38 protein-coding genes (1 of these 38 only partly in view) are annotated in these 57,671 nt (G+C 56.4%); 18 read left to right on the top strand and 20 right to left on the bottom strand.

Annotated elements, in window-relative coordinates:
• From DQG13_RS10910 to DQG13_RS10895, 4 genes are all read left to right on the top strand, one after another.
• Nucleotides 1-174: the final stretch of a hypothetical protein gene (locus tag DQG13_RS10910; RefSeq protein ID WP_113019785.1), read on the top strand. The gene continues 567 nt to the left of window position 1, outside the view; the window shows 174 of its 741 coding nt (coding positions 568-741); the start codon falls outside the window, past its left edge; the stop codon is at nt 172-174.
• Nucleotides 175-339: 165 nt separating this feature from the next.
• Nucleotides 340-1,044 (top strand): hypothetical protein, encoded by a 705-nt coding sequence (locus DQG13_RS10905; protein ID WP_113019784.1) that lies wholly within the window; start codon nt 340-342, stop codon nt 1,042-1,044.
• Between the two features lie 30 nt (nt 1,045-1,074).
• Nucleotides 1,075-1,863, top strand: a complete 789-nt coding sequence (locus DQG13_RS10900) for a hypothetical protein (protein WP_113019783.1) — start codon at nt 1,075-1,077, stop codon at nt 1,861-1,863.
• Between the two features lie 441 nt (nt 1,864-2,304).
• On the top strand, nt 2,305-2,742 hold the full coding sequence (locus tag DQG13_RS10895; RefSeq protein ID WP_113019782.1) for a DUF4183 domain-containing protein: 438 nt from the start codon (nt 2,305-2,307) through the stop codon (nt 2,740-2,742).
• Here DQG13_RS10895 and DQG13_RS10890 read toward each other — a convergent pair.
• The 8 genes from DQG13_RS10890 to DQG13_RS10855 form a co-directional block, all read right to left on the bottom strand.
• Complete coding sequence (locus DQG13_RS10890; RefSeq protein ID WP_113019781.1) at nt 2,729-3,094, bottom strand: hypothetical protein; 366 nt, start codon at nt 3,092-3,094, stop codon at nt 2,729-2,731. The two genes, DQG13_RS10895 and DQG13_RS10890, sit on opposite strands and share 14 nt — an antisense overlap.
• Nucleotides 3,095-3,182: 88 nt before the next feature.
• Nucleotides 3,183-4,292 (bottom strand): response regulator, encoded by a 1,110-nt coding sequence (locus DQG13_RS10885; RefSeq protein WP_113019780.1) that lies wholly within the window; start codon nt 4,290-4,292, stop codon nt 3,183-3,185.
• A 23-nt stretch (nt 4,293-4,315) separates the two neighbouring features.
• Nucleotides 4,316-6,037: a sensor histidine kinase gene (locus tag DQG13_RS10880; protein ID WP_146767142.1), complete on the bottom strand. Its 1,722-nt coding sequence runs from the start codon at nt 6,035-6,037 to the stop codon at nt 4,316-4,318.
• 310 nt (nt 6,038-6,347) lie between these two features.
• Nucleotides 6,348-12,596 carry a fibronectin type III domain-containing protein gene (locus tag DQG13_RS10875; protein ID WP_113019778.1) on the bottom strand — a complete coding sequence of 2,083 codons (6,249 nt, stop codon included), beginning with the start codon at nt 12,594-12,596 and terminating at the stop codon, nt 6,348-6,350.
• 31 nt (nt 12,597-12,627) lie between these two features.
• Nucleotides 12,628-14,205, bottom strand: a complete 1,578-nt coding sequence (locus tag DQG13_RS10870; RefSeq protein WP_181592696.1) for an extracellular solute-binding protein — start codon at nt 14,203-14,205, stop codon at nt 12,628-12,630.
• A gap of 663 nt (nt 14,206-14,868) precedes the next feature.
• Nucleotides 14,869-16,734 (bottom strand): SLC13 family permease, encoded by a 1,866-nt coding sequence (locus DQG13_RS10865; protein WP_113019776.1) that lies wholly within the window; start codon nt 16,732-16,734, stop codon nt 14,869-14,871.
• A gap of 93 nt (nt 16,735-16,827) precedes the next feature.
• Complete coding sequence (gene tyrS, locus DQG13_RS10860; protein WP_113019775.1) at nt 16,828-18,087, bottom strand: tyrosine--tRNA ligase; 1,260 nt, start codon at nt 18,085-18,087, stop codon at nt 16,828-16,830.
• A gap of 529 nt (nt 18,088-18,616) precedes the next feature.
• Nucleotides 18,617-20,104: an FAD-dependent oxidoreductase gene (locus DQG13_RS10855; protein WP_113019774.1), complete on the bottom strand. Its 1,488-nt coding sequence runs from the start codon at nt 20,102-20,104 to the stop codon at nt 18,617-18,619.
• A gap of 171 nt (nt 20,105-20,275) precedes the next feature.
• Here DQG13_RS10855 and DQG13_RS10850 point away from each other — a divergent pair, with 171 nt between their 5' ends.
• Nucleotides 20,276-21,133, top strand: a complete 858-nt coding sequence (locus DQG13_RS10850) for an AraC family transcriptional regulator (protein ID WP_113019773.1) — start codon at nt 20,276-20,278, stop codon at nt 21,131-21,133.
• Between the two features lie 503 nt (nt 21,134-21,636).
• On the opposite strand, the gene DQG13_RS10845 is transcribed toward DQG13_RS10850, so the two are convergent.
• The 3 genes from DQG13_RS10845 to DQG13_RS10835 all read right to left on the bottom strand — a co-directional run bounded on the left by DQG13_RS10845 (nt 21,637) and on the right by DQG13_RS10835 (nt 24,832).
• Nucleotides 21,637-21,993, bottom strand: coding sequence for a type II toxin-antitoxin system PemK/MazF family toxin (locus DQG13_RS10845; protein ID WP_113019772.1), 357 nt, complete (start codon nt 21,991-21,993; stop codon nt 21,637-21,639).
• A 188-nt stretch (nt 21,994-22,181) separates the two neighbouring features.
• Nucleotides 22,182-22,388, bottom strand: a complete 207-nt coding sequence (locus DQG13_RS10840; RefSeq protein ID WP_258525622.1) for a hypothetical protein — start codon at nt 22,386-22,388, stop codon at nt 22,182-22,184.
• 122 nt (nt 22,389-22,510) lie between these two features.
• Nucleotides 22,511-24,832 (bottom strand): helix-turn-helix domain-containing protein, encoded by a 2,322-nt coding sequence (locus DQG13_RS10835; RefSeq protein ID WP_113019771.1) that lies wholly within the window; start codon nt 24,830-24,832, stop codon nt 22,511-22,513.
• Between the two features lie 297 nt (nt 24,833-25,129).
• Here DQG13_RS10835 and DQG13_RS10830 point away from each other — a divergent pair, with 297 nt between their 5' ends.
• The 7 genes from DQG13_RS10830 (at nt 25,130) to DQG13_RS10800 (ending at nt 42,952) form a co-directional block, all read left to right on the top strand.
• A complete protein-coding gene (locus DQG13_RS10830) occupies nt 25,130-30,466 on the top strand; it encodes a CBM96 family carbohydrate-binding protein (protein WP_181592694.1) in 5,337 nt (1,778 codons plus the stop codon).
• Nucleotides 30,467-31,048: 582 nt separating this feature from the next.
• Nucleotides 31,049-36,373 carry an S-layer homology domain-containing protein gene (locus DQG13_RS10825; RefSeq protein WP_181592693.1) on the top strand — a complete coding sequence of 1,775 codons (5,325 nt, stop codon included), beginning with the start codon at nt 31,049-31,051 and terminating at the stop codon, nt 36,371-36,373.
• A gap of 196 nt (nt 36,374-36,569) precedes the next feature.
• Nucleotides 36,570-38,180 carry an extracellular solute-binding protein gene (locus tag DQG13_RS10820; protein WP_181592692.1) on the top strand — a complete coding sequence of 537 codons (1,611 nt, stop codon included), beginning with the start codon at nt 36,570-36,572 and terminating at the stop codon, nt 38,178-38,180.
• A 136-nt stretch (nt 38,181-38,316) separates the two neighbouring features.
• On the top strand, nt 38,317-40,038 hold the full coding sequence (locus tag DQG13_RS10815; RefSeq protein ID WP_146767141.1) for a hypothetical protein: 1,722 nt from the start codon (nt 38,317-38,319) through the stop codon (nt 40,036-40,038).
• 52 nt (nt 40,039-40,090) lie between these two features.
• On the top strand, nt 40,091-41,137 hold the full coding sequence (locus DQG13_RS10810; protein ID WP_113019766.1) for a glycoside hydrolase family 88/105 protein: 1,047 nt from the start codon (nt 40,091-40,093) through the stop codon (nt 41,135-41,137).
• A 1-nt stretch (nt 41,138) separates the two neighbouring features.
• Nucleotides 41,139-42,107 (top strand): ABC transporter permease, encoded by a 969-nt coding sequence (locus tag DQG13_RS10805; RefSeq protein ID WP_113019765.1) that lies wholly within the window; start codon nt 41,139-41,141, stop codon nt 42,105-42,107.
• Nucleotides 42,101-42,952: a carbohydrate ABC transporter permease gene (locus tag DQG13_RS10800; RefSeq protein ID WP_113019764.1), complete on the top strand. Its 852-nt coding sequence runs from the start codon at nt 42,101-42,103 to the stop codon at nt 42,950-42,952. Before DQG13_RS10805 ends, DQG13_RS10800 begins: the two co-directional genes overlap by 7 nt.
• A gap of 51 nt (nt 42,953-43,003) precedes the next feature.
• Here the strand turns inward: DQG13_RS10800 and DQG13_RS10795 are convergent, their stop codons facing one another.
• The 3 genes from DQG13_RS10795 to DQG13_RS10785 all read right to left on the bottom strand — a co-directional run bounded on the left by DQG13_RS10795 (nt 43,004) and on the right by DQG13_RS10785 (nt 45,038).
• Complete coding sequence (locus DQG13_RS10795) at nt 43,004-43,897, bottom strand: AraC family transcriptional regulator (protein ID WP_113019763.1); 894 nt, start codon at nt 43,895-43,897, stop codon at nt 43,004-43,006.
• An 88-nt stretch (nt 43,898-43,985) separates the two neighbouring features.
• Nucleotides 43,986-44,732: a MerR family transcriptional regulator gene (locus tag DQG13_RS10790; protein ID WP_113019762.1), complete on the bottom strand. Its 747-nt coding sequence runs from the start codon at nt 44,730-44,732 to the stop codon at nt 43,986-43,988.
• Between the two features lie 117 nt (nt 44,733-44,849).
• A complete protein-coding gene (locus DQG13_RS10785) occupies nt 44,850-45,038 on the bottom strand; it encodes a hypothetical protein (protein WP_113019761.1) in 189 nt (62 codons plus the stop codon).
• A 174-nt stretch (nt 45,039-45,212) separates the two neighbouring features.
• On the opposite strand from DQG13_RS10785, the gene DQG13_RS10780 reads away from it, so the two are divergent.
• The gene (locus DQG13_RS10780) at nt 45,213-46,085 is read left to right on the top strand and encodes an AraC family transcriptional regulator (protein ID WP_113019760.1); all 873 of its coding nucleotides are present in this window, start codon (nt 45,213-45,215) and stop codon (nt 46,083-46,085) included.
• Between the two features lie 414 nt (nt 46,086-46,499).
• Here DQG13_RS10780 and DQG13_RS10775 read toward each other — a convergent pair whose 3' ends face one another.
• Nucleotides 46,500-47,231, bottom strand: a complete 732-nt coding sequence (locus DQG13_RS10775; RefSeq protein ID WP_181592691.1) for a methyltransferase — start codon at nt 47,229-47,231, stop codon at nt 46,500-46,502.
• A gap of 188 nt (nt 47,232-47,419) precedes the next feature.
• Between DQG13_RS10775 and DQG13_RS10770 the strand changes: the two genes are divergently transcribed.
• The 5 genes from DQG13_RS10770 to DQG13_RS10750 all read left to right on the top strand — a co-directional run bounded on the left by DQG13_RS10770 (nt 47,420) and on the right by DQG13_RS10750 (nt 51,600).
• Entirely contained in the window at nt 47,420-48,358 is a 939-nt protein-coding gene (locus DQG13_RS10770) for an ABC transporter ATP-binding protein (protein ID WP_113019758.1), read from the top strand.
• Entirely contained in the window at nt 48,346-49,281 is a 936-nt protein-coding gene (locus DQG13_RS10765) for an ABC transporter permease (protein WP_113019757.1), read from the top strand. The genes DQG13_RS10770 and DQG13_RS10765 overlap by 13 nt, the downstream gene beginning before the upstream one ends.
• A 69-nt stretch (nt 49,282-49,350) precedes the next feature.
• Nucleotides 49,351-50,070 carry a response regulator transcription factor gene (locus DQG13_RS10760; RefSeq protein ID WP_113019756.1) on the top strand — a complete coding sequence of 240 codons (720 nt, stop codon included), beginning with the start codon at nt 49,351-49,353 and terminating at the stop codon, nt 50,068-50,070.
• Nucleotides 50,067-51,152 (top strand): sensor histidine kinase, encoded by a 1,086-nt coding sequence (locus DQG13_RS10755; protein ID WP_113019755.1) that lies wholly within the window; start codon nt 50,067-50,069, stop codon nt 51,150-51,152. The genes DQG13_RS10760 and DQG13_RS10755 overlap by 4 nt, the downstream gene beginning before the upstream one ends.
• A gap of 19 nt (nt 51,153-51,171) precedes the next feature.
• Nucleotides 51,172-51,600, top strand: coding sequence for a hypothetical protein (locus tag DQG13_RS10750; RefSeq protein WP_113019754.1), 429 nt, complete (start codon nt 51,172-51,174; stop codon nt 51,598-51,600).
• Between the two features lie 59 nt (nt 51,601-51,659).
• Here DQG13_RS10750 and DQG13_RS10745 read toward each other — a convergent pair whose 3' ends face one another.
• The 5 genes from DQG13_RS10745 to DQG13_RS10725 form a co-directional block, all read right to left on the bottom strand.
• Entirely contained in the window at nt 51,660-52,682 is a 1,023-nt protein-coding gene (locus DQG13_RS10745) for a siderophore ABC transporter substrate-binding protein (protein ID WP_113019843.1), read from the bottom strand.
• A 94-nt stretch (nt 52,683-52,776) separates the two neighbouring features.
• Nucleotides 52,777-53,541, bottom strand: coding sequence for an iron ABC transporter ATP-binding protein (locus tag DQG13_RS10740; RefSeq protein WP_113019753.1), 765 nt, complete (start codon nt 53,539-53,541; stop codon nt 52,777-52,779).
• Nucleotides 53,538-54,491: an iron chelate uptake ABC transporter family permease subunit gene (locus tag DQG13_RS10735; RefSeq protein WP_113019752.1), complete on the bottom strand. Its 954-nt coding sequence runs from the start codon at nt 54,489-54,491 to the stop codon at nt 53,538-53,540. The genes DQG13_RS10740 and DQG13_RS10735 overlap by 4 nt, the downstream gene beginning before the upstream one ends.
• Nucleotides 54,484-55,434 (bottom strand): ABC transporter permease, encoded by a 951-nt coding sequence (locus tag DQG13_RS10730; RefSeq protein WP_113019842.1) that lies wholly within the window; start codon nt 55,432-55,434, stop codon nt 54,484-54,486. The genes DQG13_RS10735 and DQG13_RS10730 overlap by 8 nt, the downstream gene beginning before the upstream one ends.
• Nucleotides 55,435-55,547: 113 nt before the next feature.
• Complete coding sequence (locus DQG13_RS10725) at nt 55,548-57,128, bottom strand: helix-turn-helix domain-containing protein (RefSeq protein WP_113019751.1); 1,581 nt, start codon at nt 57,126-57,128, stop codon at nt 55,548-55,550.
• Nucleotides 57,129-57,671: the final 543 nt, after the last annotated feature.

Genomic DNA, 57,671 nt, shown 5'->3' with positions numbered 1-57,671 from the left:
GCCTCCCTCATTCCCATCGAGGAAAATCTGCTCTGGCAAATCCGGGAGCTGGAGAAATGCCTACAGCTGTGGCGCAAGGGCGACTCTGGCAACGGAGAACTGGCGCGGCAACTGCTGGATGATATTATGGGCGGCTTGGCCAAGCGCAACAGCCGGCTGCTGTCCTTGAAGTAAAGAGGGGAAGACAAACTGTGCTACTTCAGAGTCATGACTACAATGATCCGTCAGACGAAGAGCCGGAGGACAGGCCCGAGTACGAGGCGTCCTCCGGCGATTGCTGTGAGGACTCCGAACCGGAAGAAGCCGCCGAGTCAGCAATAACCTTAGAGGAGGACCACAATGGCAGCACTGGATGAGGAATATAAGGATAGTCCAGCCGTTAATACGGTGTTTATGTATATATCCATATTTTTCCTAATGCCGATTTTCATGCTTCTTATGCTGTACCGCATGTCACAACACCGTAATTATACCCATAAGAAAATTAGCGATTGCAGGCTTAAGGGCACCTTCGCCATGTTCTTCTACCTGGTGTATGTGATTGGAATGCTCTCCAGCGAGTTTAGCGCTACAGGGCTCGTGGCATTTTCAATCCTGTTTCTTCTTCCTAGCCTGTACCAATTTCATAAGGCAAAACGAATCAAACGAAAGCTTCACAAGCGCCTTGAGCAATATCAGAACTATTTTATGGAAAACCAAGTAACGACGATTGAAAGGCTGGGGAAGCTTACCGGGGAACGTCCGGAGATTGTGAAGAATGAACTTCTGCACTGGATATATATAGGAGTCCTGGAGAACATCGATGTGCAGGCCAACCGGGTGTTCATTTACGGAAGCTATCAGGAGCCCCAGGTGAGCCAGCGGCATGTACATATTGAAGTTAATCACACAGCGCCACACCGCCCCCACCCTTCCCGTGAGGCAGTTGCGCCCCCTCCGCCCCCCAAACCGAAAACAGTTCAATGCCACGGCTGCGGGGCAAGCATGACGATTATGGAAGGCGAAACCAAACGCTGCGAATATTGCGACAGCATCCTGAGTTAGCCAAAGCATAACAGTAAAGAGGTGGACCCAATGGCTTCATTTGAATTTGAAGTATCCGGCAGCGACGATGAAGCTTATGATGATGAACCGGCAATCGGTTTAGGCAAAATGATTTTGATCTTTATTTTCCTGCTTCCGCTGTTCCCGATTTTCTTGCTGTACCGTTTTATCAAGCACCGCAACCAATCTCACAATTTGATTAAAGATGTGTTTCTTTCAGGGGCCGTACTGCTTATTCTGTTTGCCCTGAGCGGAGTTGTCGTTTATTCGACGGGAGAACCATTTCTTTCGGCTCCGTCGCTGGTTATCTTGTTTGTCTTCCTGCTGCCCGGTATTGCTTTAATCTGGAAAGGAAAACGGCTTGAGAATCAATTGAACGAACGCTATGTAAAATACAGGGACTACATCTACGACGGCACTCATTCCGTCCCCAAGCTGGCAGAGCTTGCCGGACGGCGGATTGAGGCAGCAAAGAATGATCTGAAGCATATGGTCTGTATAGGGCTTATCGACAATGGATTCGTGGATGACCGCTCCAACCGGATTGTCTTTGGCGGCAAACAGCGATCCTTCGGGAACAACCTGCAGATTGAGGTTTCAGTGGATGGTGAAATCCAGCTTGAAATAAACTCTACAACCATCATCAGCGGTTCGCCTCCCTTCCATTCGGCAAAAACAGCGGAGGAGAAAGCCGCCAAGCCGGAGCCGGAGCCTAAACCCAAGCCCAAAACAGTCCAATGCCACGGCTGCGGAGCAAGCTTGACATTTATGGAGGGCGAAACCAAACGCTGCGAATATTGCGACAGTATAGTCAGTTAATAGTGCGCTCCGGAAGCCCCTCTCCTGGAAGCCTCCCTGGCTGGAGCAGCTGCCATACGGACTGACGATCCGTTATTTGTTCCCAAACACACACTTTTGAGCATTTCACGGACATACGATTCCTTATTTGCCCATTTGCCCGCCCAAACCGGCTGTTTTGCCTTCCATAACGGATCGTCTGTCCGCGCGGAATCCAAAACGCCGGTTTTTTGTTGAATAACGGAACCTGTGTCCGCAACGACCAAGCGGCAGTGTCCGGCGAAGCTATAACGGAACCTATGTCCGCCCGCGGCAGCCGAGGAGCGGTGCCCGGCGAAGCAGGTGCTCCAAACAGCAGGGGTTCTTTTGCAAGATAGGCGGATGCCGCGGTTTCCGAAATGTCCCTGTGCTCATTAACTACTAGAAGGAGAATCCAAATTTGCGCAGAAAAGAGGGTGAGCCATGTCTGCATGCTGTTCAAAACGGCGGAGGAAAAAACCGCTGCTTGCCAAACGGCTGCCCCTGCGCGCCGCGGTAAGCTTCTATTACGCTCAGAGCACCGGCGGAAAACGGGAATTCCGCAACAAGGATGCCTCCCCCGGATTCCGCAGCCGGATTCCGGCTCCCCGCTCCTATTCCTATGCCCATGTATACGTGGACGGCCTTCTCCAGTCGCCCCTTACCTATCGGCTTCGGACCGGCCGGCTCCGCTTTGTCTCCCCTACCATCCCAACAGCAGGGGCCAATATTACCATCGAATTTATTACCATTTATCCGCAAACCAAGCCGTCTTCCCGACCGCGCAAAAAAAAGGCTTCTTCTCCCCCAAAACCCAAACGGAGGCCAAAGAAGCCATGCTGCTGTTGCTGCAAAAAACGGAAGCGGATTACGAAACGGTGAAGTCCAGAATCGTCAGCGTAACCCTTGCCCCTTCCGGTATGGTGCCTGCGGTAGCGGATGTCAATGCCAGCGACTCGTTGGTTACTGTCGTAACCAGGTTTCTTTGCTGCAGCTGCCCTTCGACATAAAATTCAATGCCATATTGGTGGCCTGCAACAGGTGTGCTGGGGTCAACAGCGAATTCGGTCACCGCGGCGCCCGTATTGTCCGCCCAGGAGAATCCAGCGGTATCGGGGCCGATTTCGGAAGCCGTATTTGCCGCAAGAGCAATGCCTCCGGCAGGAGCGGTCATAAAGTAATTGTACAGCGTATACGACACAAGAGGCTGACGGGGTAAAATCAGATTAGCCATATTCCCACCTCCTTCCTCCAGATAAGTATATGGATGGAGAGTGGGACCCGATATGGACATGATACCCAGGAGTATGGCCCGTTCTGCGCTAAAAGTCCTGCCCGCCCGCCGGGCCTGAGGCAAATTTCTCTTTGTACTCCATGGGGTTCAGGCCGTGGTATTGCTTGAAGATCCGCGAAAAATGGATGCTGTTCTCATAGCCTACCTGAAGCGCCACTTCGTAGCTTTTCAAGGTGGTGGTAAGCAGCAGCTCGCGGGCCTTTTTCATCCGCACATTGATGCAATAGGACCAGATGGTGAGGCCGGTCTGTTCCTTAAACAGCTTCGCCATATAAGACCGGCTCATGGCCGCGTAATCCGCCAGCTCCTGCAGACTGAAGCTCTCCGCGTAATGGCTCTCGATAAACCCCTTCACCTTGTCTACCGGCCCTTCCTTCTGAAGGCTTCTTAGCTGGCGGGCATGGTCCAGAAACAATAAGGAGCTTTGCTCCAGTCTTCTTACCGCACCCAAGCGGAAATACCGCCTGGCCTCTTCACGGCTCAGGCTGGCCTCCCCCAACCCGGCATCCTCGCCTTCCTCATAGAAAGCATGGAGCTCCTGCTTCTTCAATTCCTCCGCCAGAAGCCGCACCCAAGCCATGGACAGCTCGTTCAACAGCTGGAAGCGTTCTCCTGCCCACTCCTCAAAAACCGCCAGCGTATCCACCACCAGCAAGGGCTGGACATGGGAATAAACCGAAAGAATCACCTCCAGCCATTTATCCAGCAACGGCTTGTGGAAGGGGAGCTTTTGCAGCAGGAGCCGGTTGGCCTCGTGCTGCCGCTGATGGCTGTTTTTGGCGCATGCCTTGCTGACAGCCTCATGCAGCAGCTCCCGGTCAATGGGCTTCAGCACATAATCCACAGCCCCCAGCATCATGCTTTTCCGGGCGTATTGGAACTCGTCATAGCTGGAAATCACCACGCAGGTCATCCAGGGAAACCGCTCATTAATGGCTTCGATCAATTGCAGCCCGTCCATCAGGGGCATACGCACATCCGTCAGACAAATATCGGCATAGTTCTCCTCCAGCCATTCCAGAGCCTTGCAGCCGTTGGGCTGAAGGGCGGAAACCGCAATCCCGGCAAGCTCCGACAATTGAATGGAAACGCTTTCCCGTATCAATTCCTCGTCATCTACGATGATCATCCGGTACATAGTGCACACCTCAGCTTTCTATCCTACACGTGTGAGCGGATATGAAGGGGCAGGAAAAGCTCCACCACAGCTCCCTCCCCCTCGCCGCCGGAGCCATTTCCGAAATGAATGACCGCCTCGCCGCCATAAAACATATGAAGCCTTTCGATCAGGTTGGACAACCCCACCCGGGTAGCCTGGGGTTTCATAATGCGGCAATCGGCCTGCTCCTGGATAAGCCTGGCCAGCACTTCCTCCCCGAAGCCGGGGCCATTGTCCCGCACCGTCAGATGAAGCCGCCCGTCCGCTGCAGCCGCAGCCGACACAATAATATGAACGGCCGCTCCCGTTTCCTCCCGGGTATGCTTGATGCTGTTTTCCACCAGCGGCTGCAGCAGCGCCTTCGTGCATAACGCCTCCAGCAGCTCGCCGGGAATTTGCAGCTCATACGTCAGCTCATCCTTGTACCTGATTTTCATAATGTTCAAATAATGCTCCACATGCCTGACCTCATCCGCCAGCAACACCTGGTCATCCTTAAAATTGGAGGTGTACCGGAGCATACTGGAGAGGGATACGGCCACAAGCCCGATCTGGGGCTGGCGGCCAATGACGGCCATGGAATTGATGGTTTCCAGGGTATTGTACAGAAAGTGGGAGTTGATCTGGGACTGGAGGGCGGAGATCACCGCGCGGTGCTGAAGCACCCGGGTCTCTGTGAGATCGGCAACGGACTGCTCCAGATGCTCCAAGAGATTATTGAAGGACTTGCTCAGATCCGCCACCTCGTCCCTGCCCGCCACCTCCGCCCGGATAGCAAAGTCATTCTTGTATTGCATCTGCTTCATGGTTCCCCGCAGGCCGGAGATGCGCCGGGTAATGGAGGAGGCGGCAAAGTACGTCAGCACCACCGAAACCGCCAGTGCCCCTATGGCCAGGGCAATCATCATATTGCGCGTATAGAGGATGCTTTTGGCAACCTGCGAATAGGGGAGCATGGCGATAATTTTCCACCCTGTAAGAGGGATGGTTTGGTACACGATCAGTTCATTGCGGGTTTGGTCATAGAAGGAGCCTTCCCGCTTGCCCTTGACCTTCTCCACCAGATGCTCGTCCATGCGGCCCATCACCTCGCCGGGACGGGAATGATGGATAATGGTTCCGTCCTCATCCATAACCACAGCGCTGTCGGAATCGACAATATGGATTTGCTCCATCACCTTCTGGGAGGCCGTAAGAGAAATATCCATCTTGAGGTATCCGCCATAAAACTGCTTGAACAGGGTGAGCACCGGGAGTCGCAGACTGCGGCTGTCGGCATCCAGATAATGATCGGAAAAACCGGTAATGAATTTGACCTTGTCATAATTGCCCGTCTGGCTAAAATAAGGCTCGTCCTGCAGGCTGTATGTCAGCGGAAGCGTGTGGGCGTTGACAAAATGATGCTCTCCCCCTCCCGGCTTGTACAAGGATACCGAGAGAATTTCCGGATATTGCAGGAACATCCGGTTCAGATAATTTTCCTTAATGCGGTCGTAATAACGGATGAACTCCGAGGAAATTGGCGATGCGGACAGGCGCAGCCATTCCCTGACCTCCAGGCTGTTGCCCAGCATCAGAAAGGCCATATCATATTCCGAGTAGTAGCGGTCCAAATTCATATTGGCCTGCTTCAGCACCTGTACGCTAAGCCGGTCAATATCCTCCCGGACAGAGGCAGCCGTCTTGGTATAGCTGATGACGCCAATCCCGGATACCGTCAGCAACAGGATTCCGGCAATAATAGAAATAAGCTTCCATTTAAGGGAATTATTTATTTTATCTAAGAAAAAATGGATGCTCCTCACCTCGGCTCCTGTCCCTTGACCTGCTGCTTCTAGTCTACAAGGCCCCGTTAAAATGCACAATCCTATTCTTTTGCATCAGCCGCTAACAGTAAGCAATAGCAATCAACGCTAAGCAATAGCAATCAACGAGCAATAGCAACCCACGCTAAGCAACAGCAACCAACACCAAGCAAGCGGCGAAAAAGCACCGCGCCCTTTTCCAGGCACGGTGCATTCTCCTTAAGCTGCGTTACTGAGCGAAGACAAACCGGAACAGTCTGTGAAGCATTACCGCTGTTTCCGCTCTGGTGGAGCGATCCAGAGGCTTAACCGCCCCATCGGAGCCTTCGATCAGCCCCGCCTTCACCATGGATGCTACAGCGGCTTGGGCATATTCCGCTACCGCATCGCCATCGCTGTATGCGGACAGCGAGGACGGATCGGCTCCCGGCACAGGCTTGCCTGCCTTGGCCAAAGCCCGCGACATCATCAGGAACATGTCCTGCCGGGTCAGGAAGGATTTCGGCGCGAATACGCCGCTCTCGATCCCGTTTACAATGCCCAGCTTATGGGCAATGCCCACAGCCTCGTAATAATAGTCGCCTGACCGGACATCCTCGAAGCTTGCTTCCACAGAAGCGGACAGCCCCAGGGCATCCACCAGCAGCTTGGCAAAATCAGCCCGGGTGACAGCAGCATCCGGCGCAAACTCCGTATCCGACACGCCGTTAATGATCCCCTTGGAGGCCAGCGTCTCTACAGCCTGGCGGGCCCACGGAGTCTTTTCCAGATCGGCGAAGCTCCGCTGCCAATAGGAGACAACGAAGGTGCCGAAATGGCTGGCGGTAAACTGCATTTCGCCTGCGCCGCCCTCATACCGCCCGGAGGGAACCAGCTTTGCCTTGCCGTTGGCGTCTATATACCATACATTCAGCAGATCCGCCTGCTTGCCCCCGGTCAGCGCATAAGGAATCCGCACTTGAACAGGCGCTTGTTTGTTATCGTAAACGAGGGAGGTTCCGTCGGCCGTTGCCTGCAAGGTCAAACCGGCGATTTGCTCTCCAGGCACATTGGAACGGGCAGACAGCGGGCTTAATGCAATGGAAACCGCAATCTCCTTGGCCCCTTGCGCCGCCGGATGATTGCCCAGCATATTGCCGGGAAGCTCCAGAGTTCCCCATTCCGTCACCAGCGCCAGAGAACCGGCGGAGTTCTTCCCTGCAAGATATGAAGCGGGAATGCTGACGGCATATTCCTTGGCCCCCGCTGATTTGGGGAGAACGAGGGAAAGCGCCTTTTGGCCGCCGTTCTGTGCGGAAGCCTTGCTGAAGGCATCCGCCAGCTTTGAATCAGTTGCAGTGAATGCTGCCTTGCCTTCAACTGCCGCCTTTTCCGGGAAAAGAAGCCGGACTGCTCCGTTCTCCACTGTGAGAGTAGGCCCGGAATTATCGGGGCTGCCCCCGCCTCCGCCGGAAGATGCGGAACGGGTGCGGACGGTAAGCGACGGACCGTTGACAGACCAGTTGCCCGCCTCATCCGCAGCCTCCACCTTGAAGACATACTCTGTGCCCAATTTCAGATTGTCAACCCGCCAGGTTGTGCCCTCCAGCTCCTTGATGGCGCTCCCGTTCATGTACAAGCGGTACTGCGCCACGCCCATTCTGTCAACAGCCGTACTCCAGGCCAGGGTAATGGCAGTTTCGCTGACAGCTTCAGCCGTAAGCTGGCTGCCGTTCAGCCAGGCAGGAGGCGTCGTATCCCAGGCAACCGGAGGCTCGGTAGAAGGTCCGAAGACGGTAGCATTGCCCATCAGATCAACCGCCTCCACCTTAAATACGGAGCCTTCATCCATAAGTCCCTCCCACAGATAAGAGGTGGCATCGCCTGCCGCTGTCCCGATCCAAACTCCATTATGGTACAGCTCGTATTGGCGGATGCCTACATTGTCCACAGCTGCGTCCCAATTCAGCAGCACCTTGTTTCCGGACCGCTCGGCAGTCAGCACAGAGCCGGTTGGCCACTGGGGCGTAATCGTATCCAGCGCCAATGCAGCCACTTGCTCCAGCTCCAGAGGTGTGGAGGCATTCCCGGCCGCATCCACAGCAGCTACTGCAAAGCGGTAGGAGTTCCCCGGCACAAGACCTGTCACATAATATTCTCTGACAGCCGGCTCCAGGAGAGCAGTCACACTTTCATCGGTGAAAAGCTTGTATTGCGCCACACCCGTATCATCCGCTGCTTCAGGCCAGTTCAGCCGGACGCCGGTTACACTGAGGCTGGAGATGACAAGAGCGCTGCCTGCCGTCCATTGAGGCGGCGCCGTATCCGCAGGGGATGTCGCCACCTGGAGGGAAGGACCGTCAGCGGCATTGCCCGCTTCATCCCGCGCAGCAATCCGGAAGCTGTGGGTTGTTCCCGGTTCCAGCCCCTCGGCGCGGTAGGTTGCGGCCGTTCCCGGCACAGCCGCCAGCAGCTTTCCTTGCAGATAAATTTCGTAGGCTGCCACTCCATACTGGTCCTCTGCAGGCGTCCAGGCAAGAGACACGCCATGGCGGCTCGCATCGCTTGCAGTCAACTGCGCAGCTGCAGGCCAGACAGGAGCAGCCGTATCAGCCGGTGGCAGTTGCAGCTGGAGAACCGGTCCGGTTGCAGATTCCTGTACTGCATCCTTTGCTTCCACCCGGAAGGTATAGGCCGTGGCAGGAGCCAACCCTGTGATGGTATAAGCGAATACATCCGAACCCGTCTGGGCAATCTGCACACCGTCCTGATAAACCACATACCCGTTGACGCCCTGCCCATCCTGCGCCTCCGGCCAGGAGAGGGTTACCGACTGGGGAGTTACCCTGTCGGCATGGAGCACAGCAGCCGTCCATTCAGGCGGTGCTTCATCCACGGGAATCTCCTCGGTGCCCACCAGCAGATAAGGCCGGTACACAGCGCCGGAAACAGTGGATTCCTTGGAGTACATATCCACGTTCTGGTCCTTCCATTCATCATCCTGGAGCTTGAAGCTTACTGTCTTGGCAGCATCCGCCGCCAGCTCGGAGGCCACATAGCCGTCCACCGCAAACTCCTTCCAATACTTGGAGTTGCGGACAACCGTTGAAGCCAATTTCGGTCCGTCCTCCGGCTTGTTCTTCCAGTTGATTGCCGTCTCTGACCAATTATCTCCTGTGGCATACAAATCCATGCTGATATCCAGATTGGGCGTCTGCACATCATAGACGTACAGGTGAAGCGATGCCTTGTATACCTGCCCGGTTACCGTCTGAAGCGGGAACTTCAGATAAACCCGGCGGTTGTTGCCTGTATTCTTATTGGTTTCGCTGCCGGAGACACCGGCCGCGTTCTTGAACCGCAGGTAATCCAGGTTCAGGGTTGTGCCATCCCCGCCAAATGTTGCCGGCGCTTGAATAAAAGCATCGTCGCTGGGATAAATCCGCTGCTCCTTGCGCACCACGCCGGAGAAGGTCTTCACCGTTACCGACGGCCCGTTGGCCGTCCAGTTGCCGGAGGCATCCCCTGCCTCTACCCGGAAGGTATACGATGCTCCAGGCTCCAGCCCGGCTGCGGTGTACGTAAGAGCATCCCCGCTCACCGTATCCAGAAGGGCCCCGTTGCGGTACAGTCTGTAGGAGGCAACGGCTGTATCATCCTGAGCGGCTGTCCAGTCCAGGCTGACGGAATGATCCCCAAGGGAACGGTAGGTCAGGGCTCTGGCCAACGGCCAAACGGGAGCAGCCGCATCGCCCTTCACCTCCGTAGTGACGGTCAGGGCCGGACCTGCGGCTGACCAATTGCCGCTGCTGTCCCCTGCTTCCACCCGGAAGTGGTAAGCGGTATGGGGAGAAAGTCCGCTGACTGTATAGGAGTTGGCGGAAGCAGGCAGGGTAACCAGTTCCACGTCATCCTTGAACAGCCGGTAGGCTTCCACGCCAACCGTATCCACAGCGCTGCTCCATTGCAGCTGCAGGCTCTCCGCCGTTATATCCGCAGCATTCAGCGCGGAAGCGGCAGGCCAAACAGGCGGCGCCGTGTCCGCAGCGCCCAGGGTGCGGAAGATGACAACCGGTCCGCCCAAGGACAAATTTCCGTCGCTGTCTTGCCCCTCAACACGAACAGTATAAAGGGTATTTCCCGTTAATCCGGTGAGCTTGTAATGAGTGTCCGGCGTATCTCCGACTGCTTGCCCGTTTACATAAACACGGTAGCCCGTAATGCCGCCGTTATCCACTCCCAGAGGCCAGGACAAGGCTGCCGCAGTTTCCTCCAGCTCGTTCAGAGTCAGATAAGAGCCCTTGGTCCAGCCCGGCAGGGTGTCATCCTTGCCCGCAACTGTAGTCGCCGCAAGCACGGGGCTTGCCACCGAAAGATTGCCCTGGGCGTCCGCCGCCTCTACCGTAAAGGAGTAGTCTTTTCCCGGTTCCAGCCGGGTTGCATCATAGCGGGTAACGGCGCCGGATAAGGCATCCGTCAGCACCTCGCCGTTCATGCGGACAATATAATGGTCCACCGCCACATTATCCTTGGCTGCCGGCCACTGGAGGCTAACGGAGGTGGGCGTTGTCTCCGGTACGGAGAAGGCAGCACCGTAAGGCCACACGGGAGGCGTAATATCCCCTGTCTGCGGCGGAATCGGCAGCGGCACGAAGGTTGTGCCGGAAGCCGGGTTTTCTTCTCCCCACACGATGGTTACCTTGTTGTCCTGTCCTTTAAGCAGGGAGGTTTTGACGGTCTGGCTAACTCCGTCCCGGGTCACGGTAACATCATATTCCCCATAGAAGCCCCGGGTCCGGAAATGCCCGTCCCCGCCGCTTTGTCCCGACACATCCGTCCACCAGTCCCCGTACACCAGCTGCCGCCATTGCTCGCCGGAGGGCTTCAGCGACCAGTCCTTGCGGAACAGCGGAGCATTGCTCTGCCAATGCTTGCCGTCCCAGAAGCCCCACATGGTGAAGGATTCCACATTGGGATGGCTGAAGGCGGCCAGCAGAATATCCCGGGTGAATTTGCCCTGAATATCCTCCTTGGGGGAATTCATATCAAATTCGGTAATGGCAATCTCAGGCGCATACTGGGTAAAATGAGTCAGTTGATTATAAAAAGCCATCGGACTAACCGGCGTGCTGCCAAAATGCGCCTGGATGCCAATGCCGTCCAGAGGCGCTTTCCGATCCTTCACGTCTTGAAGCAGCTGGGAAAAGCTCTCTATAACCGGAGCATCCACACCCAAAATCTGTGTTTCATTAATGTACAATTTGGCATACGGGTCCGCCTCCTTGGCCCACTGGAGCCAGTCCGCCATTGCTCCCGCGTTGCCTGTGCCGGTGCGGATCAGGCTGTTCAGAACCGGCTCGTTCACTACATCCCAATCTATGAGCCTTCCCCGGAACACGCCCGCCGTTTCGTGAAAGTGATCCTCGATCCGCTTGTTCAGGGCCGCCGGGTTGGAAACAAGCCCCGGAACATCCTCCGGCAGGCGGGCTGCGCCCTCCCAGATCAGGTTATGGCCTCTGACAGCAAAGCCCCTTTCGCCAAGCCAATTGTACACCTTGACCGCCATGGCTTTATCTTTTTCCCACCAGGGCCACTTCATATCATTTTCCATCACGACGGCATTGAAATTCTCCTGAAGCTTGGTCCGGTATATCTCCGCCTCCGGCGTTGCGGCGAAGATCATGTCACTGCTGACCGCCGTCCCAAACTTGAAATCATGCTTGGTCATGCTGACCTGCACATCGGCTCCTGCAACGGGCTGGCCGGCCTGGTCCTTTACCTCCACATCCAGATCGCCCTTGCGGAACTGCTCAATACGCTGGTTGGCCTCCGCCCGCCAAGGGGCATCCTCCTCCATGCCTTCATAAACGACGGGGGTGCTGGGCAGCTCGTCGAAGGCCACCGCCTTCTTGTAATTGACCACCTTCAGGTCGGCAATCTCCACCACCTGGGGCTTGTAGCCCAACCGGAACGTAACCTGCGCCGTATTTTCCTCCATGACCAATCCGGCCTTGATGGGGATCAGAAACCGCTTCCATTCCGACGGAATGGCAATCTCCTCTTTCAGCGATTGGCTCCACACCACCTTTTTCTCCATCATCAGGGTAGCGCGCCCCTCCGCTGTCTCGTGAGTGGAGCTGATGGTCCGGGCGTAGAAGGTCGCCAGCAAAACATCATCCTTATCCATGGCCCGCTCCACGGGAAGCACATATTGGAATAAATAGGTGCTGGCCGGCTCCTTGGCAGTGGTGAAGCGGATAGCCTCCGTAAACGGCTGCCCCTCTACAGCAACGCGTTCCATGGAACCGTATGCCGCCGCTTCCGGATTCAAGTCGGCCCCATCCTTAAACAGGCTTTCAATCACAACCTCGCTGCCCGGCAGTTGGCCCAGCTCCTCCTCCGTTTTGACGGCGGCAAAGGCGCTGAAGCTTTGGAACGGCGACCAGGCCAGCAGACCTGCCAACACAAGGGCCATTCCTTTTTTTCGCAGATTGCCCATATGATCCACCTTTCTTTTTATGTAAAATAAGTTATTTATTTGCTCGATTTGCCTTATACCAGCCGGTCATCTCCCGGATAATATCCTCCCCTCCCTGAGTTTTCCATTCAGCCACAAAATCATCAAAGGTATCCAGCGGCTTTTCCCCCAGGATAATGGAAGTGGCGGCTTCCTGGAAGGTGCCTTTGTACGTCAGATCCGGCTTCTTGGTCATAGTATCCGACGGCGGCATGCCGGAGGTTGGATTGGGAATTCCCTCCTTGCGGGAAATTTCGATGGACCGCAGCAGCTTGCGGTAGGACTCCTCATTGTTGATCAGCGCCTTCTGGGCCTGATCCCGGAAGCCGTGGAGCATAAACACCGCCGACCGCCAGCGGAGATCGCGGTCATTTTTGGCGTTGTATTGGATGGCTCCATTTTTTCGGGTATAGGAAATCCCCTCCACGCCCAATTCGGCAAACAGCTGCCCCTCCTCCGAGATAAGCCAGTCCATCATGCGGACAGCGGCCTCCGGATGCTTCGTTTCCTTGTACACAATGAAGGTCTTGAGCACCGGCTTTTCCACCCGTCCCAAGCTGCCCTCATACCCTGCTCCCCTGGGAGTGGAAATGGCCTCCACATTGGGCCGTTTTTCCGGAATCAGGCTGCTCAGCTCCTTCTGCCACGGGTCATAGACGCCAAACACCACATGGTTCCAGACCCCCACCAGGTCCGACTTGATCTTCTGGTCCCACATGGCCCGGGAATTGGTCAGAAACTCCTTGTCCAGAAGCCCCTCCTGATACATGGTGCGCATAAAGCCCAACGCTTCCTTCATATTCGGATGGACAAAGCCGGGGATGATTTCCCCCTGGTACAAGACGTTGGAATCCGGATTAATGCCGAACATGCCGAAGATATTGTCGGCCCATTCCAATTTTTCGCGGCTGGAAAAAGGAATCTCATCCGGGAGACCGTTCCCGTTGGGATCGCCGTCCCGGAAGGCCCGGAGCATATCCAGAAATTCACCGGAGGTTTGAGGCTCCTCCAGCCCCAGCTTGTCCATCCAGTCCTTGCGGACAAACAGCAGCCGCTCAGCCGGAGCGTTGCCTTGGGCAATCTGGGGGATGGCGACAATTTTGCCGTTCATGGTTACCGCATCCCACGCGGACTGGGGAATGAATTTGCGCAGGTTGGGGCCATATGCGTCGATGTACGGCCGCAAATCCAGGGCCAGGTTGCTTGCCACCAGCTCCGAATTTTCCGCGCCCCAGACCATGTGCACATCGGGAATATCCCCGGAAGCGAATTTGAGCCGCAGCTGCTCCATGTAGTTTTCATGGGGCAGGAAGGTGATATCCAGCTCCGTCCCTGTCTGGCGCGCCAGATATTGCACGGTGGGCAGGTTCATGGCCTTGCCTGCAGGAATTTGCTGGGCGTTGTTGGACACAAACATGCGCAGGGGCGTGCCGTGCGCCGCGGCGTTGCTGCCGGTGGCTGCTGCGGCGGGGGGCGAGGATGGGGGCAAAGCAGAGCTGTCCCTGCCTGGGAAACAAGCCGTTGCTTCCAGCACAAAGAGAATCAGCATCGCTATAAGCCCTGTTCTTCTTGCCCAGCCTGCAGCGTTCATGTGCGATATGGCCTCCCTTCGTCCGGATTTCGGTGGATGATTCATTCATTATAGGCTAGCCGGCGCGTGACAACAATGTGGTGATGGTTCGATTTGCTATAGTGATCGTCTTTTCCGGAGGGGTAATGACGGAGGGGTCAGACGGAGGGGTAATTACGGAGGGGTTGGGAGGGGGTGCGGAGGGGGTTGACGAAGCGTTGTCGAGGAAAGCGTGCTTGGCGGGTGGCGATGGGGTAACGAGTATTTGTGTGGGGGTGGCGATAGGGTAACGGGTATTGGTGTGGAGGTGGTGATGGGTAATCACGCATTTGTAGGATACTTGTGTGAGGTCGCGGCGGATTAGCGCAATTAATGCAGGTGTTGGGATGAATAGTGGGATGGTGGCTGAAGCGATAATGTAAAAGTGCAGCTATTTTCTCCCATTTGGCGGCTCCCCTCCCCTCAAATTGCAAAAAGTGCAGTTATTCCCGCCCCAAACTGCCTACAAAGCATATTTTAGTCAAAATAACTGCACTTTTGCAGGATAGCCCCTCCAATTGAGGCCACCTGCTCGAAATAAATGCACTTTTGCATTTGGCCCCCAGGACAACTCCTCCACGCCCCATCCCACTACAAGAAAAAGGCGTCCCCGGAGGACGCCTGTCTAGGGTGAGCATACACACCCTAGAACGGATAGATCAGCGGCAGGGCGATGATCATCACGATGCCCATGAGAATTTGCAGCGGCAAGCCCACCTTGAGGTAGTGGCTGAACTTGTAGCGGCCCGCCGACATAACCAGGGCATTGGGCGGGGTAGAAAACGGCGAAGCGAAGCACATGCTGGCCCCGATGGAAACGGCGAACAGGTAGGCGTGGGGATTGGCCCCGAACTGGGTTGCCGCAGCCAGAGCAATGGGCGCCAGCAGGACGGCGCAGGCCGTATTGCTGATGAACATGGTCAGAATGGAGGTGGTGATGTATACCCCCGCCAGCAGGGCCAAAGGCCCAAACTGGCCCAGACTGTTCACAAGCCCGCTGGACAAAAGCTCCGCCGCCCCCGTCTTCTCGATGGCCGTGGACATGGGGATCATGCCGCCGATGAGGACGATGCTCTCCCAGTTGATGGCCCGGTAAGCCTCCTCCATGCCGCGGATACAGCCCAGAGCGACGGTGAGCACCGCAGCGATCATCACCGCGGCCACGGCAGGCACCCATTCCGTCACCAGCAGCACAATCAGCAAAAGCAGAATGCCCGCGGCGATAGGCGCCTTGCGGTCCATGGTGATTTTGCGGGACTCCTCCAGAGGCTGTCCCACCACAATCACCTCGGAGGCAGTCGACGCCAGGAGGGCAATGTCCTCCCAGGTCCCCTGCACCAGCAGCGCATCGCCGAAGCGCATTTTTTCCTCCTTCACCTGCTGGAGGATGTACTGGTCCTTGCGCTGGATGCCCAGCACATTCAGCCGGTATTTCTCCCGGAACCCGGACTCCTTCACCAGCTTGCCGATAAGCCGGGACTCGGGCGTCAGCATTACTTCCGCCAGGCCCATGTCGCTGGTGGCGTACGCGCCGCCCTTGCTTCCGCCTGTCTCTGCCGGGTCCGGGGCGTCCAGCAGGAGCAGCCCGTACTCCGCGGCGAAGGCCGAAGCATCCTCCCGAGGGCCGTGAACATACAGGATATCCGCCTCCTGAATAATGCTCTCCGGCCCGGCAACCTCCTGGTTGATGGTTTTGAAAATCTGGTTGCGGGCGGAAATTTTCCGGCGGATTTCGATGACAGTCAATTGAAAGCGCGAAGGAATCTGCAGCTCCAGCAGCGTTTTGTCCAAAACAGGCGAATCCTTCAGCACTTGGACCCGCAGGAGATGCTCCGCCAGGCGGTACTCATGCTCCAGCTCTCCGGCCGAACCCTTGCCGGTTTTGGCAGCTGCGGCGCCTTCGCTTTTGGGGAGGAAGCGGCGCAGATAAAGCATGGCCAAAATCCCCGTCACCAGGCAGATTGCACCCGTTGGCGCAAAGGAAAAGAACTTCAGCTCCCCGTAGCCCTCCGATCTCAGGGCTTCCTGAATCACCAGATTGGGAGGGGTGCCGATAGAGGTGAGCATACCGCCCAGGCTGCTGGCGAAGGCCAGCGGCATAAGCAGCCTGCCCGGAGTGGTGCCCGCGCTGAAGGCCAGGCTGACCACAATGGGCATCATCACCGCTACGGTGCCGGTGTTGCTGACGAAGGCTCCAATGGAAGCCGTTGCGATCATCACCATGAACATCAGCTTGGTCTCGCTGGTTCCCGCCAGCTGGAGCAGCTTCCGGCTGACCAGCTTGGCCAGCCCGGTGCGGAAGATGCCGCCACCCACCACGAACAGGCCGATCATCATCACCACCACGGAATTGGAAAACCCGGCCAATGCCTCCTCGGGCTTCAGCACGCCGGAAAGCATCAGGACGATGAGGGCGGCCACCGCCACCAGATCGGCGCGGATCTTCCCGGAGATAAACAGCGCCGAGGCGGCGACCAGTGTAGCCAACGTCACAATCATGGGGCCGTTCATCAGAATCACCTCCTAAGGGCTTTCCGTAGGAAAGCCGGCATCGTAAACATCAACTGGGCTTTCCGAGAGGAAAGCCTGCATCGTAAGCACCAACTATGCCAGTTTCACAAGGCTGTAGTTCTTCTTTCCTTTACGAACAATAATGAAGCGTCCGCCAATAGCCAGCCCCTCTGTAACCTCCAAGGCCAGATCGGTGATTTTATCGCCGTTCAGCGAAACGGCCCCTTTGGCAACATCCTCCCGGGCCTGCCGCTTGGAGGGCTCCAGTCCCAGCTCCACCAGCCAATCCACAATATTCTTGGGCTCGCGGCCGCCCTCAAAGGTAGGCATTTCCTTAAAGCCCAGCTCAATCTCCTCCGCGCTCAGGGACTTGATATCCCCGCTGAACAGCGCAGCGGTAATCCGTTGGGCTTGGGCCAGGAGCTCCTCCCCATGAACGAAGCGGGTCATTTCCTCCGCCAGCGCCTTCTGGGCCTCGCGCTTGTGAGGCTCGCTTTCCACCTTTTCAGCCAAAGCATCAATCTCTTCCTTGCTCAGGAATGTAAAGTATTTCAGGTATTTCACCACGTCCCGGTCATCGGTGTTGGCCCAGAACTGGTAGAACTCGTAGGGAGTGGTCTTCTCCGGGTCCAGCCAGACGGCGCCGCCGGCGGTTTTGCCGAACTTGGTGCCATCCGCCTTCAGCATCAGCGGAATGGTCAGGCCGAAGGCCTTGGCCTCCGGGCCTTCCTTCTTGCGGATCAGGTCAAGACCGCTGGTAATATTGCCCCATTGGTCGGAGCCGCCGATTTGCAGCTGCACATCCTCATGCTGGTACAGATGCAGGTAATCCAGCGACTGAAGGATCTGGTAAGCAAATTCGGTAAAGGAAATGCCGGACTCCAGACGGCTGGAGACTACATCCTTGGCCAGCATGGCGTTGATGCTGAAGTTTTTGCCGTAGTCCCGCAGGAACTCGATGACATTGATCTTATGGGTCCAGTCATAATTGTTGACCATCCGAATCTGGTTATCCCCGTCGGTCAGGAATAGCTTTTTCATCTGCGCGGTGAGCTTATCCACGTTTTCCTGCACCTGCTCCAGAGTTTGCAGGGAACGCTCCGTCTGGCGGCCGCTGGGGTCGCCGATGGTGCCGGTAGCGCCGCCGATCAGGATAACCGGACGATGCCCGGCCAGTTGAAACCGCTTCAGCACCATGAAGGGAATCAGGTGGCCAATATGCATACTGTCGCCGGTGGGGTCCACGCCGCAATAAAGGGAAACCGCCTTTTCCTCGGTGAGCTGGCGAAGGCCCTCCGCGTCGGTTTGCTGGTTGATGGCGTCCCGCCATTGCAATTCATCAATAATATTCATGTGTGTACGTACTCTCCTTCTTGGAAAATGGGGAAAAATGCAAAAAACCGCCCCTTGCCCGTTGCCGGACACAGGGACGGCTGTTATAACCGTGGTACCACCCATGTTGCCTGAAAAGCTCTGCCTTGCGCCTTTTATGCGCACACAGCAAACCCTCAAGCCGCTCTTAAGCGGGATAACGTCCGCCCTTCCGCCCGGTTATGCCGGGATGCTCCAAAGCTGTAATTCGCGCGCTTCATGTGTACCGGGTTCCATCACCCCCGGCTTGCTGGGACAGGGATTAAAGAGCTGCGAGGATATTAGTACCCGCTTTTGTTGACAAAATCTCCACGGTTAGCTGGTGCTTACGATGCCGGCTTTCCTTCGGAAAGCCCTTAGGGAGTTTTGTCGGCAAATTAGCGGTACTTATTTCGTCGCAGTCTCAAAGCGGCTACTGGGGCTTCTTCGACGCATACTGGATATGCTACAGCCAGTATAGAGAATCGGAGCGGCCATGTCAACCTCGGCCAGCCTTGGGCCAACCGGACATTCAGGATTTCGTCCGAAACGGATTATGGTGGGAGGCGGTGCCGCCGGACCCATCCTTCCGGTGAAGCCTCAGCCCTTCATCCCTAATATCGGCAAGCTCCTCTCCCAGCAAGTATTGCCCTTGGGCCAGCAGTGCCGCACGCACCTGCTTGACATCGACTTGACGGGTGGTTGCACCTTCCGCTGCCGCAAGCGCCGCCGCCGTTCCCGCGCCTTGCCCGATGGCGATAGCGGTAGCCATGACGCGCACAGAACCGAAGGCATGATGCGTTGCCGCTATAGAGCGTCCGGCCGCCCACACATTATCAAGCCCTTGCGGCAGCAAGCTGCGGTAAGGAATTTCGTAGACCGCCCTGCCTGAGCCGGTAAAAACCTGCTGCTCCCCTTCCGGCGGATGAATATCGATGGCGAAGGTGCCGCAGGCAATCCCGTCCTCGAAGGCCCGGCTGTTCAGCACATCCTCCTCGGTCATGGTATAATCGCCGATAATATGGCGGGTTTCCCGCACCCCCACCTGCACACCGGTATCCAGTATATACGAACGTTCAAATCCGCCCACCCGCTTTTGTAAAAACTCCGTTACCTCCCACGCCTGACGGCGCGTCTCTATCTCCGCTCTGGTCAAATCGCGCACATCCGTCCCGTCGATTCCCTGCAGGCGGGTGCAGTTCACCGCAAATTGCCCCTCTCTCGGCAGCTCATACATGAGAATGCGCGGCGCGGCATCCTTGGGATACTCTCCCTTCTCCATCGCTTCCTTTATAATTTCCCTCATGCCCAGAAACGCCAGCGCGCTTTGTGCATCAATCTCCTCATCAGTGGGGGAATCCTTGAGCAAATGGCGGTTTGCCTTCATCCATGCCTTCAGTCCCGGAATATCAATGCCCCCGATCCGGTAAAAAAGCGTCACCGGCTGCATTGCTCCGTCGGATTCACGCCCCTTCACAAACGGCGCTCCGGCGCAGGCAATCACATCGGCATCCGCCGAGCAGTCGATAACATACTTGGGGCAAATCGCCTGGCGGCCGCTTTTGCTCTGGACCAATACGGCCGTGATTCTGCCGTTCTCCTCCAGCACATCGGAGAACGTCGTGTGCAGAAGCAGCTCCACACCGGCTTCCTCCAGCATGTCAAGCAAAACCAGCTTCATCCCCTCCGGATCAAAAGGCGTCATGGACGCATTGTCAAAGGTCAGATCGGTTACATGTCCCGGCGATGCCGCCAATTTCACCAGCCGCTCCGCCACCTCGCCGGCCACACCGCGGATAACCTGCTTGCCGTTGACATCATGAAAGGTAAACAGGGGGTTAACCATGGCCACCGTCAAATTGCCGCCGACAAAACCGTAACGCTCGATCAGCATGGTTTTGGCTCCGGCTCTGGCCGCCGCCACCGCCGCCCCGATTCCCGCAGGGCCGCCTCCGACAACAAGCACATCCGGCTCGGCAATAACCGGTATTTCCCTGGATACATCAACAATCGTTTTCATCCTCGCAGCTCCCCTTTAAATACTTGTGAATTTCAACAATCCTCATGACCGTTAGCGCATCCTCATATTTGTTTAATCACAATTATACAGTAGCAAAAACAGACATCTTGCGGTTAGGGGAGAAACAACGGTATACTTGTGAAAAACAACGCTGTAAAAGGGGGACCCGCCATGGCGGACAAGCTGCACTTCAGCGCTGCCGATCATTTGCAGTTTCATATCAAATGGGGCTATGAGTGGAAAATGCCTCCGGACTGGCGGTTTGAACGCGTGAACCGCTATCCCTTCTTCTGGTTGGTTACAGACGGAACCATGGACGTGATCTATAATCATCATGCGTATCCCCTTGGCCCCGGCAGCTTATTCTGCGCGGAGGCTTATTTGCCTCTTCAGGTGCAGGGCACAAATGAACGACCTATCGCCTTTCTGTCCATCGGCTATGAAGCCGACCTGTTCGGCGCTTCCCTGGCCTCCTGGCTGAAGCTTCCGACACATCACGTGATCCCCGATTCCGCCGTCCTGCAGCAAATTTGGCGCAGCCTGATCCATCAATTTGACGCTCAGCTTGACCTGGAGCAGAGCAGCGAGGAAATTCTGGAGCACTTGCAGCTATTGTCCCTGCAATACGCCTGGCTTCGCCAATTGCTGAGCCAAGTACCCATCCAGCCGGCAACCACTTCGTCCAGGAGGGACGACAGAGTAGACGAGGCCTGCCGCTATATAGAGGCCCATCTTCACGAGGAGCTCTCCACCGCGTCCATAGCCGCATCCGTTCATTTATCCCCCAATTATCTAAGAACCTTGTTCCAGCAGTATCTGCACCTGTCGCCGGTTGATTATGTCAGGCACAGAAGGCTTCGCAAAGCCCAGGACATGCTGTTGTCCGGGTCCGCTCCGGTAAGCGCCATCGGCGAGCAGGCAGGCTACCCCGACCCTGCGGAATTCAGCCGCATATTCAAGAAGCAATTCCAGCTCAGCCCCCAACAGTACCGGCAAAAGTGGAAGTCAGCGGATTTGGGGGAGACATGAAGGGGAGACGAAGGCATGGTCCTCCGGCAGGCGGCGGTAAGCCAAACGCTGAAACGCCAACGGGTGCGGTCCACGGCAAAGGCAAGATGCGAGTTGGGGAGGTGTGCAGGTAGCGGCGGGTGCGAGTAGGGAAAATGGAAGGTGCAGAACGGGAATTGGCGGGGACACGTATAGAGGAGGAAAAAGTAACCTGAGGGGATGGTTGGCAACGGGCAGCTGCGTGGGGAGAAAGAAGGGAAGGCGAAATAAGGCCATGCTTTTTCCGTTATTGCTGCCGCGGAGCTTGGATCGGCCGAATAGGGCCAGCTTTTTTCCGCTATCGCCGTAAATCAGAGCTTCGGAGCAAAGAAAAGGGGACGATAGCGGAAATTCACTGTCCCTACTAGAGGCTGTCCGCCTTCGCCCCAGGCAATAGCGGAAAATCGGGTTCCGCTATCCTCCTGCGCAGACGGCCTCGCTGCCGCTGGACGGAACTCCGCGACGCTTCAAGCAGCTTCTGCCGCCTATTCTTCCTGGTTCGCCGCGGTTTCCAGCATCGAGGGGAAGGTGATCTGCGCAATCCGTTCTTCGATAATGGTTTGGACCGCTTTTTGCAGTCCCATCGTCCGAATCAGTTGGAAATCAATTTGGAGCAGTACATCATTCGGCAAATGTCCAATTGGATCTTCGTGAAGCCATTCCCGATTGATGCTTATAATTTGCTCGGTACTCACATAGCTGTCATTTTTCAGAAAGTCCAACTGATCGCAGTCCAGCTTTACATAGGTATCCCGAACCGAACGCTTTTCCCGCAAGGCGCGCTCCACCTCCGCCTTTGCAGAAGTGATAGGCATCACCAAAACAGATTTAGGATGTCCCATAGGGTCTGGTAATGTTGCAAAATGACAAACCGATGCTTCCCATGCAATGTAAAACTGGGAGGCGGAGTCAAAATATCGTGTTGGAAAACAGGAATATTTCCTTCGTACACATCACCACGGATGAACGTTCGCACGGCTTGTCCTCCCTTATGCAACAAAAAATTCACCCTGAATAAACGGATGAATTTTTATTCCTTCTCATATGTGCTTGCCAGTTGAAAAGTCTCTTTACGCAATGCCCTATTGATTTTTTCTTGTACTTCTTCCGTTCTTCCTTCGAGACCCATGTATTCCCAAAACGAAACTCCGAACCGCTTTTCTATGGACTGAACGGCCTGGTCAAACGCTTCATCTTTGGATTTCTGCTTTTGAGAAAATGGAATGATTTCTGCCACGGTACCGCCCCCATTCAAGCTCATTGTATCATATTTCTATTCTTCTCCAATCCCATAAAAAGTAAGAACCAGCCAGGGAACAACTGCTGTTCCCCGGCTCGTCCGGTCCATGGCATATCAGGTTAATCCGTCCGCTCCGCCTGCCGGAATTCGGAGGGGGTCATGCCGCTGTATTTTTTGAAGCTGCGCATGAAGCTGGTGACGTTGGTATAGCCTACCCGCTCGGCAATCTGGTTGACAGTGTCCTGGTTGGCCAGAAGCAGCCGCTGGGCCTCCTGCATCCGTACCGCAATCAGATAATCGACAAAATTAATGCCGGTGCTTTGCTTGAAGAGCTTGCTCAGATGGTTGGGACTGATGGCAAATTCCTCGGACAGCAGATTCAGGGACAGCCCGCTGTGATCGTAATGCCGGGAAATGTACGCCATAATCCGGGCCACCAGCTCATCCGCCTTGGTTTTGGAGTTGCGCTTCTCCACCAGGGCTTCCACCATCTCCCCCATCAGCTCCAGCAGATAGCCGCGCATATCGGACAAGCTCCCGGCCCGGGTCAGCCGGCTTTCAATATCTGCATGGCCGGACTGAAGGCGTTCCAAAAGAAGCGGGTCGGCCACCTTTTTGCCGGTTCTGTAAATCAACTGCAAGGCAAATTGAACCATGGTCTTGTCGGTGAAGCGGCTTTGGGCGGCCAGCGCGAATATCGCCGACAGCAGCTCCGCCACCTTGTCCGGATTGGCCTGCCACACCGCCTCCTGCAGCTGGTCGGCCAGATCAAACAGCTCCATCAGCCCAGCGCCGTCCCAGCCCGATACGGATTCCACGGTAATAACCGTGCCGGGACCGGCCACCAGCTTGTAGTGAATGCGCTCCTGGGCCGCCTGGTACGAGTCCTTGATGTCCGCGAACCGGGGGCTGTAGGAGCCGATGCCGATGCTCACGGAATGCTTGATGTAGGTCTGGACAGCATCCCGCAGCGACTGGGCAAACTCCACCGCCTGCTCCATGTCCGCGGCGGCATCCTCCTCCCGGAAGCTGGCCAGCATCACCACCTGGTACTCGTTGATTTGCACCGCTCCTCCCTTGAGCACCCCGCCGCTTTCCCTCATCAGCTCCTCCGCCACATTGCAGACTGCATAGAGATACAAGTTCAGGTCGGATATTTTCTCCAAAAGGGCCTTGTTGTCCAGTTCGGCAATCATCACGATGTAATGGGCGGGATACAGCTCCAGCCCGATATGGTCAAAGTAGGGTTTGGCCAGCTCATACCGGGTCCGGTGGCCGGTGACGATATCGAACAGAATCTGCAGCTTCAGAGCGGGTTTGCTCTCCTGGAGCTGGCGCACCGCATCGGAATAGTCGTCCAGCACATCGCGGATTTTGCCCTCCAGACGTTGGAAGTCCGGCCGCAGGCCTCCTGCGCCTCCCGCCGCCTCCCCCTCCCGCTTGCCCAGCAGGGATTCCACCTTATTGATGAACCGCTCCATGGGGCTGAACCATGTCCGGTTGACCAGCACCACGGAGCCCACCGACAAGAGCACCATTCCGCCCGCCAGCACCAAAAGAATATTGCGGATGGCCAGGAACAGGCCGCTCAATTGTCCTTGGGACACCACATAGACCAGCTTCCACCCGGTATAGGAGGAGGAGCAATAGAACACCCACTCCGAGGTTTTGCCGTTTTTGTGCCGGATGTAACCGCTGTCCTGCTCAGACAAAACCTGCCCGCCCAGCCTGTACTCGGCGATATTCCGCCCGATCCGGGATTTATCCGCATGGGACAGGATGGTCCCCTCTCCGTCCGTGACCAGCACATTGCCGCTGCTGCCAAACTGCAAATCGGAGAACATGTCTGAGAGCATGGTCTCAGGCAGGTTGACGGCAATGACCCCCGTGCGGTTCTCCGGCTTTTCTGCCATAGGATAAAACCGGATCAACGTAACCGTATGGCGATTGACGGATTTTTCCGTAAACACGGGATTCACCGTCCATTTGTAATAATCACTTTCCGTATAAAATGCCTTGATCCAATTTTTGTCCGCCTCTTCGGAGGTGGGATTATGCAGTTCGTCGGACAGCAGCATTTCGTTGGCCCGGGAATACAGATACACGGACTGGATGGCGGGATAGGAGCGCTTGAGCCCGCTGATCTGGGACTGGATGCCATCCAGCCGGATCAGATATTCGGGACTGCCGGAACGGGGCGTATTGAAGAAAAAAGCGGCGTCTCCCGTTTGCAGCATCTGGATCATGGCCCGGTCGATTTCGGTCAGGGTGCTTTCCATCCGTTTATTGATCTGGTTCAGCATCTGCAGGTTGGAGCTGACAACCTCGCGCTCCAGCTGTTTTGTACCGCTTGCATAAGAGATCAGCACCGTGCTGGCAATGATGATGATGAAGAGGGAAGCATAGATAAACTGGATTTTGTACGTCATATTTCTCTGCATCCGTAGAAGCCCCCTCAATCGTTTGTGCTCTTCCCATCATAATTCTCTCCATGCAGAGCAAGCAAGTTGCATTTTTCAACAGATACTTGCATTTCCGGCATGACCGGTAATGAAAGTTCAGGCTGAAAAAGGAAAGTCTCCCATGATTAAAAAAGTCATATCAAAGCCAAATATATGAATTTTCGCCTTCAGGCATTGATGCTACCTTGGTAATGCGGAATTGAAAAGGAGGGAAATGACGATCCGCACAGGTTCAAAATGATAACAGGTTTAAATTATCGCAGAGGAGGCTCAAATGTGAATTTACTTTTTATGAAATTTGGGAAGCGCTTTATTCCCCGGCTGGCAGCCACGATGAGCGCCGTCCTGATATGTTCCTTTTTCTCGGGGATATGGACGGGAAATATGGCAGAGGCAAGCGGGACCGCAGGTGCATCTTTGCAAACGGTTACTATGCAGGTTTATGCCGCGGAGGATGCATACGCGAAGGGGGGCATTGATGCGGGCAAAAATTTTGGAGAGGAGAGCCGGCTTCATGTCAAATATTCCCTAACCACTCCCAACAGCATGAGGGAATCCTTCCTGAAATTTGATTTAAGCGCCGTTCCGGGACGGATTGCACAAGCGCAGCTTCATCTTTACGGCGGGGCGTCGGATGGAGCGGCAGCCAATGGCAAAGCGGTTACGGTCAGCGTGTATCAGGTGGAGAACGACAGCTGGAGCGAGTCGGCTCTGACCTGGAATACCAAGCCGGCCGCCACGGAAGCCGCCGGCAATGGCATTACGCTGCTCAACAAGCAGCCTGAAGCGTGGCACAGCGATGATGTTACGGCATATCTGAGGGCCAAGCAGGCCAAGGGAGATTCCTGGGCCAGCCTGGCCTTGCTGGACCGGGGGCGGGCCGATTGCATCGCTGCCTTCAACAGCAGGGAAGCGGCGGCAAACCGGCCTTACCTGAGCGTTACTTACGAGCTTCCTGTCAGCGGGGACACAGCTCCTCCGGTTTGGCCTGAGGGCTCCCGCCTGACGACAGCCGCCTTGGAGGACGGGGCTGCCCTGCTTCTGGAATGGCCCGCCGCCGAGGATGAATCCGGGGTGGCGTTTTACCGCGTCTATGCAAACGGCAGCCTTCAAGCCCAATTGCCGGGAGATGTCCGAAGCTACCGGCTGGAGGGCGTTGCGCCGGGACAGACGGTCCAGCTGGAGGTCCAGGCGGCGGACCCCGGTTTCCAATGGAGCGAGCCGGGATTGAGCGCTAAGGCGGCGATACCGGGCGAACCTTCGGCTCCCGGGGAGGAGCCGATGCCGCTGAACGCATTTATGAGCACGCTTGGCGGGATGAGCTATTTGCCGCTTGTGAAAAACGGCCAGACGGATCATTGGTCGGGACTGGAAGCCATGGAACTGCCTGCGGACAACAGCCAAGTCTACGTTACCGGCTGGGGCGGCGCGTCCGACCTGTCCGCCAAGGTCAAGTTTGCCTACGACGAGGAGAACTTCTATGCCCGGTTTGAGGTCAAGGACCAGGTTCATAAAGGCATAGCCGAATCAAACATGTGGAACGGAGACAGCATTCAGATGGCATTCAGCGCCGATGGCGCGGCTTATGAGACCGAATATGGCTTGGGGCTTACAGAAAATGCTCCGGAGGTCTGGAGATGGGCCGCAGGCAATGCCCAATTGGGCAAGGAGGCGGTCACTTTGACCGCAGCCAGAGATGAAGCCGCCCAAACAACGGTGTATGAGGCCTCCTTTCCCTGGAAGTCCCTGTTTAAGGAAAAGCCGGCGGACAGCTTCCGGTTCACCTACCTGATCAATGACAATGACGGCGGCGGGAGAAAAGGCTGGCTGCAATGGACCGACGGAATCGGCCGTGGCAAGGACAGCGCCCAATTTGGCACAGCCAAGCTGGTAGCCGACGGGGCGAAATGGCTGTCGTGGTTGTCCGCTCCTGCTTCGGCCATGACGGGAGATACGGTAATCCGCACCTTGGACCTGTTAAACTTCGATCAGGCCGATGCAGCGCTGCTTGTCCGCTCCGCGGAGCTGGGGGTTGAGCGGCAAATCGCAGTTCCCGCCGGACATGCCGTCAGATTGACCTTTCCTGTTCAGTACGGGGAACGGGGCGATTACCATGCCAATTTTGAAATTGAGGATACTGCAACGGGCGAGGTACAGACCCATCAAAGCCCCATAGCCATCTATGAGAATGACGAGCAGCTTTTGGCCCGGTTCGACCGGCTGCAAAGTCTGCTGCCCGAACTGGAGGCGCTATTGGATCAGGCCCGGCAGCAAGGGATAGCGGTGGACTATGAGACGGTAAATGCCACGGTCATCGAAAATTTCATCCAATACGGCAAGGATGACGTTCGGAACGGCGAGAAGGAGCGTGCGGTTTATGTAGCCGATCAACTGGACCTTCTTTACACGGAGGCGACGGACAATCTGCAGGCTTATCTGGACGGCTCCAAGGAGGCAAAGGCCGTTCAACGCTATAGAACAGGCTCTTCTCCCATCCGCATAGACGGCTATTCCTTTATTGCCGATGTAGCCGATTCCTCGGGGAATCCGGTTGGGGAGGACAAGGTGATCTTTACCGGGTACGGCCATTTCGACGAGGTTCGCCGGGATATTCCCAAGTTCGGCGGCTATGGCACCAATTTGATCCAGGTTGAGTTTGGTCCCAAGCAGGCGCTTCTGCAGTCTGAAGTATGGTCAGCCTGGTCCACTGCCAAGTCGGGAGGAGTCCAGGCCGATATTTTGCTGGATCGCAGCGTGTACAGAAGCGGTGTCGGATCGCTGTCCATTGTGAACCAGTCGCCGACAGCCTCCAATGTTTTCGCCAGGGTATGGCAGAAGGTCGCGGTGGAACCTAACACTACTTACGAGGTAAAGGCATGGATTAAAGGACAGGATGTAAAGAACGTCTGGTTCCTTGGCGGAGACGGCTGGAAGACGAGGTGCCAGGCCCCCAAGGGCACCTATGATTGGACGGAAGCGGGCTGCTCCTACACCACCGGCAGCCAGCAAACCTCGCTGGAGTTTATGATTTTATCGGAAAATACCGGGACGGTATGGTTTGACGATGTCAGCATCACCGCTGCCGGCGGCGGGGAGAATCTGCTGCGCTATTCCGGATTTGACGATTCGGCGGTTAATTCCGACAAAGGCTACTTTATCTCCGAGGCCGCTATCCGAAGCGATCTGGTTCAGGTGTTGGAACAGGCGGCCGAGCATAATGTTGCAGTGAATGTGCTGCTGTCCCCCCACTATCTTCCCGCTTGGATGAAGACGGAGTGGCCCGAGCTGAACAGCAATGCCATCGGCTTCATCAAATATAACATTGAAGCGCCCAAGGCCAGGCAGGTGATCCAGGATTATTTGCAGGCCGTTATTCCGCTGATCAAGGACAGCCCTGCGCTGCATAGCGTAACCTTGTCCAACGAGCCTGTATTCGATACCCGCCGGGATGCAGAGGCGCACACGCCGGCATTCCAGGAATATCTGAGCAGGCAGTACAACGGGAATATTGCCGAATTGAACCAGGTTTACGGCACCGGCTACAGCGGTTTCGGCGAAGTGCCGATGCCTCTTGATTATTCGACTACGCCCCAATTCTACGATTGGTACCGCTTCAACACCAACCTGTTTACAGGCTGGCATCAATGGATGGCGGATATTGTCCATGAGATTGCTCCCGATCTTCCTGTTCACAGCAAGGTGATGAACGGCATCCTGGGAGCGCTTGACCAAGGAATCGATTTTGAAGGAATGGCGGCCTTAAGCGACATCAACGGCAATGATGCCCACAACTACCTGAATACCGGAGTGGACGGTCAACTGGATGAATACCGCTTTTTTGATTTTTTGTCATCGCTGAAGGAGGCCCCCGTCTTTAATTCCGAAGATCATATTATTCGGGACGGGGATAACAATTATGTGCCCGAGCAAGTGGATCATATGCGCACGGTTCTTTGGCAGGGGGCGATGCACCGGCGTTCGGCCTCTACAATCTGGGTATGGGCCAGAACGTACAGCAAAACCAGCGACTTCCGCGGCAGTGTGCTGCACAGGCCGGATGTGGTAGCTGAGGTAGGCAAGACCAGCTTGGACTTGAACAGACTGGTGGAGGAGGTAACCGCCTTCCAGAATAATCGGGCCAAGGTGGCGATTCTCTACAGTCTGCCTGCATTGGCCTATGAGTCAAAAGCAACCTATCCCGATGCGGTGCGGAAGCTGTACAAGGCTGTCAGCCTCAGCGGCGCCGGTGTGGATTTCATTACGGAGAAGCAGCTGCGGGAAGGCAAGGGAAGCGAATATGCCATGATCCTGGTGCCGATGCAGCAGCATCTGGAACGGGACACTCTGGACAATCTTCTCCAATACCAGGAGTCGGGAGGAACGGTGGCGATTCAGGGCGCGGATTCACTTCGCCAGGACGAGCGCAATCAGGCGCTGGACGAAACGGCGCGGGAGGCCGTTTTCGACCGGGCCGTCATTCTGGAAAAGAGCTGGTCCGCTGCGCAAGTCAAGCAATGGCTGAGCACCACTCCCTTCTATAAAATCGCCGCGCCCGTGGTGCTGATCGATGAAGCAACAGGACTGCCGGTTACCGATGTGGAATGGCGCAGTGTGCAAAAAGACGGCCAATGGCTGCTGAATATCGCCAATTACGGCAGCACCGCCAAAACGGTGTCCGTACTCGCAAACGGCGAACCGCTGACAAGCGCCCTTAACCTAATCGACGGCATTGCCTGGAACGGAGATACTCTTGTGCTCCCGCGGCTGTCTCCGATACTGCTGCAATGGGCTGCAGATGAAGACCCGGGCACTGATCCGGGTACCGACCCGGGGACTAACCCCGGTACCGATCCCGGAACTGACCCGGGCACCGATCCCGGAACTGACCCGGGCACCGATCCCGGAACTGACCCGGGCACCGATCCCGGAACTGACCCGGGCACCAATCCCGGGACCAGCCCGGGCACCGATCCCGGGGCTAACCCGGGTACCAATCCCGAGGCTAACTCGGGCGCCAATCCCGGGACCAGCCCGGGCACCGATCCGGGAGCTAACCCAGGCACCAATTCGGGTGAGCCAAAGAGCTTTGCCGATATATTGGGCCATTGGGCGGAGCCTTTCATTAAATTGGCTGCAGAAGCCGGAATGGTGCAGGGCTATGAGGATGGTGTTTTTCGTCCGGACGCCCCCGTTACCCGCGGCGAGTGGGCCCTTCTGCTGGTCCGGGCGCTGCGGCTGCAGCAGCCGGACCATGCGGTGAAGCCCTTCACGGATGACGCCGCGCTGCCGGATTGGGTCAGAGAGGACATGTATCAGGCAGCGGCAGCAGGCATCATCGAAGGTTATTCCGACGGCACGATTGCCCCCGCCCTTCCGATTACGCGAGCCGAAATGGCGGTTATGCTGGCCAGAGCTGTTGGTCTGCGCACATCCGGAACCGCTTTGCCGCCTTATGCAGACGCGGCGGAGGTGCCGGACTGGGCCCAAGCGGCAGTGGTCGGAGTTTATGAGGCTGGTCTGATGATCGGGCGGGACGGAGGATATTTTGCCCCGCAGGATTTTGCAACACGGGCGGAAGCAGCCGTGCTCCTGCTCAGAATAGACCGGGATTAGTAAGGCCAGGGAATGAAGCCGCCGTCATCCGAACGCTATACTGGGCCGGTGTTCGGGGGCTTCATTCCACTAGGGCGTGTTTGCAAACTCCGAGTGGAGCAGCTAAGGCCCGAATTTTCGTTCCAGGCAAGGCACTTTCGCGAAGGCGTACCGGGGGTACGTCAAGCGGAAGTAACGATAGTCAGGGGCGAAAAGGCGGTGAAAGATGCCCTCAAGCGGGTTTGCAAACACGGCCTATTTAAGAATGCTTGATATAGGTCTGGCTGGCCAACATCACCGCCTGATACTCATTGATTTGCCCCGCCCCATCCCCCGCTGTTGTCCCTTTTATGTTCCCGCAATTGGCCAAAGAAACTTGCATTTTGCACGAGGGCTTGCATTTTCGGAGCTTTGCGGCAAATCCAACATCCGGCAAGCTTTGCAGGTAAAGTGCGACTACACGGCACTCGGGAATTATCCTACATTGAGGAGTGTCGGGGAGCAGGGATATTTTTCCCCGGCTGATTTTCATCTGCATGAAGGAGGGGGCCGGTTGTCCGATCAGGAATGGTTTCAAGCAATATCAATTCGGGAGGGGAAAAGATGGGTAAAAAGGTAAGTCTATGGTTCTTGTCGATTGTACTTCTGCTGGGCATGACAGGCCCGGGCTGGTTCTCGCCCGCCGCGGTCCATGCGTCTCCCCAGACGGACATAAGCCGGATTATTCCGGCATGGTCCTTCACGTACAAGGGACTTCCCGCGGCAAGCCTCGGGCTGGATACCGCGGAAGCCCACGAGGGGGAGCATTCGCTGCGGCTCTCGTATACCTCGGCGAAGGCCTCCGAGGTTTATTTGAACATGGCCCAAACAGTGACGGTCAAGCCCAATACGGTCTATGAATTGAGCCTGTGGGGCAAAGGCACAGGGGTAAAAGGCGTCAACATGATGGTGAACTGGGGAACGAGGACCAGTCTGGGAACAGGAACATTTGACTGGAAGCGGATTTCCCAAACCTACACCACAGGGGCCAACGAAACCTCCCTCATCGTTCGCATTATAGTGGACGACAAAACCACGGTTTGGCTGGATGATATCGTCTTGAAGGAGGCCGGCACAGAGTCCAATCTGCTTCAGAACGGGGATTTTGACAGCATCGCGGAGATTAAGCCGCTTGACGGCTTTGAGGCGCTGTCGGCGTGGGCTCCCACAGGTTTGACCGGCATGACCGCGGCCGAAGCGGTCTATGAGACCCGGACGGAAGGAGCGCAGGCCGCCAAGCTCACCTTCACCAATGGAGCGGGCCAGCCCAGCCAGACAGGGGTGGCGTTGAATCTGCCCCAACCCTTGGATTTGGCAAAAATGACAACGGTTACAATGGATGTTTATCCGCTCTCGCAAACCGTCTCCGCCAATGAGCCTGTCTATTTGAAGCTGACGGATGCCTCCGGCTCTGTATCGGAGGTGCAGCTGCCCAAGCTGCTGGCCGGACAATGGAACGGGGTTAAGCTGGAGTTTGCCGTCTCCGCCGTGAGAAGCGGAATTGTGCAGTTTGCCCTGTATGTCAAAACCGGGACCAGCGCCGCCGGCTGGGAAGGACGGACCTCCGTCAGCTACCTGGTGGATCAAGTGAGCGCTGTGCGGATGAAGCAGCCGGAGGGCAGCCCCCAGGAAGGCGAAACTCTGGAGGCGCGAAGCCTGTTCCTTCAGCAACTGGGCTCGGGCGCCGATGCTCCCATCTTCCAGGCTGAGGGGATTTCCATTGACGGCAGCCTGGGGGAATGGGACGGTTATACCGGAATTTCGCTGCCCACCTCCGGCACTTCCCAGAACCAGGTGACCGGCTGGACCGGAGCGGAGGACCTTTCCGCCAACATAAAGTTCGCATACGATCAGGATTACTTTTATTTATCCGCCAAGGTAAGGGACAACACCCATTTTGCCGTAGCCAACAGCGATATGTGGAACGGGGACAGCATCCAGTTTGCCTTTGGGGAAAATGGGGTGTACGGTGCGGAATACGGCCTTAACCTGTTCAACGGGCAAACGCAGATATGGCGCTGGAAGAATGGAAGCGCCTCCGCCGGTATGGAAACGGTAACTGCAAAAACGGCCAGAACGGGCAATGACACCTACTACGAAGCTCGGCTGCCATGGAACGCGATCTTCCAGTCGGGAGTGCTGCCGGAAGGGCTTGTTTCCTTCTCTATTCTGGTCAATGACAATGACGGCGGCGGCCGCCGGGGCTGGCTGGAATGGACCAGCGGCATCGGCAAGGTAAAGAACGGGAAGCAATTGGGAAGCCTGTATCCGGTTCCCGCCGGGGACCCCTGGAGCTTCTGGGTGGAAACCCCCGCCGAGGGGCAAACCGGAAACCTGCTTCCCTATAAGCTCCATCTGGTCAATTACAGCAATGAGCCGCGGAGCATTTCGATCCGCTCCCAGCTGCTGGGCATTGACCGCGAGCTGACGGTTCCCGCGGGAATGGCCTTCACCAAAGAAGGCACGTATTCCGTCCCCGTCAAGGGCACGTATTGGGCCGAGACCACGGTGACGGACCGAAATACGGGCATGGAGAGAACAAGCCGGAAGCAGGTGGAGGTGGTCACCGGCGCAGCTGAGCTGACTGCCCGCCTGGAGGCGCTGTCGGCCAAGCTGCCGCAGTTGCTGGCCTTGCTGGCGCAGGCAGAGGGACAGGGCCTGGCTGCGGATGACGAACGGATCATTTATACAGCCTTGCAGGATTTTGCAGCCTACGGCAAGGAGGACGCCGCCAAAGGCAGACTGGCCCGTTCATCTTATGTGGCAGAGACTCTGGAGGAGCTGTATCTGGAGGCGGAGACCAATCTGCAAGGTTACCTGAACGGCACCAAAGCTCCCCAGGCAGCCCCCCGCTATATCACGGGCCCGCTGGAGCAAACGGAGCATGGGTTTACAGGCGCCGCCCAGGTGCGCAGCACAGGGGAGATTGCAACGCAGCCGATTTTCCTGAACGGATACCTGGGCTTCAACCAGATCCGTCTGGATATCGGCAAGCTCCAGGATTACGGCGCCAATGTGATTCAGGTGGAAACCGGACCGCGGAATGTAATCTTTTCCAAGGAGGGCTATATCCCCGAATTTACTACAAGCGGCAGCGCTTTGGGGAGCATCAGCTTAGATGAAGCTGTCACTCACAGCGGGAGCCGGTCTCTCAAAATTGTCAACCAGTCTCCGAAACAATCCAATATTTATCTGCTGGCCAGCCAGGCCATTCCCGTCAAGCCCAATACCGCCTATGAATTCAAGGTTTGGGTCAAGGGGGAGAATGTAAAGAATGCCTGGTTCCCGGGAGGTCCCGGATGGGCGCTGAGAAAATCCATGCCTGCGGGGACCTATGACTGGCAGGAGATCAGCTATACTTATACGACAGGTCCGGCGGAGCTGAGCTTTACTCTGATACTGGCCTCCGAGAATGTGCAAACCCTGTGGCTGGACGATCTCCGGGTCACCGAGCAGGGAAGCGAAGTAAATCTGGTGCGCAATCCGGGATTTGAACAGTCGCCGGTGGTGCCCGGAGCCGACCCCGATAAGGAATATGTGGTGGCGGTCTCCAATGTGGCCAACGATATCGGCAGAGTGCTGGAGAATGCGCGGGACAACAATGTTGCCGTCAATCTGCTCTTGTCTCCGCACTATTTCCCTGATTGGGTGTTGAAGAAGCATCCGGAAACGGCGGCCACCCAAACGGGCTTCCTGAAGTTCAATATTGACCATCCCTTGTCCAGGCAGATTATCGAGGACTATTTGCGGGCAGTGATTCCCCTGGTAAAAGATTACAGTTCCCTGCAAAGTGTAACACTGAGCAATGAGCCGGTGTATCAATCCAACCGCAATCCGTATTATCTGCCCATCTGGCAATCCTATCTGGAGGAGCTGTACGGAAACAGCATCGCCGAGCTTAACCGGATTTATGGCACGGCCTACACCTCCTTCGGGGAAGTGCAGATGCCCTCGGCCATCGCCCCGTCTCCCGTTGTTTATGATTGGGTCACCTTCAATAACAAGATTTTTTCCGATTGGCACCAATGGATGGCGGATATTATTCATGAAATGGCCCCTGACCTGCCCGTACAAGCCAAGGTGATGGCCAATCTGGAATCCAGCCTGAATTGGGGCGTGGACTATGAGCGATTCTCCGAGCTAAGCGATATCAACGGCAACGATGCCTACAATCTGATCGGAGACGGCCCGGAGGGCTTCATCAAGGAATTGAGCTTCTATGATCTCCAGCGCTCCTTCAAGCAAGCGCCGATCTTCAACTCGGAGCATCACTTTATCAAGGACGGGGACGACCAGTATGTGCCGGAGCAGGCCAAGCGGGTGCGGGCCGTCCTCTGGCAGGGAGCCGTCCATGGCAAAAGCGCCTCCACCAGTTGGCTATGGGAGCGCACCTATGATGCTACAAGCGACTTCGAGGGCAGCCTTCTCCACCGGCCGGATGTGGTGGTGGATATCGGCAAGACCAACCATGATCTCAACCGCCTGGCGGGAGAGGTGACAGCCCTGCAGAATGCAACCCCGCGGACAGCCATCTTGTATTCCCTGGCCTCCGGGGTGTATGACACCAACTATGACGAAACTCTCCGCCGGGCGTATCAGGCATTGGCCTACAGCGGCCAACGCATCGGCTTCGTGACGGAAAAGCAGGCCGCCGCCGGAAAGCTGGCCGACTACGAGCTTCTGGTGGTCCCGGCAGCCGCACATGTCAGCGCAGCAACTCTGGACGCAGTGGAAAGCTTCAGCCGGACGGGCGGCAAGGTGGTGCTCATCGGTGAGGAATCCCTGGCCCGGGATGAGCATAACCAGCCTCTGGACGCGACTCTGCACGGGCAGCTTGCCGGACGCTCCGTCATCCTGCCTGCCGCCGCCGGAAGCGGCGCTATCCGCACGGCGCTGCTTCCGCTGCTGGAACAGATGGACGCTCTGCCGGTTGCCTTGACAGACCTGTCCACAGGTCAACCTGTATGGGATGCAGGCTGGCAAATCGCCGAGCATAACGGCCGGCTTCTGCTGAATGTGGCCAACTACACAGGAGAAACCAGACAGCTTCAGGTGAGCCGCGATGGCCAGCCTGCCGGAAGCGTCAACGAACTGATTGCCGGAACAACGGTGGATGCCTCTCATCTGGAGCTGGCGCCCTACGGGATTTATCTGCTTGATCTGGGGAGTGTGCCTCCTCCGGAGGAAAATCCGGGCACCCCTCCGCCTCCTGCGGAAGACCCGGCTCCAGACGAACCGCCCTCCGCCCCGGCGGCAGGCGGACAACCGGGCAGCCCTGCGCAGCCTTCGGAACAGCCTCCGCAGCAGCCTCTTCCCGAACAGGGAACGGTCCAACTGCCGGACATCCGAAACCACTGGGCGGAGAACAGCATCCGTGAAGCAGCAGCGAAGGGGCTGATAAGCGGATATGAGGATCTCACCTTCCGCCCCGACCAGCCTGTAACCCGGGAGGAACTGCTGGTCTTGCTGCTGCGGGCTTTGGAGCCGAAGCAGGCAGGGGCAGCCGCGGTGGCCTTTGCCGACGAAGGAGCGATCAGCGGCTGGGCCAAACAAGCTGTAGCCCTGGCGGTGCAGGCCGGTTGGGTGAAAGGATATGAAGACGGGACGATCCGTCCCCAGACTCTGATCACCCGAGCGGAAATGGCAGTGCTGCTGATGCGGGCATTCGGCCATACGGCAGCGGCGGAGAGGAATGCAAGCTCTCCCCCCTCCTTTGCCGATGACAGTCTGATCCCGGCCTGGGCCAAGCCTGCGGTTTACGAAGCAGTGCAGGCCGGTCTGTTGGAGGGCGGCGCCGGGAACCGGTTTAACCCCAACGACACGGCAACCCGGGCGGAAGCGGTGGTTGTGCTCCTGCGCCTTATGGCTGCCCGCCCCCTTGCCGATTAGCCCGAAGCTTGCAGGTTCTACGTTTGGGGCGAAAAGCCCCAAAACTGCAAGCTGTTCAATAATCATGTCACTACCCGCGCGCGGGTGGTCTGCTGTATGGTTATGCCGTAGGGAACATGGGGACCGGAACAGCACCGGAACAGCGGGTCCCCCTTCCCGGCAAAAAGATACATTTGATAAAGGGAGGCAAACGAATTTGAGTACAAAACGGTCTGTGCAACGTTCAAAAGCAATCGGCGCCACAACGGCGGCTGTCCTGATGCTGGGCGGCATCCTGCTGGTGGCGGGCTGCGGAAACGATAAGGAGGGAGAGCCTGCGGCAAGCGGCAGTCCGGCAGCCGGCGCAACGGCGGCCAGCAGCCCCAAGTCCAATCTGCCCATGGCCATTACCGCATCCATCTATGACCGGGGGACGGTTCCTGCGGAGGAAGGCACCTATGAAAGCAACCGCTGGACCAAATGGATGAATGAGCAATCCGGCGTGGAGGTAAAATGGACCCCCATTCCCCGCAGCCAGGAGGCGGATAAGTTCAATGTGCTGGTAGCCTCCGGGCAGGCGCCGGAGCTGATTACCTCCTATGACCGGAATATGCTGTCGCGTTTTATCAGCCAGGGCGTAGCCCAGCCCATTGACGAGTACATTGAGAAGTACAGCACCAGCTACAAGGAATATATCAAGAAGCATCCGGAATTGAAGCCCTTCGTGACCTTCAACGGCAAAACCTACGGCATTGCCAGCATGCGGAACACCCAGGCCGCCACGATGATCTGGATTCGCCAGGACTGGCTTGACAAGCTGGGGCTGAAGCTGCCTACCACTGTAGACGAGCTGGTGGAGGTAGCCAAGGCGTTCCGGGATCAGGACCCCGACGGCAACGGTAAAAAGGACACCACCGCCATCGCCATGTCCAACGCCTATTCCGCCGTATTGGATGATCTGTTTATGGCCAGAGGCGGGGAATGGTTTGTGGAGGACGGCAAGGCAACCCTGTCCTTCTTTACCGACCGCTACAAGGAAGCCCTGACCCTGCGCAAAACCCTGTACTCCGAAGGACTGGTGGACAAGGAATATGTGACGGACAAAAACTGGGCCCGGCAAAAGCAGCTGTGGATCACCGGCAAGGCGGGCATTTTATTCGATACCTTCAATAACGGACCGACAGTGGACTTCTACAAGAGCCAGCCGGATGCCAAGCTGACTCCCCTGCCGCCTCTCTCCACCAAATTCGGCAAGAACGGGTACCAGGAAGAAGTGCCCAACTATTTGCTGACCATTTTCAACAAGGATATGAAGAATCCCGAGGCAGCCATGAAGTTTGTGGACTGGATGCTGGACAAAGGCTGGTACAACCTGAGCTACGGCATGGAGGGCACCCATTACCAGTTGAAAAACGACATTCCCGTTACCTTGGATACGGATAAGCTGAAGAAGGAAGTAAGCTATGCCAGCGAATACCGGATCGTCCACCAGCAGATTATGACGCCGGAATTCCTTCTGGCCCGGGCCGGCAGCGATCCCAATGACCAAAAGGTGCAGAAGGCCGTCGGAGATGCCGTTACTGTAGCTAAGAGTGTCAAGTACCGCAAGGATTTCCCTTACACTCCGGCGGTGGATGAGTTTACCGATGTTTCCGGACAGTTCCAGAAGAAATGGGATGAGATTGTTACCAAGGTGACCATGACTCCCGACCTCGATGCCGAGTGGGGCGTCAGCCAAATTCGCAGCGAATGGGAAAAGCTTAACGGCAAAGCCATCGACGCCAAGGTTCAGGAATGGTACGAGAAGAATAAGGCGGACTTTAAATAATTCGAAACTTGGGTTCTCCGGTTAAGGGCGGGAGCCCGCAAGGAATTTTCCAGACAACGGCAGCCGGGAGGGACGGGACAGCGTTCCCTTCCCCCTCCCCCGGCCTGCCGGATGAGAACAAGGACAGGTGAGAGATATGATGGAGCACACCATACTGAATGAGGATGCTGTACTGCTTAAAGTAATGGAAGAGCATTGGCGGAAGATCAAGAACAGCCAGGTGCAGGACCCGGCCAGCCACTGGCGCGGCGCCTTCACCGAAAACGGAAACGGCAAGCCTTACGAGGGGCTGGTAAGCAGCGACGCCCTGCTGTCCCTGACCGTTTCGCTGTATGCCCACCCCGGATCGGCATATCACCGTGATGCCGGGCTGCTGCAGGCCATCCGCGGCCAGATCGGCTTTTTGCTGAGGGCCCAACTGCCCTCGGGCTGCATTTCCCTGCATAACTGCAATATCGACTCTCCACCGGATACGGGCTTTTCCGTCCATTTCACCACACTGTGCCTTCATGTGTTGGAGAGAATGGACGATCCCGCTGTAAAGGAGCCCTGCGCAGAGCTGCGGCTTTTCCTGCAGCGGACAATTCCCGGACTTCTGGCCGGGGGCATCCATACCCCCAATCACCGGTGGGTGCTGTGCGGAGCCCTTGCCCTGTTGTATGAGCTGTTCGGAGATGAACGGCTGCGGGAGCGGGCCGACCGGTTTCTGGCCGAGGGGCTGGACCTCAACCCGGACGGAGAATGGACGGAACGAAGCAACGCCATTTACAATGCCGTTTGCTCCATCTTTTTGTACCAGGCGGCCCGGGTGTTTGGATATGACCATTTGTATGAGCCCATTGCCCGCAACTTGCGCATGATGCAGTACATGCTCCACCCCCGCTCGGAAATTGCCACGGAATATTCCAGCCGTCAGGACCGGGGCGAGATCATGAGGCTGAATGCCAGCTATTATGTGGCTTTCCGCCTGATGGCCCACCGGAACGCTGATCCGCTGTTCCATAGCTTTGCCCGGGAGGCGCTTTTGTCTCTCCGCACCGGGGGAGAGGCACTGCTGTACCGGATGTTTCTCCCGAAGGAAATGAATGCCGAGCTGCCCCTTTCCCCTCTGCCCGACCGGTACGAGGTGTTCCTCAACCGGGAGCGGATCGCGCCTGTGACAGGCACTATCCCCTACCAACGCACCGCCTTCCATGCCGGGTCGCCCCTCATCCGCTACAGGCAGGGTGAGCTGAGCGCAACCGTGATCGCCGGGCAGCCGGAATTTTTGTATCTGCAATACGGGCAGGCCCGCCTTCTGGGCGTCCGGCTGGCCTTGGGCTGGTTCGGTGTGGCGGGGACGCCTTTTGCCGCCATCCGGCAGACCGGGGACCATGAATATGAGCTGTCCATGGAGCTGGAGGGCAGCTACCGGGATGCCCTGAACGAGGAAGACGCCGACCGGGCAGACCCGCTGCGCTTTGCCGAATCCATTCCGCTGCGGGCCAAAACCAATGTGCGAGTTCTGCCTGTCCGCGTAGGCATCCGCCTTGATCCGACGGGCCTTGATCTTCATTACCGGGTGGACGCCGACGCGCCCCCCATCTTTGCCCAGGCGGTATACGCCTTCGCTCCGGAAGGCTCCCTGGAGGGTCCGGGCCTCACGCCGATCAACACCCACGCCTCCTGGCTGAAATCCGGGCAATTGGTTTACCGCTGCGGCGAGGACTGGATCACCGTGGACGGAGGCGCCTTCCAGCACGGCTTCGAGGCGCTCCGCAATGACAGACTGGACCCGGCGGTAAAAAGCGCCGCAGTCAACTATTTGACCCCTCTGGAGGCCCATGTCCGCATCCGCTGCGGCAAAACGGAAGGTTAAGCGCATAAATCAGCGGCTGCCAGCACGGCAGCCCGGCAAAGGATGATGACTCATGTTGAATCTGCAAGACTCCACCGTGAAGAAGCAATTGGCCAAGCTGGCCCGGTACACCATGCGCCCGCAGGAGCAGGACAGCGCCCATATGAAGGTCTGGCAATGGGGCCAGGGTGTGGCGCTGTACGGCTTGGGCAAAGCCTATGACGCTTTGGGAGACGGCCTTTATCTCGACTATATAGAAGAATGGCTGGACGGCTTTCTGCCCGGCCAGCCCCCCGGCAAAAGCATTAACACAACAGCGCCGCTCCTGGGAGCCGTGAAGCTGATCAAGGAGCGCCGCGCCGACAAATATATTGCCGTCTGCTCCGCCTTCGCCGACTGGTGCTTGCATGAAGCGCCGCGCTCTGTGGAGAGAGCCTTCGAGCATTCCTGCACGGAGAACCGCTATCCCGGGGAGGTATGGGCGGATACCCTGTTTATGGGCTGCCTGTTCCTGGCCGAATGGGGCCTCTTGACCGGCGAACAGCGTTATCTCGATGAAGCGGCCAACCAGTTTGCGCTTCACTACAAATATTTGCGCGATCCGGCCACAGGGCTGATTGTCCACGGCTACAACGGAAACACCGGCTCCCAAATGGGCGTGCTTTGGGGCAGAGGCAACGGCTGGTTTGCCGCCGCTTCCGCCGATATGCTGGAGCTGACCCAAGGCTCCGCCGGAGCCGCCTCCATCCTGGAGGGGTATCTCGGCCATATAGCCGGTGTGCTCGCCACCCAGAGCGAAGAAGGCATGTGGCATACGGTGATGGATCATCCCGCTTCCTACCTGGAAGCCTCCTGCACCGCCGCCTTTGCCTATGCCATTCTGAAGGGGCAATCCCTGGGGGCGCTGCCCGCGACCAGCCGGGACCCTGCCTTGCAGGCGGTAGGTGCCCTACTCCGCAGGATCGACGCCGACGGACGGCTGACGGAGGGCTCCGGCGGCACCTGCGTCATGCCCGCAGCAGCGGATTACAATGCTATCGGCTATGCCTATTCCCCGTTTACCCAAGGGCTGGGTATGATGGCACTGGCCGGAGCCTGCTTTTATGGAAAGGAGGGATAAGATGAAAGAGCTTGCGGTTGTGGAGACGGCTGGCCGGGACAATGTTTCCGCAGCGAAGAAAAAGCGGCGTCTCCTCTATTATCTCCGGCGGGACCGGTATCTGTACCTGTTCCTGCTGCCTGCGCTGAGCTTTTATCTGGTATTCAAATATTCCCCCCTCTACGGGGAACTTATCGCCTTCAAGGATTTTCAAATTATGAAGGGAATCTGGAATAGCCCCTGGGTGGGCCTGAAGCATTTCCAGGGCCTGCTGTCCAACCCGGATTTCTGGCAGGTGTTCCGCAATACGATGCTGCTGAACGTCTACAAGCTTTTGTTTGTGTTTCCGGCCCCGATCTTCTTGGCGCTGATGCTCAACGAGGTCCGGCTGAACGGCTTCAAGCGGCTGATCCAGAACCTGCTGTATCTGCCCCACTTCATCTCCTGGGTTGTGCTGGGCGGCGTCATTGTGGCTGTCCTGTCCCCCAGCACGGGGATTATCAACACCATTATGGAGAAGGTCTTCGGTCTGGAGCCGATTTATTTCATGACCCATACGGGCTGGTGGCCGGTGGTGTTCACCCTCTCCTCCATCTGGCAAAGCGCCGGCTGGGGAACCATCCTGTACCTGGCGGCTATGGCCAACATCGATCCCCAGCTTTACGAAGCCGCCAAGATCGACGGCGCCTCCAAGCTTCGCCAGATATGGCATGTGACCCTGCCGGGCATCCGGCCCACCATCGCCATTCTGCTGATTCTGCAGATGGGCCAGGTTACGGATGTGGGGTTCGAGCAGGTGTACAATTTGCAAAATGAAGCGGTCTTCAGCGTATCCGATGTCATCAGCACCTATGTGTACCGGATGGGCCTGCAGGCTGCCCAATACAGCTATTCTACGGCAGTCGGGCTGTTCCAGGGGATCATTGCCCTGATCCTGATGCTGACTGTCAACAAGATTACGAAAGCGATGGGAGAGAGCGGCTTATGGTAAACAAATGCCTTCGGGGCTTAAACGGGCTTTTGCTCATCCTGTGCGCCTTCGCCACCACCTTTCCGCTGCTGAATGTGCTGGCGACCTCCTTCAGCGGCAGCACGGCCATTCTGTCCGGCGAGGTTTTCCTCTGGCCTGTGGACTGGACTACCACCGCCTTCTCCAACCTGTTCAAGGACGGGCAGCTGATGAACGCCATGAAGAACTCGGTTATCATCACCCTGGCGGGAACGGTTATGCAGATGACGGTCACCACCCTGGCCGCCTACTCCTTGTCCAAAAGCCGGCTGAAGGGCCGGCAAACGGCGCTATTGATGATTTTGTTCACCATGATGTTCGGCGGCGGGCTTATCCCTATGTTTCTGCTGCTGAAAAACCTGCATATTCTCAATACCTTCTGGGCCATCTGGCTGCCGGGATTAATCAGCACCTACAACTTGTTTGTAATGAAATCCTCCTTTGAGGGGCTGCCCGGGGAACTGGAGGAATCGGCCACCATCGACGGCGCCAGCGATCTGACCATCTTCGCCCGGATTGTGCTGCCGCTGTCCAAGCCGGTGCTTGCCGCCATCTCGCTCTTTTATGCGGTGGGCTTGTGGAACGTGTATTCGTCGGCCTTATACTTTATTACCAGCTCCGCCAAAATGCCGCTTACGGTGAAGCTCTACCAGATGATCCAGCTTCCGGATACCAACCTCCTGGACAGCTCCGATCTGAGCTTCGTGCCTCCGGAAGGAATGAAGGCGGCGGCGATTATCATTACCGTTACGCCGATCCTGTGCCTGTATCCGTTTTTGCAGAAGTATTTTGTCAAAGGGGTACTGCTTGGTTCTATCAAGGGCTAGGGCATCCACAAAAGGCCACCCGTCGGGGTGGCCTTGCTGCTTGTTGGCAGGCTACTGTTGTGCGGAACCTCCGGCAGCTTTGCGCTTCACCGGAATCCAGATTTCGCTTTTGTAATCCGGCTTCGAGGTATCCTTGCTTTCATTCCACAGCATCTCCGGCCCCGGAGCCGCCTCATAGCCGGACATGGGGAACCACTCGGCATAGATGCTGCCCCACATTTTTTGCAGCGTATCCGGGAATGGGCCTACTGCCGTAAACACGGCCCAGGTTCCCGCGGGAACGGCAAGGGTCTGCCACCTTCCGGCGGGAGGAGTGTCCACCGCCACGCCAATGTAATGATCCAGTTCGCCGCCGTCCGCGCGGCCCTCGGAGAAATTCAGTGAAGCGCTGACGAGACCCCGCGGCTCCACATTGGACAGGGCCTTCAGCTCCTGAATGTCCTCCATGGTAAGGCTGGTCCACATTTGGGCAATTTCCGGGTTGACGCCGTTGTATTGCAGCGGCACCCGTTTGTACAGTCCTGCAATATGGAATGCGTCCTTCTCAATGATGCGGTAGTCCATTTCATTTCCTCCCGTAACGGTTAATTGAAAGGTCATGGGCGGAACAGCCTTCAGGCTGGCCCCGGGCCGTCTGGCCTCGGAGGGCGGCAGTCCGTGAAGATTCTGGAAGGCTCTGGTGAACGCATCCGGCGAATCATAGCCGTATTTCAGCGCCAGATCAATGATTTTGATCCCCGTATCCCGAAGCTCCAGCGCCGCCAGAGCCAGCCGCCTGCGTCTGATGTATTCCCCCAGCGGCAAGCCGCTTAGAAAGGAAAACATCCGGCGGAAGTGGTACTCCGAGCAGCAGGCCAAGCGGGCTGCCTGTTCAAAATCAATCTCTTCGTCCAAATGGGCCTCGATATAACGCATGGCTTCGTTCAGCTGCAGCAGCGGTTCCATATTTGTTCGGCCTCCTTTCGAATACATCGTAACAGGAAACCGGGATGGGCTTCCCGGCATATCCGGTGCGGATTGTGCAGGGCGTGGATCAGCGTGCAGCGTATGCCTCCGCGGCTGCTCCCAGGTAATAGGATAACCCGGTTTGCTGGCTTTCCAGCATGTTACGGTGAAAGTCATCCTCCCGGAAGAAGCGGGCCTGCGCGGCAAACTCCGCCGCAGTTGCACCCAGGCCGTGGTTTTCCAGAAATGCAAGGTGGTTATCGATAAGAGTGAAAACCTGCGGATCATCATGCCGGGCGCCATTCTGCAGCGCCTTAGCCATGCCGCCCATAAACGATGCGGCTTCCGACGCCAGCTCGTTCATCCGGGCGGTTTCCACCGGATTTGACTCCAAGAGATCAAACCCGTATTCATCCTTCAGATGCTCCGACTGTTCCTTCAACGCTTCCTTCCATTCTTCCTCGTTATGAAATCCGCGGAACATGTCCTTTTCGTTCATCGTATCTCCCTTTCTGCTTTGGGCAATCGATTTTTGCAGCGTGTCAATGATAGTCTCCAACCGGCGCTTGCGGAGCAGCAGCAGCTCCTCCTGGCGCTCCAGAATGGCAGTGCGGTCGGGCTCGCGGCTGAGCAGCCGCCCGATTTCCTCCAGGGAAAAATCCAGCTCCCGGTAAAACAGAATCTGCTGCAGCCGCTCCAGCTCTTCCTGCCCGTATAAGCGGTACCCGGCCTCCGTTGTTCCGCAGGGCAAGAGCAGGCCAATCTTGTGGTAATGATGCAGCGCCTTGACCGTGACCCCCGACAGGCGGGAAACGTCCTTGACGGTGTACAGCATGGAATACCTCCTTTCAACGCATAGTCTAAGGCCTCCTCTTGGGGGAGGGTCAACAGGTATCGAAAAAAATCCTGCTTTTGCAAGCAGGATTTCTCTTTGGGTTCTCTCTGACTGGGACTATTTGCGGCGCTGTTTGGTCATGCGAATGTACATAATCAGGGCTGCCAGAACCATGCCCATAAATCCCATGTTGGCGGCCGCCTCCGCCTCCATCCCCAGCAGCATACACACATTGGTAACCAGACTCTTCACCAAAAGAGCGGTTACAATCAACAGAATCGGGCGGATATAATTGTATTTTTTCAACGTCGAACCTCCTGTGGCTTGTATATGCTTTCATTATACATGTTTTGGAGGGGTGGATGCACTACCAGCCCTTTTCCAGTCCGGGTATAATAAAAGACATGATATTTATTGGTTGGCTGCTGCACGGTTTTTCCGCCGCGGTCTTGCTACACTGGCTTTACAGGAGGAGATGCTATGGAGTGGCTGGACCGGATGAGAAACGCCATGGACTATATCGAAGGCCATCTTGACCAGGAGGTGGACCCGGCGGAAGCGGCCCGACGCGCTTGCTGCTCGGTGACCCACTTCCAACGGATGTTTTCATCGGTAACGGGCATCCACCTGTCCGAGTATATCCGGCGGCGGAGGCTGACTCTGGCTGCGTTCGAGCTTCAGGAAGGGGCTGTCAAGGTCATCGATACCGCGCTCAAGTACGGCTATGACTCGCCGGAGGCTTTTTCCCGGGCGTTCAAGCAGCTTCATGGGATCATGCCTACGGCAGCCCGCAGCAAAGGCGCTGCGCTTAAGGCCTTTCCCAAGCTCTCCTTCCATATTTCAATACGGGGAGATGTGGAAATGAATTATCGCATTGAAGAAAAACAACCGTTCAGAATGGCCGGCATCACGGCGGATATGGATTGCGCCAACGGCAAGCAATACGCGGACATCCCCATGATGTGGGAGACGGGAGCTGCGGATGGAAGCCTGGAACGGTTGGGCAACCACTTTGGACTGGACCGGGAGAAGGACATGCTCCATGCTGCGCTGTACAATTTCCGCGACCGGTACTTCACGTACATGATCGGGACGGTGGTTCCGGCGGAAGCGGACACAGGCAGTTATGCCGTGCTGGAGGTGCCTGCGCTGACCTGGGCGATTTTCCCCACGGGCGAGCATACGGAGGAGCAAACCACGGAGGCCATCCAGGCCGTGTGGAAGCGGATTTTTCCCGAATGGTTTCCCACCTCGGGTTATGAGCATACCGACGGTCCGGAGTTCGAGATGTACTATAATCTGGGCAACGGCCGCTTCCGGACGGAAGTATGGATACCGGTTGTGAAGAAATAGGGCGAAGCCTGAAAAAACCTCTCCTTGGCGGCAGAACTTGGGCCGCGGAGAGGTTTTTGTGTGCAGATGGGGGCGAGGGGGGCACTTTGTGCTCGATTTTTCGAGTACAATCCCGCTCTACCCCCGCTTTTGGGCACTTTGTACTTGATTTTTCGAGTACATTTCGGCCCTTTCCCCGCTTTGGGGCAGTTTGTACTCGATTTTTCGAGTACATTCCCGCTCCAACCCTACTTTTGGGCACTTTGTACTCGGTTTTTCGAGTACATTTCCGCTCTACTCCCACTTTGGGGCACTTTGTACTCGATTTTTCGAGTACATTTCCGCTCTACCCCCGCTTTCGGGCGGATTGTACTCGGTTTTTCGAGTACATGCCGGCCTCGCACGGCTCGAGACGCGGTTTCCCCGCTTCCCCCGCTACGGCTTATGGGCGTAAATAGAAGCGGAGGAAACGATCTGCATGTCCGCCATCATCGGAACAAACCGGTCCACCGTAAAGCCTGCCTCCTGCAGCTCTTTCCTGTAACCCGCCTCCGTCTTGGCTCGGGCCGGGACCAAAGGAATCCGCACCTCAACCTGGGCATCGGCGGGACCGGCATACCGGGTTTGGGGCGTCCGGTAATCATCCCCGGTCAGCTCCAGCCAGCTTTGGAAGGACTCCACCGGCCTGTCGTCCGCGTTTTCCCGATAGGATTCCCGAAACAGAAGCAAGGGCGCTCCGATTCTCAGACAGGACCGGACATTCCGCAAATACCCTGCTCTGTCCGCATCCACCACCAGCATGTGAAGCCCCATCACATCCAAGGCGGCATCGAACGTTCCCTCCACCTGCTCACGCACCATGTCCAATAGAGTCACCTGTGCCCCGGGATAATCCGCCAGGGCAGCCTTAGCCTTGGCTACGGCAGACGGTGCAATATCCACTCCGCGGTACAAGCAGCCCAGTTGGGACAAAATGACTCCGGAAGCCCCCTCTCCGCAAGCAAACTCCACAATCCGTTTCCCTCTCAGATTATGGAGGTTCACCCATTCCGTCAAGCTTGCCCGCAGCCCGCTGTCGTTCTCCGCATGGCCCCATCGCTCAGCGCCTGCCTCGTATACCTTCCGGTACCGCTCCTCATACACCAGATAATACGGATTTTCGTCCATGGAAGCTCCTTTTCCCGATTGAATTTGGTTCCCTATCATACCACTAAATGGAAACGGCTTCAATGCCGTTTTACCCAAACAGTTTGCGGCAGCTTTGCTTCCCGTTTACCGCCTGTTTACTTTCACTTTTTATAATCGGCATGTACGGTAAAGATTTGGCATGTCGAACATAGAAAGGAAGCCCAACGATGGAGCAAACGCCAGTGGTGCAGCTGCGCCGCGCCACAAAAACAATCGGACGAAAAACGCTGGTCGACGATCTCACCTTTGATATTCCCGCCGGAGAGGTGTTCGGATTCCTGGGCCCAAACGGAGCAGGCAAAACCACCACCATCCGCATGATGGTGGGATTGGCCGGGATCAGCCGGGGGGATATTCTGATTCAGGGGCACAGCATAACCAAGGATTTCAAAAAAGCCATCCGCCATGTAGGCGCCATTGTGGAAAATCCCGACCTGTATACCTACCTGACGGGGTACCAGAATCTGCAGCATTTTGCCCGGATGGTTCCCGGCGTGACCAAAACCCGCATCCTCGAAGTTGCGGAAGCCGTCGGGTTGCAGGGCCGGATTCACAGCAAGGTCAAAACCTATTCCCTTGGCATGCGCCAACGTTTGGGAATCGCCCAAGCGCTGCTGCACCGCCCGTCGCTCTTGATTCTCGACGAACCCACCAACGGGCTTGACCCTGCGGGGATTCACGAGCTGCGCGCCCAATTGAAGCAGCTGGCCCGGGACCAGGGGGTGGCCGTTTTCGTGTCCAGCCATCTGCTATCCGAAATGGAATTGATGTGCGACCGGGTGGGAGTGCTGCAGCACGGCAGGCTGGTACGGATTCAGAGCATGAAGGAGCTGGTCCATAAAAGCGGAAACGCCCAAGTGTGCATCTCCGTGGCCCCTTCCCAAACCGGGCAGGCTGTACAGCTCGTTGCCGCCATAGGGAAAACGGTCACACCATCGGAAGGGCAACCGGGACAATTGGTGGTTCACATGGACAAGGAGGAGATACCCAACGTGAACAAGCAGCTTATGGACGCAGGTATTCACGTTTACAGCATCCATATGCGGGAGCGGACCCTGGAGGACAAATTTCTGGAGATCACGGAGGAACAGCAATGGGCGGATTAATTGCCAATGAATGCATGAAACTATACAATAGAAAGCTCACCCGGATTCTGCTGGCGCTGGTGGTTGCCTTTACCGCAGGAGCCGCTGTACTGGCCAAGCTCAACACCCCTCCTATCGCGGACTGGAGAACGGAAACAATCCGGCTCGCCGCACAATACGAGGAACGCTTGAAGCTTACCGAGCTATCTCCCATGCTGCGCGCCGATGCCCATAATAAACTGGAGCTTGCGGAATACCGCCTGGAGCACCATGTCCCTCCCCTCCCCGGCAATCCCTGGTCAGCCTTGCTGGCCTCCTTCGGCCTGGTGGAAATGGTGATGATTTTTGCCATTGTCATGGCAGCGGATATGGTTGCAGGGGAATATGCCTCCGGTACCATGAAGCTTCTATTGATCCGCCCCCGCAGCCGCACGGAAATCTGGTTCTCCAAATATATCGCGGTATCCCTGTTCGCCGCGGTAATGCTGGTGCTGACTGTTGTTTGCGGATTCGCCGTAAACGCCGTATTATATGGGATCGGCAATATTCACGCCGCCGATTTATTCCTGGATGGGAATGGGCAAGTGGTCCGGCAGAATGTTATGATGCAGGTAATCAAAATATATGGATTAAGCATGGTTCCAGTGATGGGGTATGTCACCCTTGCCCTGGCGGTATCCACCATTTTGCGCAGCAGCGCCCTGTCTGTGGGCATCTCCCTGTTTATGATGATAACTGGAAATTCCGTGACGGAAGCGGCGGCCAAGCTGGAATGGCTGAAATATCTGCCTTTTGCCAACAGCGATATCAGCCTCTATATATTCCATCTCCCGCCAAGACCCGAGATGACCTTGGGTTTTTCCCTCTCCGTCCTGCTCGCCTACATCTCCCTTCTGACCCTGGCAAGCTGGGCGGTATTCAACAAACGCGATATGTCCATATAGCCCCACCCTGCCGCCTGTTCGCCGAATAACTGCTAACGGGGGAGCTTTTGCCAGAAAGGGGACGGAACGATGCGCCCGCAATCCATACTCCTGGTGGATGATGAACCCGGAATTGTCACCATGCTGGAAACCATTCTGCGCAAGGAGGGGTACACTTCCATACACAGCGCCTTTACGGGGCGGGAAGCCCTGGACAAAATCAGCCTCACCCCGTATGACCTAATCGTCCTGGATGTGATGCTGCCCGACACGGACGGCTTTCAATTATGCCAGCAAATCCGGCAGCATACCGCTGTTCCGATTCTGTTTCTTACCGCCCGCTCCAGCGATCTGGACAAGCTGACCGGACTTGGCATCGGAGGGGATGACTATATTACCAAACCCTTCAATCCTCTGGAGGTGGCCGCGCGGATTCATGTTCAATTCCGGAGGCAGCTGCAATACCAACCTGCTATCCAGGAGGCGGAACAGTACCGTTACGGGACCGTCGTCATTGACAAAAAAGCGGCCCAGCTGCGGGTGAATGGAAACGAAGTGCCTTGCCCGGCCAAGGAATTTGAGCTTTTGCTGTTTTTGGCCGCCCATCCCAACCAGGTGTTTACCGCAGGGCAATTATATGAGCAAATATGGGGATTTGACAGCTTGGGGGACGAAAAAACCGTGGCCATCCACATCATGCGCCTGCGCAAGAAAATTGAACAGGACGCCAAACAGCCCTCTCTCATCGTCAATTTGCGGGGAATCGGCTATAAGCTTGTCCCGCCGCCCAAGCAAGGAGCAGCGCAATGAAAGTCAATTTCACCAACGGCAAGCTGGTGGTCCGCTTCACTCTGAATTTTATCCTGCATCAGATTCTGCTGTTTCTCGCGGTTTCCCTGCCTGCGGTCTTCTATATTGCCGTGCTGAAGCAGCCTGATCAGCTCTACGTGGTGAATCTGACAACAGGGATGATTATTGCCGTTTACTTTCTGTACTGTTTGTTTTACGGCTATTATGTTGCCCGGCCCATGGCGGATATTCTGGTACAGATTCGGAAGCTGTCCAGCGGGGAGTATCTTGCTCCGGTCCGAAAAAAGCCTTCCTTCTCCAGCCGCCTGTACCGGGAGGTGTACGCCAATCTCGACGCCCTCTCCTCGGTTCTCCGGGAAAACGAACGCAGACGCCAGAAGTTCGAGCAAGAAAGGCAGGATTGGGCGGCAGGGGTGGCCCATGACCTGAAGACTCCGCTGTCCTATATTTCCGGCTATGCGGATATGCTGTTATCCGAGGAGCATGTCTGGAGTGCGGAGGAAAGAAAAGAGTTTTTGCAGCTGATCCGGGAGAAGTCCGCCCATATGGAAGAGCTGATCCATGACCTGGGCATTGCCTTCCGGATGGACCAGCCTATGGGACCCAAGCTGGCCCTGCGCCGAATCGAGCTGACGGAGCTGATCCGCAGAACGGTTGCCGGAATTGTCAACCTGCCCCTTGACGGGACCGCCCACTTTGAAATCCAAGGCGGAGAAACGCCATTGTATGTGATGGGCGACGCCGGACTGCTCCATCGAGCCTTTTCCAATCTGCTGGTCAATGCAGTTTTCCATAATCCGCCGGGAACCGCCATTACGGTTCATATCCGCAGGTCTTCCATGGCTGAAGTGCAGATAACGGACAATGGCTCCGGCATGGAGGAGGAGCAGGTGAACCATCTGTTTGACCGGTATTACCGGGGAACCTCCACAGACGCTCCAACAGGCGGGACAGGGCTCGGCATGGCCATCGTCAAGCAGATTATTGCAGCGCATCAAGGCACCGTGGCTGCAGCAAGCAGAATCGGACACGGTACAACCGTTACCGTTTGTATTCCGTTTGACCGTGAGCCGGACATATAATTTATGAAAGGAGCACTTCATGGAACATTTTACAGGGGAAGAATTGGCGGAGGCCATCCGGTCTATCGCTTCAACCATCGGCAAGAGTGAAAAAGCATTGACCAAATTAAAGGAGGGCACCTTCCAGCACACCATGACGGTACGTGGAATTAAGGCATACTACATGGCGGTGTCGTTGCTGAATCGGGAAGCGGAGGCCAATGACAATGAGGCAGGGGCTTCAGCCGCGGGGAGCCCGGAGAGCTATACGAAGGAAGAATTGGCGGAGGCTCTTCAGGCTATAACATCGGCCGCCGGCAGGTGCGAGAATATTCTGCCCAAGCTGAAAGCAGGCTCCTCCCAGCATACGCTGACCGTACGCAGAATAAAGGCCTTCCATATCGCGGCGGAATTGGTAAAAAGAGAATCCAACCTGTCGCATAAGGCGGGCCCCGCCATACAGCCATAACAATGAAAATCGGCACAGCCGCATAGGCCATGCCGATTTTATTTTGAAGTGAAGCAGCATCAGAAGCCTGCGCTGACTTCCTTAATCATGGCTTCCACCGACAACAGGCCGCCGCCGGAGAGGTACCAGTAGTTAGGGTCCAGATAGACGATCTTGCCATTCTTATAGGCATTGGTATTTTTTACCAAGCTATTTTCAATAAGCTCCTTGGCCGGTTTCACCCCTTCTCCGCTGGTGACTACCGCATCCCGGTCCACAACGAAGAGGTAATCCGGATTTTTCTCCGCTACAAACTCGAAGGAAACGCTTTGTCCATGGGTGGAGGACTCAATTTTGTCGTCGGCAGCCTTGAAGCCGATCACATCGTGAATCAAGCCGAAGCGGGAGCCGGGACCGAAGGCGCTGACCTTGCCGCCGGTGGTGAGGATGACCAGAGCGTTTTTGCCGTCGGCAGTTACCTTGGCATTCAGCTCCTGGACAGACTGTTTAACCTTGGCCAGCTCCGCCTCCACTTCCTTTTCCTTGCCGAAAATTTGACCGATAATCTTGGCGTTGTTCTCATAAGATTCCATATATTTGGCCGTATCCAATCCCAGGTAGATGGTGGGGCCCAGCTTTTGCAGCTCCTCGTACTTGGAGGACAGACGTCCGGAAATAATGATCAGATCCGGCTTTACGGCGCTGAGCTTTTCAAAATCCGCCTCCACCAATGTGCCCACATTCTGGTATTTGGCATCCTCGTATTTTTTCAGATAAGGGGGAAGATTGCCCTTGGGTACGGCTGCTACCTCAATGCCCAGCTTGTCCAAGGAGTCCAGGGTGCCGTAATCGAAGACGGCGACGGTTTTGGGATTGGTCTTCACCTTGGTTTCACCCAATTGGTGCTTAATGGTAACCTCGGCGGGAGCGGCAGGCGACGGAGACGCGGACGGTGCAACAGAAGCGGCAGCGGTTGCGGTTGCGGTTGCGGCTAGAGAGGCTTCGGGAGCGGCTGCTCCGGCGGTTTCCTTCGATTGGCCTCCACAAGCGGCTAATGCCAGTGCGAACAACAGAACAACAACAGATATACCCCATTTTTTCATCATTTCTACCCTTCACCTCGTATATAAAATTGGTTTGACGCCATCATGAATGCTGGACAGGTTATGCGGCCATCCCCCCTTTCAAAGCCAAGATTTATGTGCCTGCAAAAAAGACGCCGATCCGGTTGCCCCGAAACTGCTCCACCGGAATATCCATGTCGTAAATATCCCGCAGCGCCCCTGTTTCCATAATGCTGTCCACCGCTCCCTCCCGGACCAGCCGGCCATGCTTTAACGCCACCATCCGGTCGGCATAGCAGGAAGCGAAATTAATGTCATGGATGACGATAATGACGCTTTTGGCCAGCTCATCCACCAGACGGCGGAGAACCTGCATAATCTGCACGGAATGCTTCATGTCCAGATTGTTCAAGGGTTCGTCCAGGAGAATGTATTCCGTATCCTGGGCCACCACCATGGCAATAAACGCCCGCTGGCATTGCCCTCCGCTCAATTGGTCGATAAACCGGTCCTGCAGCTCCTCCAGCTCCAGATAACGGATGGCTTCCTTGACCTTGGCATTGTCCTCCGGCGTCAGCCGGCCTTGGGAATAGGGAAACCGGCCGAAGCTCACCAGCTCCTTCACCGTCAGCCGCACATTCAGATGATTGGTCTGCTTCAGGATGGAAATTTTGCGGGCCAGCTCATTGCTTTTCCACTGGCGGATGTCCCGGCCTTCAATCAGCACCTCACCGGCATCCTGCTGCTGCAAGCGGCTGATCATGCCCAGGAGGGTGCTTTTGCCTGCGCCGTTGGCCCCGATAAAAGCAGTCATCCGGCTCTTGGGGATCACCAGCGAAACATGGTCCACTACCGCTTTTCCCCCGTATGCTTTGGTTACATTGCGCACTTCAATCATAGCTTGCTCTCCCTTAACAGCAGATACATGAAATAGAGACCTCCGGCAAAATTCACAATGACGCTCAAGGTGGTTGTAAAGCTGAACACCCGCTCCACCAGAAGCTGTCCGCCTACCAGTGTAACGACACTGATGAGAAAAGCGGAAGGCAGCAGCAATTGATGCCGGTAGCTGCCCATCAGCTGGTAAGCCAGATTGGCGGTGAGCAAGCCCAAAAAGGTGACCGGCCCTACCAATGCGGTGGACAAGGCAACAAGTACGGCCACCAGCACCAAAAGCTGCTTCACCAGCCGGTTGTAGTCCAGCCCCAGGTTGACGGCATGTTCCCTGCCCAGCGAAAGCACATCCAGATATTTTACATACCGGACCCCGAATACGCCTGTCAGCACGAGAATGCCCAAAGCATATGGCAGTAAATCCGTATTCACATTGTTGAAGCTGGCGAACATTTTTCCCTGCAAGGAGAGAAATTCATTGGGATCGATCAGCACCTGCATAAACGTGGTCATGCTCCCGAAGAAGGTGCCGAATACCAGCCCCACCAGCAGCAGATGAAGCAGATGGCGGCCCTCCCGCTGAAACATCAGCTTGTACAACATTGCAACGAAGAGCATCATCAGGAGCACAGCCAGAAGAAAATTATAATGATCCTTGGTCACCAGAGGGCTGGTGGAGCCAAATATGTAGAAGATAAAGGTCTGAAAAAGCATGTAGACGGAATCCAGGCCGATTATGGAAGGAGTCAGAATCCGGTTGTTGGTCAGCGTCTGGAAAACCACTGTGGAGATAGCAATGGCGCCTCCCGTCAGCACCATGGCGGCAACCTTGTACATCCGGCGGGGGAACACATAATCCCATGCTCCGATCATATGCCCCAGAAGATACAGCAGGATCAAGACCAGCGACACGGCAGCGAGAACGGAAAACTGAAGCTTGTGCGTTTTAGTCATATACCCTTCTCCTTAACAGGAAGTATAGGAAAATCCCGCTGCCGATGACGCCGACCGTCAGCCCGATGGGAATTTCGTAAGGGTATATCAGCAGCCTGCCCAGGATGTCGCAGAACAGAATGAAGATGGCGCCCATTACCGCCGTATGGAATAAGCTTTTTTTGAGATGATCCCCCCGGTACATGGACACCAGATTGGGCACCACCAGACCAAGAAACGGAATCATGCCCACTGTAATCATCACAACGGCGGTAATCAGAGCCACAATGGTCAGACCGATATTCACTACCAGCCGGTGATTCAGACCCAGGTTGACGGCGAAATCCTCCCCCATGCCCGAGATGGTGAACCGGTCCGCGTACAGATAAGCAACTGCCAGCAAGGGAAGGCTAATGTAAAGCATCTCATACCGCCCGCTCATAATGGTGGAGAAATCCCCCTGGAGCCATGCCGTCATATTCTGGATCAGGTTATGCTTATAGGCCAGGAAAGTGGTGCCGGCTCCCACAATATTGCCGAACATAAGGCCTGCCAGCGGAATGAGGATTACGTCCTTCAGCCGGATTCGGTCCAGAATTTTCATGAAGACGAAGGTGCCCAAAAGCGCAAAGGCAAAGGCCACCAGCATCCGTTCCAGCGGACTGGCCTGCCCGAACATCAGGATGGCAACCAGAATCCCCAGCCGGGCGGCATCATCCGTTCCGGCAGTGGTGGGAGATACGAACTTGTTGCGGGTGAGCTGCTGCATAATTAAGCCCGAGATGCCCAGACTGGTTCCCGCCATCAACAGGCTGAACAGACGGGGAAGGCGGCTCACCAGCAGGATGTGGCGCTGCTCTTCGCTGAGCTGGAATAAATCCCAGGGGGCCACATTCTTCACGCCGATGAACACAGAGGCAGCGGAAAGCAGCAGGAGAAGCAAGGTCAAGGTTAGCTTGTTCATACGGTCCCTTTTTTCATTATCATTAATAATCATTATCAATCAAATCATTGGTATAACTATAAAAGAAGAAGCTCTCCTTGATAATGGATATTTATTCAAAAGGGATGGATTTTTCAGCAGAGGGACAGCTTCGCCCGAATTCTCCATACGCATTGGTCAACCAGGCTGCTGTAGCATTCGGCATTGTAATGGAGCGCCCCGTAGTACGGGAGAAACAGGCAGCGCTTTTTCCGGCCTTCGGAAGCCAAATTGCGCCAGTTCTGCTCCATGCGCGCCAGTTCCAACTGCTCCAGGCCGGACGGCACCAAGAAGATGATGTTCTCACATGGCAAGGCGGCTACCTCGTGCAAGGAGAGGAGTTTTTTCCCGTGCGTCCCGCGGATGCATTCCGGCACGGCCAATTGCAGCTCCTGGTAAAACAGGTCGCTGATCTTGCGGCTGTCGGCCCCGAAAATGGTGTAGTGAGTATCCATGCAGATTACCGCCAGAGCCGGCTCTCCGCCCCAGAAGGTATCTATATGGGAGCGGGCGTTTTCCGCTTTTAGCCGAAATCGCTCCAGCCACTGTTCGGCAACGGGGCGCAGTCCCAGCGTGTCCCCCATCCGGCGAAGGCGCTCCTTCCAAGAGAACGTCTTCCAATGGAGCACATGGAGCGGGGCAATGCGTCCCAGCTCCTGCTCCAGGGCAAGCTCCAGCGGCCCCCCGGCGAAGATCAGATCCGGTTTGGCGCTGTACAGCATGTCCAGCACCTGCTCCGGACGGTTCAGGGCATTTCGTTCGAAGGTAATTTGGGGAGCGATGCCAAAAATGGACAAGTCCCCGTTTAGGATTGGCGACACAACGGCAATCTTCCGGTTCGCGGCGGTTATGTACTCCGTGGGAGAGAGGCCCATCTGTTTTTTGAACAGGCGGCTGAAATACAGCTCATCCTCATAACCTGCCGCATGGGCGACGGCGGTGACGGATGCAGGCGCATTGGACATCAGCCGCAAGGCGGCGCGGATGCGGGCCTGGGTCGAATACTGGAGCGGACTCATTCCCGTATGCTGGCGGAATGTCCGGTAGAACCGGCTGGGGCTGACCCCTGACGATTGCGCCAGCTCCTCCATATCCAGCGGCTTGTCTGCCGCCTTCAGGATGAATTGACGGACATGCTCCACGTAGCTGCCCAGATTCATGGCAGTGGCATTGGGCTTGTTTGCGGCATGGGCGAAGCCGGAGAGCATCAGGTACAGATGGGATTGCAGCCGGTAATGTCCGGCCAGATCGGACGGCGGGCTTTCAGTCAGGAACTCCTCGAATATTTGCCGGGCTTGGGGCATCCGGAAGGGACGGGCGATCAGGGCGTAGGCCGCAGCCTTGGGCTGATGCAAGCTCTCCAGCATCTGCAGGTCTTCAGGACAGGCAGACGCCACCCCCACCAGCACCGCCTCTGCGGCCAGCTGGAATTCATTCTGCAGCATCATCCCGGTGGAAGGCGGGATAAACAGCACCGTTCCCGTCTCTGTTTCTATGGTTCCCTGCGCCGCCCCCGTTTGCAGAGTAATCCGCAGGGAGCCGCGGGAGACGAAGAGAAAACCCGCCTTGTCGGAAGTCATGCAGCATTCCCGGTGGCGGAATCCGGGGACTTGTATCGCCTCTCCGCCGGCATGCACAAAAGAGGCGCGGCGGAGCATTTCTGCAATGTTGCTCACGGATTCATCTCCTCCATTCTGCAAGGGCTGGGCCCTTGGTATGCGGTTGTTGGTATGGGTTGTTGGTATGCTGTTCTCACCAGTATAGCATGAAACAGCCCTTCTCCTGTCTGCAAATGAGCGGGTTGCTGCGCGAAATTCCGGCGTTGGCGGGCTCTGTTGAAGGGCTCTGTTGGCGGGTCTGTTGGCGAGCCGAATCTGCCGTAAGTAAGCGTGATGAGCGGATTGGGGAGTGAACGGAGCTTGCGGAGGGATGAATGAGATGGGACATGCAGGGCGGTTGGGATGGTTGGGATGATGGGGGCGTTGGAGTAACTAGAGTGATGATGGGGGATACGGCGTTGTGTTAGAGGGCTGGTGTGCTGCAATGTGCTGGGGCGCCGGGGGATGCTGGGTGGACGGGGACATGCTGGGTATGAGAGGTAGGCTGAGGAACGCAGAATCAACATGCGCTTACGGAAATGAGAAGCTCTTAAACTGTATTATGGGCCGTATACGCCAAATAACGGAACTATCCGGCCCTTAATTGGTCGCAAACGGGCA

Source organism: Paenibacillus sp. YN15 (assembly GCF_003285005.1).
In the GTDB taxonomy this organism is placed as follows: Bacteria; Bacillota; Bacilli; order Paenibacillales; family NBRC-103111; genus Paenibacillus_AR.
This window is presented reverse-complemented; position numbering and strand designations above follow the sequence as displayed.

Excerpts from the sequence above, each read along its gene's own strand:
- DQG13_RS10905 (WP_113019784.1), top strand. The coding sequence starts at position 340 with ATGGCAGCACTGGATGAGGAATATAAGGATAGTCCAGCCGTTAATACG.
- DQG13_RS10900 (WP_113019783.1), top strand. The coding sequence starts at position 1,075 with ATGGCTTCATTTGAATTTGAAGTATCCGGCAGCGACGATGAAGCTTAT.
- DQG13_RS10895 (WP_113019782.1), top strand. The coding sequence starts at position 2,305 with ATGTCTGCATGCTGTTCAAAACGGCGGAGGAAAAAACCGCTGCTTGCC.
- DQG13_RS10890 (WP_113019781.1), bottom strand. The coding sequence starts at position 3,094 with ATGGCTAATCTGATTTTACCCCGTCAGCCTCTTGTGTCGTATACGCTG.
- DQG13_RS10885 (WP_113019780.1), bottom strand. The coding sequence starts at position 4,292 with ATGTACCGGATGATCATCGTAGATGACGAGGAATTGATACGGGAAAGC.
- DQG13_RS10875 (WP_113019778.1), bottom strand. The coding sequence starts at position 12,596 with ATGGGCAATCTGCGAAAAAAAGGAATGGCCCTTGTGTTGGCAGGTCTG.
- DQG13_RS10870 (WP_181592696.1), bottom strand. The coding sequence starts at position 14,205 with ATGAACGCTGCAGGCTGGGCAAGAAGAACAGGGCTTATAGCGATGCTG.
- DQG13_RS10865 (WP_113019776.1), bottom strand. The coding sequence starts at position 16,734 with ATGAACGGCCCCATGATTGTGACGTTGGCTACACTGGTCGCCGCCTCG.
- tyrS (WP_113019775.1), bottom strand. The coding sequence starts at position 18,087 with ATGAATATTATTGATGAATTGCAATGGCGGGACGCCATCAACCAGCAA.
- DQG13_RS10855 (WP_113019774.1), bottom strand. The coding sequence starts at position 20,104 with ATGAAAACGATTGTTGATGTATCCAGGGAAATACCGGTTATTGCCGAG.
- DQG13_RS10850 (WP_113019773.1), top strand. The coding sequence starts at position 20,276 with ATGGCGGACAAGCTGCACTTCAGCGCTGCCGATCATTTGCAGTTTCAT.
- DQG13_RS10845 (WP_113019772.1), bottom strand. The coding sequence starts at position 21,993 with ATGGGACATCCTAAATCTGTTTTGGTGATGCCTATCACTTCTGCAAAG.
- DQG13_RS10835 (WP_113019771.1), bottom strand. The coding sequence starts at position 24,832 with ATGCAGAGAAATATGACGTACAAAATCCAGTTTATCTATGCTTCCCTC.
- DQG13_RS10825 (WP_181592693.1), top strand. The coding sequence starts at position 31,049 with ATGGGTAAAAAGGTAAGTCTATGGTTCTTGTCGATTGTACTTCTGCTG.
- DQG13_RS10815 (WP_146767141.1), top strand. The coding sequence starts at position 38,317 with ATGATGGAGCACACCATACTGAATGAGGATGCTGTACTGCTTAAAGTA.
- DQG13_RS10810 (WP_113019766.1), top strand. The coding sequence starts at position 40,091 with ATGTTGAATCTGCAAGACTCCACCGTGAAGAAGCAATTGGCCAAGCTG.
- DQG13_RS10805 (WP_113019765.1), top strand. The coding sequence starts at position 41,139 with ATGAAAGAGCTTGCGGTTGTGGAGACGGCTGGCCGGGACAATGTTTCC.
- DQG13_RS10800 (WP_113019764.1), top strand. The coding sequence starts at position 42,101 with ATGGTAAACAAATGCCTTCGGGGCTTAAACGGGCTTTTGCTCATCCTG.
- DQG13_RS10795 (WP_113019763.1), bottom strand. The coding sequence starts at position 43,897 with ATGGAACCGCTGCTGCAGCTGAACGAAGCCATGCGTTATATCGAGGCC.
- DQG13_RS10790 (WP_113019762.1), bottom strand. The coding sequence starts at position 44,732 with ATGCTGTACACCGTCAAGGACGTTTCCCGCCTGTCGGGGGTCACGGTC.
- DQG13_RS10780 (WP_113019760.1), top strand. The coding sequence starts at position 45,213 with ATGGAGTGGCTGGACCGGATGAGAAACGCCATGGACTATATCGAAGGC.
- DQG13_RS10775 (WP_181592691.1), bottom strand. The coding sequence starts at position 47,231 with ATGGACGAAAATCCGTATTATCTGGTGTATGAGGAGCGGTACCGGAAG.
- DQG13_RS10770 (WP_113019758.1), top strand. The coding sequence starts at position 47,420 with ATGGAGCAAACGCCAGTGGTGCAGCTGCGCCGCGCCACAAAAACAATC.
- DQG13_RS10765 (WP_113019757.1), top strand. The coding sequence starts at position 48,346 with ATGGGCGGATTAATTGCCAATGAATGCATGAAACTATACAATAGAAAG.
- DQG13_RS10760 (WP_113019756.1), top strand. The coding sequence starts at position 49,351 with ATGCGCCCGCAATCCATACTCCTGGTGGATGATGAACCCGGAATTGTC.
- DQG13_RS10755 (WP_113019755.1), top strand. The coding sequence starts at position 50,067 with ATGAAAGTCAATTTCACCAACGGCAAGCTGGTGGTCCGCTTCACTCTG.
- DQG13_RS10750 (WP_113019754.1), top strand. The coding sequence starts at position 51,172 with ATGGAACATTTTACAGGGGAAGAATTGGCGGAGGCCATCCGGTCTATC.
- DQG13_RS10745 (WP_113019843.1), bottom strand. The coding sequence starts at position 52,682 with ATGAAAAAATGGGGTATATCTGTTGTTGTTCTGTTGTTCGCACTGGCA.
- DQG13_RS10740 (WP_113019753.1), bottom strand. The coding sequence starts at position 53,541 with ATGATTGAAGTGCGCAATGTAACCAAAGCATACGGGGGAAAAGCGGTA.
- DQG13_RS10735 (WP_113019752.1), bottom strand. The coding sequence starts at position 54,491 with ATGACTAAAACGCACAAGCTTCAGTTTTCCGTTCTCGCTGCCGTGTCG.
- DQG13_RS10730 (WP_113019842.1), bottom strand. The coding sequence starts at position 55,434 with ATGAACAAGCTAACCTTGACCTTGCTTCTCCTGCTGCTTTCCGCTGCC.